Source organism: Microbacterium sp. 69-10 (assembly GCF_001897945.1).
GTDB lineage: Bacteria > Actinomycetota > Actinomycetes > Actinomycetales > Microbacteriaceae > Microbacterium.
The window spans coordinates 186291-237340 of record NZ_MKRT01000028.1 but is presented as its reverse complement, the minus strand read 5'-3'; the positions used below and the strand labels follow the sequence as shown (position 1 = coordinate 237340).

The 51050-nt window shown below is 70.0% G+C and carries 51 protein-coding genes and 1 pseudogene; 34 read left to right on the top strand and 18 right to left on the bottom strand.

All coding sequences use genetic code 11. From position 1 onward, the window contains the following. The 5 genes from BGN97_RS15710 to BGN97_RS15690 all read right to left on the bottom strand — a co-directional run. Positions 1–286, bottom strand: a 286-nt coding sequence (locus BGN97_RS15710) for a response regulator transcription factor (RefSeq protein ID WP_292703486.1), incomplete at its 3' end; no start/stop codon positions are given. Next, positions 283–1086, bottom strand: a complete 804-nt coding sequence (locus BGN97_RS15705) for a histidine kinase (protein WP_292703484.1) — start codon at positions 1084–1086, stop codon at positions 283–285. The genes BGN97_RS15705 and BGN97_RS15710, both read right to left, overlap by 4 nt. An 83-nt stretch (positions 1087–1169) precedes the next feature. Continuing rightward, on the bottom strand, positions 1170–2255 hold the full coding sequence (locus BGN97_RS15700) for a GNAT family N-acetyltransferase (protein ID WP_292703481.1): 1086 nt from the start codon (positions 2253–2255) through the stop codon (positions 1170–1172). Then, on the bottom strand, positions 2252–3379 hold the full coding sequence (locus BGN97_RS15695; protein ID WP_292703478.1) for a GNAT family N-acetyltransferase: 1128 nt from the start codon (positions 3377–3379) through the stop codon (positions 2252–2254). The genes BGN97_RS15700 and BGN97_RS15695 overlap by 4 nt, the downstream gene beginning before the upstream one ends. Next, positions 3376–3654, bottom strand: coding sequence for a hypothetical protein (locus tag BGN97_RS15690; RefSeq protein WP_292703476.1), 279 nt, complete (start codon positions 3652–3654; stop codon positions 3376–3378). Before BGN97_RS15690 ends, BGN97_RS15695 begins: the two co-directional genes overlap by 4 nt. Before the next feature lie 556 nt (positions 3655–4210). Here BGN97_RS15690 and smc point away from each other — a divergent pair. Genes smc through BGN97_RS15675 form a run of 3 tightly spaced genes read left to right on the top strand, consistent with a single transcriptional unit; the run spans position 4211 to position 9182 of the window. Then, entirely contained in the window at positions 4211–7732 is a 3522-nt protein-coding gene (gene smc / locus BGN97_RS15685; RefSeq protein ID WP_292703473.1) for a chromosome segregation protein SMC, read from the top strand. A 35-nt stretch (positions 7733–7767) separates the two neighbouring features. Then, a complete protein-coding gene (ftsY, locus tag BGN97_RS15680) occupies positions 7768–8643 on the top strand; it encodes a signal recognition particle-docking protein FtsY (RefSeq protein ID WP_292703470.1) in 876 nt (291 codons plus the stop codon). Between the two features lie 38 nt (positions 8644–8681). Then, positions 8682–9182, top strand: coding sequence for a DUF2004 domain-containing protein (locus BGN97_RS15675; RefSeq protein WP_292703467.1), 501 nt, complete (start codon positions 8682–8684; stop codon positions 9180–9182). Between the two features lie 22 nt (positions 9183–9204). Here the strand turns inward: BGN97_RS15675 and lipA are convergent, their stop codons facing one another. Together lipA and lipB are read right to left on the bottom strand one after the other, a co-directional pair. Further along, a complete protein-coding gene (gene lipA / locus BGN97_RS15670) occupies positions 9205–10197 on the bottom strand; it encodes a lipoyl synthase (protein ID WP_292703464.1) in 993 nt (330 codons plus the stop codon). Further along, a complete protein-coding gene (gene lipB / locus BGN97_RS15665; RefSeq protein WP_285632647.1) occupies positions 10194–10847 on the bottom strand; it encodes a lipoyl(octanoyl) transferase LipB in 654 nt (217 codons plus the stop codon). The genes lipA and lipB overlap by 4 nt, the downstream gene beginning before the upstream one ends. A gap of 106 nt (positions 10848–10953) precedes the next feature. On the opposite strand from lipB, the gene BGN97_RS15660 reads away from it, so the two are divergent. From BGN97_RS15660 to ffh, 4 genes are read left to right on the top strand one after another with little or no spacing between them, the layout of a single operon-like run. Next, complete coding sequence (locus BGN97_RS15660; RefSeq protein WP_292703461.1) at positions 10954–11538, top strand: TetR/AcrR family transcriptional regulator; 585 nt, start codon at positions 10954–10956, stop codon at positions 11536–11538. Positions 11539–11597: 59 nt separating this feature from the next. Next, the gene (locus tag BGN97_RS15655; RefSeq protein ID WP_292703459.1) at positions 11598–12236 is read left to right on the top strand and encodes a hypothetical protein; all 639 of its coding nucleotides are present in this window, start codon (positions 11598–11600) and stop codon (positions 12234–12236) included. After that, the gene (locus tag BGN97_RS15650; protein WP_292703456.1) at positions 12233–12733 is read left to right on the top strand and encodes an RNA polymerase sigma factor; all 501 of its coding nucleotides are present in this window, start codon (positions 12233–12235) and stop codon (positions 12731–12733) included. Before BGN97_RS15655 ends, BGN97_RS15650 begins: the two co-directional genes overlap by 4 nt. A gap of 13 nt (positions 12734–12746) precedes the next feature. After that, positions 12747–14300, top strand: coding sequence for a signal recognition particle protein (ffh, locus tag BGN97_RS15645; RefSeq protein ID WP_292703453.1), 1554 nt, complete (start codon positions 12747–12749; stop codon positions 14298–14300). Positions 14301–14310: 10 nt separating this feature from the next. Here ffh and BGN97_RS15640 read toward each other — a convergent pair whose 3' ends face one another. The 3 genes from BGN97_RS15640 to BGN97_RS15630 are packed head-to-tail and all read right to left on the bottom strand — an operon-like array spanning position 14311 to position 18315. Continuing rightward, positions 14311–14985, bottom strand: coding sequence for an SGNH/GDSL hydrolase family protein (locus BGN97_RS15640; RefSeq protein WP_292703450.1), 675 nt, complete (start codon positions 14983–14985; stop codon positions 14311–14313). 52 nt (positions 14986–15037) lie between these two features. Then, positions 15038–16552 carry a glycerol kinase GlpK gene (gene glpK / locus BGN97_RS15635; protein ID WP_292703447.1) on the bottom strand — a complete coding sequence of 505 codons (1515 nt, stop codon included), beginning with the start codon at positions 16550–16552 and terminating at the stop codon, positions 15038–15040. Between the two features lie 50 nt (positions 16553–16602). After that, entirely contained in the window at positions 16603–18315 is a 1713-nt protein-coding gene (locus BGN97_RS15630) for a glycerol-3-phosphate dehydrogenase/oxidase (RefSeq protein ID WP_292703444.1), read from the bottom strand. Between the two features lie 97 nt (positions 18316–18412). Here BGN97_RS15630 and BGN97_RS15625 point away from each other — a divergent pair, with 97 nt between their 5' ends. Continuing rightward, on the top strand, positions 18413–19384 hold the full coding sequence (locus BGN97_RS15625) for a sugar-binding domain-containing protein (protein WP_292703441.1): 972 nt from the start codon (positions 18413–18415) through the stop codon (positions 19382–19384). 19 nt (positions 19385–19403) lie between these two features. On the opposite strand, the gene BGN97_RS15620 is transcribed toward BGN97_RS15625, so the two are convergent. Next, entirely contained in the window at positions 19404–20552 is a 1149-nt protein-coding gene (locus tag BGN97_RS15620) for a glutamate--cysteine ligase (protein WP_292703438.1), read from the bottom strand. 207 nt (positions 20553–20759) lie between these two features. Between BGN97_RS15620 and rpsP the strand changes: the two genes are divergently transcribed. The 4 genes from rpsP to trmD are packed head-to-tail and all read left to right on the top strand — an operon-like array spanning position 20760 to position 22702. Then, a complete protein-coding gene (rpsP, locus tag BGN97_RS15615; protein ID WP_285632614.1) occupies positions 20760–21185 on the top strand; it encodes a 30S ribosomal protein S16 in 426 nt (141 codons plus the stop codon). Between the two features lie 6 nt (positions 21186–21191). Next, positions 21192–21422, top strand: coding sequence for an RNA-binding protein (locus tag BGN97_RS15610; protein ID WP_071644715.1), 231 nt, complete (start codon positions 21192–21194; stop codon positions 21420–21422). Position 21423: 1 nt separating this feature from the next. Beyond that, a complete protein-coding gene (gene rimM / locus BGN97_RS15605; protein ID WP_292703430.1) occupies positions 21424–22008 on the top strand; it encodes a ribosome maturation factor RimM in 585 nt (194 codons plus the stop codon). A 7-nt stretch (positions 22009–22015) separates the two neighbouring features. After that, positions 22016–22702, top strand: coding sequence for a tRNA (guanosine(37)-N1)-methyltransferase TrmD (gene trmD, locus BGN97_RS15600; protein WP_292703427.1), 687 nt, complete (start codon positions 22016–22018; stop codon positions 22700–22702). 13 nt (positions 22703–22715) lie between these two features. Here the strand turns inward: trmD and BGN97_RS15595 are convergent, their stop codons facing one another. Both BGN97_RS15595 and map read right to left on the bottom strand, forming a co-directional pair. Beyond that, positions 22716–23273, bottom strand: a complete 558-nt coding sequence (locus BGN97_RS15595; protein WP_292703425.1) for a histidine phosphatase family protein — start codon at positions 23271–23273, stop codon at positions 22716–22718. Between the two features lie 137 nt (positions 23274–23410). Then, a complete protein-coding gene (gene map, locus BGN97_RS15590; protein ID WP_292703422.1) occupies positions 23411–24193 on the bottom strand; it encodes a type I methionyl aminopeptidase in 783 nt (260 codons plus the stop codon). A gap of 104 nt (positions 24194–24297) precedes the next feature. Between map and BGN97_RS15585 the strand changes: the two genes are divergently transcribed. The 9 genes from BGN97_RS15585 (at position 24298) to BGN97_RS15545 (ending at position 31296) form a co-directional block, all read left to right on the top strand. Then, positions 24298–24786 (top strand): MFS transporter permease, encoded by a 489-nt coding sequence (locus BGN97_RS15585; RefSeq protein ID WP_292703419.1) that lies wholly within the window; start codon positions 24298–24300, stop codon positions 24784–24786. Between the two features lie 170 nt (positions 24787–24956). Beyond that, positions 24957–25304: a 50S ribosomal protein L19 gene (gene rplS / locus BGN97_RS15580; RefSeq protein ID WP_285632587.1), complete on the top strand. Its 348-nt coding sequence runs from the start codon at positions 24957–24959 to the stop codon at positions 25302–25304. Between the two features lie 120 nt (positions 25305–25424). Beyond that, the gene (gene lepB, locus BGN97_RS15575; protein WP_292703414.1) at positions 25425–26159 is read left to right on the top strand and encodes a signal peptidase I; all 735 of its coding nucleotides are present in this window, start codon (positions 25425–25427) and stop codon (positions 26157–26159) included. Further along, the gene (locus BGN97_RS15570; RefSeq protein WP_292703412.1) at positions 26156–26821 is read left to right on the top strand and encodes a ribonuclease HII; all 666 of its coding nucleotides are present in this window, start codon (positions 26156–26158) and stop codon (positions 26819–26821) included. The genes lepB and BGN97_RS15570 overlap by 4 nt, the downstream gene beginning before the upstream one ends. Before the next feature lie 29 nt (positions 26822–26850). Beyond that, positions 26851–27177 (top strand): DUF2469 family protein, encoded by a 327-nt coding sequence (locus tag BGN97_RS15565; protein WP_292703409.1) that lies wholly within the window; start codon positions 26851–26853, stop codon positions 27175–27177. 97 nt (positions 27178–27274) lie between these two features. After that, entirely contained in the window at positions 27275–27637 is a 363-nt protein-coding gene (locus BGN97_RS15560; protein WP_292703407.1) for a YraN family protein, read from the top strand. After that, positions 27634–29163: a YifB family Mg chelatase-like AAA ATPase gene (locus tag BGN97_RS15555; protein ID WP_292703404.1), complete on the top strand. Its 1530-nt coding sequence runs from the start codon at positions 27634–27636 to the stop codon at positions 29161–29163. Before BGN97_RS15560 ends, BGN97_RS15555 begins: the two co-directional genes overlap by 4 nt. Continuing rightward, positions 29160–30335: a DNA-processing protein DprA gene (dprA, locus tag BGN97_RS15550; RefSeq protein WP_292703402.1), complete on the top strand. Its 1176-nt coding sequence runs from the start codon at positions 29160–29162 to the stop codon at positions 30333–30335. The genes BGN97_RS15555 and dprA overlap by 4 nt, the downstream gene beginning before the upstream one ends. A 58-nt stretch (positions 30336–30393) precedes the next feature. Beyond that, positions 30394–31296: a tyrosine recombinase XerC gene (locus BGN97_RS15545; protein WP_292703399.1), complete on the top strand. Its 903-nt coding sequence runs from the start codon at positions 30394–30396 to the stop codon at positions 31294–31296. 28 nt (positions 31297–31324) lie between these two features. On the opposite strand, the gene BGN97_RS15540 is transcribed toward BGN97_RS15545, so the two are convergent. Next, positions 31325–31981 carry a M23 family metallopeptidase gene (locus BGN97_RS15540; protein ID WP_292703396.1) on the bottom strand — a complete coding sequence of 219 codons (657 nt, stop codon included), beginning with the start codon at positions 31979–31981 and terminating at the stop codon, positions 31325–31327. Positions 31982–32309: 328 nt separating this feature from the next. Between BGN97_RS15540 and rpsB the strand changes: the two genes are divergently transcribed. From rpsB to BGN97_RS15495, 9 genes are all read left to right on the top strand, one after another. Further along, the gene (gene rpsB / locus BGN97_RS15535; RefSeq protein ID WP_292703393.1) at positions 32310–33158 is read left to right on the top strand and encodes a 30S ribosomal protein S2; all 849 of its coding nucleotides are present in this window, start codon (positions 32310–32312) and stop codon (positions 33156–33158) included. A gap of 46 nt (positions 33159–33204) precedes the next feature. Next, positions 33205–34032: a translation elongation factor Ts gene (gene tsf, locus BGN97_RS15530; RefSeq protein WP_285632471.1), complete on the top strand. Its 828-nt coding sequence runs from the start codon at positions 33205–33207 to the stop codon at positions 34030–34032. 91 nt (positions 34033–34123) lie between these two features. Next, a complete protein-coding gene (gene pyrH, locus BGN97_RS15525; protein WP_285632468.1) occupies positions 34124–34840 on the top strand; it encodes a UMP kinase in 717 nt (238 codons plus the stop codon). A 72-nt stretch (positions 34841–34912) separates the two neighbouring features. Continuing rightward, entirely contained in the window at positions 34913–35467 is a 555-nt protein-coding gene (gene frr / locus BGN97_RS15520) for a ribosome recycling factor (RefSeq protein ID WP_292703391.1), read from the top strand. A 5-nt stretch (positions 35468–35472) separates the two neighbouring features. Beyond that, a complete protein-coding gene (locus BGN97_RS15515) occupies positions 35473–36726 on the top strand; it encodes a phosphatidate cytidylyltransferase (protein ID WP_292703388.1) in 1254 nt (417 codons plus the stop codon). Beyond that, entirely contained in the window at positions 36726–37313 is a 588-nt protein-coding gene (locus BGN97_RS15510; RefSeq protein ID WP_292703385.1) for a DivIVA domain-containing protein, read from the top strand. Before BGN97_RS15515 ends, BGN97_RS15510 begins: the two co-directional genes overlap by 1 nt. Before the next feature lie 64 nt (positions 37314–37377). Continuing rightward, a complete protein-coding gene (locus tag BGN97_RS15505) occupies positions 37378–38043 on the top strand; it encodes a transglycosylase SLT domain-containing protein (protein ID WP_292703382.1) in 666 nt (221 codons plus the stop codon). 9 nt (positions 38044–38052) lie between these two features. Then, complete coding sequence (locus BGN97_RS15500; RefSeq protein WP_292703380.1) at positions 38053–38340, top strand: hypothetical protein; 288 nt, start codon at positions 38053–38055, stop codon at positions 38338–38340. Continuing rightward, entirely contained in the window at positions 38337–39053 is a 717-nt protein-coding gene (locus tag BGN97_RS15495; protein WP_292703378.1) for an alpha/beta fold hydrolase, read from the top strand. Before BGN97_RS15500 ends, BGN97_RS15495 begins: the two co-directional genes overlap by 4 nt. A gap of 3 nt (positions 39054–39056) precedes the next feature. Here BGN97_RS15495 and BGN97_RS15490 read toward each other — a convergent pair whose 3' ends face one another. Further along, complete coding sequence (locus tag BGN97_RS15490) at positions 39057–40136, bottom strand: AI-2E family transporter (RefSeq protein ID WP_285632447.1); 1080 nt, start codon at positions 40134–40136, stop codon at positions 39057–39059. 161 nt (positions 40137–40297) lie between these two features. Here BGN97_RS15490 and BGN97_RS15485 point away from each other — a divergent pair, with 161 nt between their 5' ends. Together BGN97_RS15485 and BGN97_RS15480 are read left to right on the top strand one after the other, a co-directional pair. After that, positions 40298–42100 carry a glycosyl transferase gene (locus BGN97_RS15485; RefSeq protein ID WP_292703376.1) on the top strand — a complete coding sequence of 601 codons (1803 nt, stop codon included), beginning with the start codon at positions 40298–40300 and terminating at the stop codon, positions 42098–42100. Further along, positions 42097–43026 (top strand): tetratricopeptide repeat protein, encoded by a 930-nt coding sequence (locus tag BGN97_RS15480; RefSeq protein ID WP_292703374.1) that lies wholly within the window; start codon positions 42097–42099, stop codon positions 43024–43026. The genes BGN97_RS15485 and BGN97_RS15480 overlap by 4 nt, the downstream gene beginning before the upstream one ends. Positions 43027–43071: 45 nt before the next feature. Here BGN97_RS15480 and glgB read toward each other — a convergent pair whose 3' ends face one another. From glgB to glgX, 3 genes are all read right to left on the bottom strand, one after another. Further along, positions 43072–45279, bottom strand: coding sequence for a 1,4-alpha-glucan branching protein GlgB (gene glgB, locus BGN97_RS15475; RefSeq protein ID WP_292703371.1), 2208 nt, complete (start codon positions 45277–45279; stop codon positions 43072–43074). After that, entirely contained in the window at positions 45276–47348 is a 2073-nt protein-coding gene (locus BGN97_RS15470; protein ID WP_292703368.1) for an alpha-1,4-glucan--maltose-1-phosphate maltosyltransferase, read from the bottom strand. Before BGN97_RS15470 ends, glgB begins: the two co-directional genes overlap by 4 nt. Before the next feature lie 75 nt (positions 47349–47423). Next, the gene (gene glgX, locus BGN97_RS15465) at positions 47424–49493 is read right to left on the bottom strand and encodes a glycogen debranching protein GlgX (protein WP_292703365.1); all 2070 of its coding nucleotides are present in this window, start codon (positions 49491–49493) and stop codon (positions 47424–47426) included. Positions 49494–49603: 110 nt separating this feature from the next. Between glgX and BGN97_RS15460 the strand changes: the two genes are divergently transcribed. Both BGN97_RS15460 and BGN97_RS15455 read left to right on the top strand, forming a co-directional pair. Continuing rightward, positions 49604–50797 (top strand): cysteine desulfurase family protein, encoded by a 1194-nt coding sequence (locus tag BGN97_RS15460; protein ID WP_292703363.1) that lies wholly within the window; start codon positions 49604–49606, stop codon positions 50795–50797. A gap of 114 nt (positions 50798–50911) precedes the next feature. After that, positions 50912–51050, top strand: a pseudogene (locus BGN97_RS15455) (tRNA 2-thiouridine(34) synthase MnmA); the annotation flags it as partial.

Sequence of the window (51050 nt, the reverse complement as noted above, 5' to 3'; positions counted from 1 at the left end):
CCCGGAGCGCGGCGTACACGTGCTCGTCGGCGTCGAACGTGGTGAGGATCAGCACCCGCCGATCAGGATCGTGCTCCCGCACGGCACGGGTGGCTTCGATTCCGTCGATCCCGGGCATCCGGATGTCCATCAGCACGACGTCCGGCGCGAGGCGGTCTGCCGACTCGATCGCCCCGATGCCGTCTGCCGCCTCCCCGACGACCTCCATGTCGGCCTGCGCATCGACCGTCGCGACGATGCCGGCCCGCACGAGCGGCTGGTCGTCGGCCACCAGGATGCGGATCATCGGACCGCCCCCGCGCCTCGGGAGGCCGCCGTCGCGTAGGGCACGGTGGCGACGACGGCGAAGGGATCGTCGGGCTCGATGTCGAGGTGGCCGCCGACGGCCACGATCCGCCTCCGCATCGCGGGGAGCCCCAGTCCTGTGCCCTCACCCGTCCTCGCGCCGCGGGCAGCGTGGTTGCTCAATCGGATCGCGACCAGGTCGTCTCGCCAGTCCTCGACCCAGTCGACGCGGCCGGTGCCGTGCCGAAGCGCGTTCGTGAGCCCCTCCTGCAGGAAGCGGCCGAGCGCGAGCTCGGAGTCCGGGCCGAGTCGACGCGGCTCGCCCTGGACGCGACGGTCCACTGCCAGGCCCAGAGCGCGCATCCGCTCCGCCAGTGCGTCCGCGGTCGCGGGCGCGGGAGACGGGGCATCCGCGTGCCCCTCCTGCAGTGTGCGCAGCGTCTGCCGCAGTTCGCGGAGAGAGGTGCGGGCCGTCTCCTCGATCACCTCCAGCGCCGAAGCGGTGCGGGCGGGAGTGAACTGAGCGACTCGCGCCTGCGCCACGATGACGGTGAGGGAGTGTCCCAGAACGTCGTGCAGTTCACCCGAGATCCGGGAGCGCTCCGCGCCGGCGATCTGGCGCTCGCGGTTCTCCTGATCGCGTCTGACGAAGTCGAGGCGCTCCTCGAGCAGCGCGGTGGTGCGCAGCTCCGCCCGTCGCAGCAGTCCCATCAGGACGGCGACCGCGCACGCGGCCAGCAGACCTATGCCGAGCAGCCAGGGAGCCGGCCCGAAGCCGCTGCCGGTCACCGTCGGGTCCATGGCGTACCCAGCGTTCGCCGCCGCGGGCGGCGGCGGATCGTACCCGGATCGCTGCGTCAGCGACCCGGGTATCGATTCCGCGCTCAGTCCAGGCGCTTCTGCCAGGCGCCGGCGTACGCCCGCGGGACGAATCCCATCGCCTCGTTGATGTCGAGCATCGGCCGGTTCTCCTCGGCGTTGAACGTCGAGATCCTCGGCGACGCGGGGGCGATGCCGCGCCAGCGCAGGATGTTCCCGCACTTCACGAGCTGACCGAGCCGGTGCCCCCGGTGCTCCTTCAGCACCAGCGTGCAGTACTGATGAGTCACACCGGTGGGGTCCTCGCCGATGACCAGCTCGTTGAACGCCGCCAGAGTGCCGGTGGGCACGTGCTCGACCGCGGCGACCGACATCGTCTGGCCGCCACCGATGATTCGCGCATCGCGGCGGGCGATGCGGGCGGCGTCCCAGGTCTCCTCGTCGATCTCGAGGTCTCCGCTGGGAGCATCCGTCGACATCCGCGAGAGCGCCCAGGCGTAGCCGTCGCGCTGCTCGGGCGGCGTCGGCAGGTTCCACTCGACCAGGCGGTAGTCCGGTCCCGCCGCTGCGATCGCCCCCGACAGCATCCGCTCGACCGTCGACAGGTCGGCCTGCAGATCGAAGCCGCTGCTGCGCTCCACCTGCTCGAGCGCGAAGCCGTTCCGCTCCAGCAGGCGCGTGTGCGGGCTCGACGAGATCACGCCCCAACCCGTCTTCGGCGTCAGGGTCTCGCTGCCGGGAACGGCCGGGTGCAGGGTCCACGCCTGCAGGACCCGGCGGCCCTGCAGGCGCACCTCCTCCTCGGCGCGGTCGAGCAGTGCCTGCCCGACGCCCGTGGGCCAGTGCTCGGGGAGCACCATCAGGTCGACCTCCGCGCTGGTGGGCTCGGCGACCCCGCAGTTCAGCGAGATCGCGCCGATGATGCTGTCGCCGGCGCGCGCGATGAAGGTGCGGTGCACGTGGTCGGTGCGGTCCTTCCACAGCGGCAGCATCTCGGCGGCGGTGCGCTCGTAATCGTCCACACCGCTGTCGGCCAGGCACACGGCATTGTTCAGGGCCACGGCTGCGATGAAGTCGGCAGCATCCGCATCGTCCAGCGAAGCGGGGACGGCGACCTCGGTGACCGTCAGGTCGGCGGTGGGGTATGTCATACGAGTTCCTTCTTCCAGGCGCCTTCGTAGGCGATGGGGGAGAATCCGATCTCCTCGTTGATCGAGAGCATCGGCCGGTTCTCCTCGGCGTTGTAGGTGACGACGCGGGGCGACTCGGGGTGGCGCTCGCGCCAGGCGAGCAGCCCGGCGGTCTTCACGAGCATCCCGAGCCGATGTCCACGATGCTCGGCGAGCACGAGCGTGTCCCACTGATGGGTGCTCCTCGTCGGCTCGTCCGCCGCGATGGAGAGCTCGTTGAAGGCGCACAGCTCGCCGGTCCCGATGTGCTGCGCGGCCGTGACCAGCGCCGACCACCCGCGTCGGATGATGCGCTCGTCCTGCTCGATCACCCGGGCGGCATCCCAGACCTCCTCCGGAGTGCCCAGTTCGGCATCCGGGACGTCGGTCGACATCCGCGACTTCAGCCAGGCGTAGCCGTCGCGGTGCTCGGCGGGCGTCGGCAGGCTCCAGGACACGATCCGGTAGTCGGACGCGTGCTGCCGGGCGGCGGCGTGCAGGGTGCGGAGATGGTCCGCCGTGCCGGCCTCCCAGACCAGTGCACTGGCCCGCTCGACCTGCTCGAGCGTGAAACCGCTGCGCTCGAGGAACACCGCGGAGCGATCGGCGGGGATCGAGCCGAAGCCGGTGGGGGCCTCGAGCACGGGCAGCGTGCCCGCGTCGTCGTGGTGCTCGGCCCAGTGCTGGAGCCTGGTCACGCCCAGCGCGCGGGCGGTGGCCTCCACGTGCTCGTACACGGCGCGGCCGATGCCCTGGCCGGCTGATGCCTGCGGCACGGCGACCGTCATGATCGCGGTGTCGCCCGCTCCGTCGAGGAGCACGTCGAGCGCCGCGCATCCGATCACGGCGCCGTCGCGCTCGACGTACCACTGGCGACGGGTGCGCTGAGCCGTGCTGCGCAGGCCGGTGAGGAGCGCCTCCGGCGTGAGGAAGTCGTCCTCGCGGCCGGTCGTCTCCAGGATGGAGCGGTTGCGCACCTCCGCGTACTCGCGGATCAGGGCGGTCGGCCCCGCGTCCGCCCGAGCGGGGAGCTCGAGCGGACGAAGGGTCGCGCCTGCGGGGAGTGCGATGGGCGTGTTCTCGGTGTTCTCGGTCGCGATGCTCATCGCAGGCCCCTCTGCAGATCGAAGGCGAGCAGGGTGATGGCCTCGTGTTCGGTGACGCCATGGCTGCGGCGGGGGCGTGGTGCGTCATCGGCGGTCTCGCCGTTGTGCAGACCCCGCTCGAGCAGCCAGAGTCCGATGCGGAGGCTGAGGCGGTCGGACAGCGGGAGCCGCTGCAGGGCCGCCTGGTCGGGGATGTTGAGGATCTGACGATCCTCGGTATCCGGCGGGTGGATGGACGTGGTGTGCTGACGATCGGTCAGCAAGGAGGTGCTCACGATGTGTGCGCTTTCTGTCGGTTTGTTCTCATGGTGGGGAACGAAGCGGATGCCGGTGAGGCGCGCGGATGCGATGCCGGTGGCATCCGGAGGACACGCGCTCAGAAGCCGAGCGGACGTGCCGGGAATCGCCCTGGAACGGGCGGGGCGCCAGCCGCGCGATGCGTGGGGCGACGATCATCGACCGGACGCGGAGCGTCTGACGAGTCGTGAGAGGTGCGGTGCGGCGTTATGCGGCCGTGCGTGCGAAGGCCACCGAGATACGTGGTGACTTCGCCGACACGTTGCCGGCAGTGCGAGTGACGCCGTTCAGCTTTGTGATCATCATCGGTGACCTCCTCTCTTGTGATCGGTGAGTCACGCTAGCGGGAAGTTCCCAGCGGAGTCAAGCATTCGGGCGTGTCGTCGGCGTGTCGCCCCTTGGGCCGGCCATCGGGCGACCGCTCGGGATCGCACCCGACGCAGCGCGGGATCCCCGCCGTTCCGCGGCTTTCGGGTAGCGGATGGGCGTGCTTCCCCCGACCGATGACGCCCTTCCGACGCTCGGAGTCCCGGCATGCATCTGAAGAGCCTGACGCTCAAGGGGTTCAAGTCCTTCGCGCAGCCCACGTCGTTCGTGTTCGAGCCCGGCGTCACCTGCATCGTCGGTCCCAACGGCTCGGGCAAGTCGAACGTCGTGGACGCGCTCGCATGGGTGATGGGCGAGCAGGGGGCGAAGACGCTTCGCGGCGGCAAGATGGAGGACGTCATCTTCGCCGGCACGTCGACCCGCGGGCCGCTCGGCCGGGCCGAGGTGCAGCTCACGATCGACAACGGCGACGGCGCCCTCCCGATCGACTACGCCGAGGTCACCATCAGCCGCACGCTGTTCCGGAACGGCTCCAGCGAGTACGCCATCAACGGCTCGAGCTGCCGACTGCTGGACGTGCAGGAGCTGCTCAGCGACTCCGGCCTGGGCCGCGAGATGCACGTGATCGTCGGTCAGGGGCGTCTGGACACCGTGCTGCAGGCGTCGCCGGAGGACCGCCGCGGTTTCATCGAGGAGGCCGCCGGCATCCTCAAGCACCGCCGGCGCAAGGAGAAGACCCTCCGCAAGCTCGACGCCATGGAGGCCAACCTGACGCGCCTCAGCGACCTGGCGGGGGAGATCCGGCGTCAGCTGAAGCCGCTCGGACGGCAGGCCGAGATCGCCCGTGAGGCGGCGGGGATCGCGGCCGTCGTGCGCGATGCGAAGGCGCGCCTGTTCGCCGACGACGTGGTCGCGCTGCGCACCGCGCTGGCCGACCACACCCGCACCGAGCAGGAGCGGCACACCGAGCGGATCGTGCTCTCGGACCAGCTCGACACGGTGCGGACCGGCATCCAGCGGCTGGAGGCCCAGCAGAACTCGGCTGCGGTCGACGAGGCGCGGCGCATCGCCTTCGGGCTGGAGCAGGCGCAGGAGCGGATGAGGAGCCTGTTCACGCTCGCGAACCAGCGTCTCGCGCTGCTCGGCGGCGAGGACGACACGATCACAGCCATCACCGTCACGCAGGACACGATCGACGAGGCGAAGGAGGAGATCACCAGGATCTCCGAGGGTCTGGGCGATGCTCAGGACGCCGCCGCTGCCGCCAGTCGCGAGGTCGTCAACGCGAGAGCCGAGCTGGACACGCTCGACGTCGACATCGCCGAGCAGAGCGCACTGGTCTCGCAGTACGACATGCGTTTGACGACCCTGCGCGGCAACGCGGACGCCGCAGCATCCGCTCTCGCAGCCGTGCGAGGAGCGGTGCTGCGCCAGGAGAACGCGCTCGAGGCCGCGCACGCTCGACGCCGCGAAGCGGAGGAGGCGCTGGAGTCGATCGCGGATGCCGAGGCGCCCGACGGATCCGCGGCGGAGTACGCGGCCGCCTACGACGAAGCGCAGAAGCTGGTCTCGGCCGCGGAGACCGATCGCGACTCATTGCGCGAGCGGCTGCACGAGGCCGAGCGCGAGGCGGATGCTCTGACGGCGAAGGCCGCCGCCCTCGGCAGCGCGCTGTCGCTCTCCGGCGGCGCCGCCGAGATCGTCGCGTCAGGGGCATCCGGCGTGCGGGGGCTGGTCGGCGACGCCGTGCAGGTGCGGGTCGGCTTCGAGGCGGCCGTCGCCGCCGTGCTCGGCCCGCTCACCGAGGGCGTGCTCGTGGACGGCGTCGACGACGCCTTCGCGCTGGTGTCCTCCGGAGGTGCCCGCGGAACCGTCGACTTCGTCATCGCCGACACCACGCTCGCTGCGACCCCCGTGGCCCTGGACGTGCCGGGCGTGGTCTCGGCAGCCGAGGTCGTGGACGCACCGGCCGGCATCCGCGGCATCCTCGCCGCCGTGCTCGTCGCCGACGACCTCGATGCCGCTCGCACCGCACGGCTGGCGCTCGACGCGCTCGCGGACACGCGCACGACCGTCGTCACCCGCACCGGCGAGGTCATCACGGCGCACACGATGCGGGCCGGCACGGGGGAGGCCTCACGGCTGGAGCTGGCGGCGGAACGGGACGCGGCGACGGAGCGGCTCGCCGAGGTGCGGGAGACCGTCGCCGAACTGCGCGAGGCCCGCGAGGGCTCGACCGAAGCCGTCGAGGACGCGCGGCGCCGCGCGAAGGATGCGCTCCGCGCGCTCCGCGAGCACGACGCGGCCCTGGCCACGCACGCCGAGCAGGTGAACCGGGTGACGGTGCGTCACGAGGCCGCGGTCGCCGAGTGCGAGCGTCTGGAGGCCGGGCTCGCCCAAGTGCAGGGCACGGTGGCGGATGCCGAGGCGTCCGCCGAGCGCGCGAAGGCCGAGCTGGAGGCATCCGAGTCCGAGCCGCGGCCGGTGCTCGACGTATCCGCCCGTGACGGGCTGCTCGAGGCGCTGGAGTCGGCGCGCGAGGGCGAGGTGCGCGCCCGCCTCGAGATCGAGACGCTGCGCGAGCGCGTCCGCGCTGCGCAGGCCCGGGTCGTGTCGCTGGAGCGGCAGCGCGAACAGGAGCGCGACGCCGCGGCCGAGGCCGCCCGCCGCGCCGTGATCCGCCGGGCGCAGCGCGAAGCGGCTTCCGCCGTCGCCGACGAGGTGCCGCGGGTGCTCGACTCCATCGACCGCTCCGTCGCCGAGGCGCGCGTGGCCCTCGCCGCAGCCGAGGCGGAGCGCTCCGCGCACAACGAGGAGCTCACCGGCCTGCGGGCCCAGGAGGGCTCGCTGCGCGAGCGCCTGGCGGGGCTCACCGAGAGCGTGCACGGGCTCGAGCTGCAGATCCACGAGAAGAAGCTCCACCTCACGAGCCTGCTCGAGCGCGTGGCCTCTGAGCTCGCGCTGGACGAAGATATTCTCATCGCGGAATATGGTCCGGATCAGCCGGTCCCGCGGGATCCGGGCGCGGAGGAGCAGGACGAGGACGCCGCGATCCCGTTCGGCCGGCGCATCCAGGAGCGACGGCTCAAGGACGCCGAGCGCAAGCTCGCTCAGCTCGGCCGGGTCAACCCTCTCGCGCTGGAGGAGTTCGCAGCGCTCGAGCAGCGGCATGCCTTCCTCACCGAGCAGCTCGCCGATCTGACGAAGACCAGGCAGGACCTGCTGGCGATCATCGCCGACCTCGACGAGCGGATGCAGGTGATCTTCGCCAGCGCCTTCGAGGACACCAGGCAGGCCTTCGGCGAGGTGTTCCCGCTGCTGTTCCCCGGAGGATCCGGGAGCATCTCGCTGACCGACCCCGACGACATGCTCACCACGGGCATCGAGGTCGCGGTGCGTCCGGTCGGCAAGAAGATCGAACGGCTCTCGCTGCTCTCGGGTGGAGAGCGGTCCCTGGCCGCAGTCGCGCTGCTGGTCGCGATCTTCAAGGCGCGGCCCAGCCCGTTCTACATCCTCGACGAGGTGGAGGCAGCGCTCGACGACGCCAACCTCGGGCGGCTGCTGACGGTGTTCGAGCAGCTGCGCGAGAACTCGCAGCTGCTCGTGATCACCCATCAGAAGCGCACGATGGAGATCGCCGACGCCCTGTACGGAGTCTCGATGCGCCAGGACGGTGTCTCGGCCGTGGTCGGTCAGCGCGTGGGCGACCGCGCCGCGGCATCCGCCTGAGAACCCGCCGGCCGTCGCCTGGATAGGCTGGAGGCATGGCGGAGAAGTCCTGGTCCCTCGGCCGCGCCCTGCGCGGCATGTTCGTCAAACCCACGATCGATGAGACGACGTGGGACGACCTGGAGACCGCGCTGATCACGGCGGACTTCGGCCCCGACATCACCGAGGCGCTGCTGGAGGAGCTGCGCGAGAAGGTGGATCGCTACCGCACCACCGATCCGAAGGATCTGCAGCGGATGCTGCGCGAGACGCTCGAGGAGCGGTTCGCGCAGTTCGACACCACGCTCAAGCTCACCGAGCGTCCGGCCGTCGTGCTGGTCGTCGGGGTCAACGGCGTCGGCAAGACCACGACCATCGGCAAGTTCACCAAGTTCCTGCGCGGCTTCGAGCGCAGCGTGGTGGTCGGCGGAGCCGACACCTTCCGTGCGGCCGCGGTCGAGCAGTTGGCCACCTGGGCGCAGCGCGGCGGCGCTGCGATGGTCCGGCCCCAGCACGAGGGTCAGGACCCCGCATCCGTCGCCTTCCAGACGGTGGAGTACGCCAAGCAGCACGGCACGGAGATCGCGATCATCGACACCGCCGGCCGTCTGCACACCAAGGGCGGCCTGATGGACGAGCTGTCGAAGGTGCGCCGGGTGGTGGAGAAGCTCGCCCCGATCAGCGAGGTGCTGCTCGTGCTGGACGCCACCACGGGCCAGAACGGCGTCATGCAGGCGGAGGCGTTCCTCCAGCACGCGGGCGTCACGGGGCTGGTGATCACCAAGCTCGACGGCTCCGCGAAGGGCGGCTTCATCCTGGCCGTGCAGGAGCGCACCGGCATCCCGGTGAAGCTCCTCGGGCAGGGCGAGGGCATCGACGATCTCACCGGTTTCACCCCGCACGTCTTCGTGTCGGCGCTTGTCGGCGCGTAGGACTACCGGACGGGCGGAGAGGCTGGTTTCATAGCGATATGGCGATCGAACACGATTACTTCGGAGTCCTCTCCTCGGGGCCCGACGGCGCCATCTTCTGGACCGAGCGGGTCGACTTCGGCGACCAGTCGGTGACGGTCGATCTGACCGCTCCCGACCAGGAGGACGTTTCTCAGGAGGCGCTCGACGTCGCCGCTGCTCTGATCTCCGGCATCGAGGACCTGGATGCCACGGTGCGCCGCGCCATGCTGGCCGAAGTCGACGATCGCACCAGCGAGGTCACCGAGTACATCCTGCAGCAGCAGGAGGCCTACGGTGATCAGCTCGAGGAGGTGCTGGTCGACATCAGCGGCGACGCCGCGGTCGACATCATCCGCTCGCTGTGCCTGATGAGCATGACGATCCTCGCCGACGAGCACGGCGGGACCGATCCGTTCGCCGTCATGGAGTACGCGCTGGACGCGGATGCCACCGACGATGTGCTGCTCGTGAACCTCGCCGACAACGGCTCGGTGATCTCGGTGATGAGCGCCGACTAGCACTCATCACCGGGACAGCACATCACACCGCCTGAGCGAAGCCCAGGTCGGCGCTCTCCGCGATGTGCGCGAGGTGCGGCGGGATCTCGCGGCCCTTCGAGATCATCGACTGCGCCCACAGGCGCCCGGCCCGGTAGGACGACCGGACCAGGGGACCGGCGAGCACGCCGAGGAAGCCGATCCGCTCGGCCTCGGCCTTGAACTCGACGAACTCGTCGGGCTTGACCCAGCGCGCCACGGGAAGGTGCCGCGGTGAGGGCCGCAGGTACTGCGTGATGGTGATGATGTCGCAGCCGGCGTCGTGCAGGTCCTGGAGCGCCTGCACGACCTCCTCCGGCTCCTCACCCATGCCGAGGATGAGGTTGGACTTGGTGATCAGGCCCGCATCGTGACCCTGGGTGATGACGTTCAGCGAGCGCTCGTAGGTGAACGCCGGGCGGATGCGCCGGAAGATGCGCGGCACGGTCTCGACGTTGTGCGCGAAGACTTCGGGGCGGGCCTCGAAGATCTGGTTCAGGTTCTCGGGCCTCCCGCCGTGGTCGTTGGCGAGGAGCTCGACCCCGGTGTTCGGGTTCTGGGCGTGGATCTGCCGGACCGTCTCGGCGTTCAGCCACGCGCCCGTGTCGGGCAGGTCGTCACGGGCGACGCTGGTGACCGTGGCGTAGCGCAGGCCCATCCGGGTGACGCTCTCCGCCACGCGACGCGGCTCGTCGGTGTCGTAGTCGGCGGGCTTGCCGGTGTCGATCTGGCAGAAGTCGCAGCGCCGGGTGCACTGCGATCCGCCGATCAGGAAGGTCGCCTCCTTGTCCTCCCAGCACTCGAAGATGTTGGGGCAGCCGGCCTCCTGGCAGACCGTGTGCAGCCCCTCGTCCTTCACCAGCGAGTGGAGCGCCTTGTACTCGGGGCCCATCTTCGCCTTGGTGCGGATCCACTCGGGCTTGCGCTCGATCGGGGTCTCGGAGTTGCGGATCTCCAGACGCAGCAGCCTGCGTCCGTCGGGGTGGGCGGCGCTCATGCGGCCACCTCCTTGCGGGTCTCGGTGGCGTACTCGGCGGCGAAGGCGTCGGAGACGGCCTGCACGATGTCGGCGGGGGAGACGTCGGCGCCGACGATCTCGCTGACGGTCGTCACTCCGGCATCCGTGATGCCGCACGGGATGATGCCGCGGAATCCGGCCAGCGAGTTGTCGCAGTTGATCGCGAAGCCGTGCATGGTCACACCCTGCTGCACGCGCACCCCGATCGCGGCGACCTTGTCCTCGGACAGCGGCCGGCGCACCCACACGCCGCTGCGGCCCTCGACCTGGTACCCGTCGACGCCGAGGGGCTTCAGGATGCTGATCAGCAGGCGCTCCATGCGGCGCACATGCGCGACGACGTCCATCGGCTCGGGCAGGCGGACGATCGGGTAGCCGACGAGCTGACCGGGGCCGTGCCAGGTGATCTTGCCACCGCGGTCGACATCGACCACCGGTGTGCCGTCCTGGGGGCGCTCCTGCGGCTCCGTGCGCTTGCCGGCCGTGTAGACGGCCTCGTGCTCGAGCAGCAGGAGCGTGTCGGGCCGGTCGCCCGCGACGACCTCGCGGTGGATGCTGCGCTGCAGCTCCCACCCGTCCAGGTAGGGGACGAACTCCGGTGCGAGACCGGCGATCCGGATGTCGAGCATGATCGCTCCCGATGGTTGTTGGATGCAGTGCAAGAAAGCGGCTCGGTACAGCCTACGCCTCTCCGCGGGGCTTGTCGCGCATCGGCATGACGCTACGCTGACGGACATGGCAACCGAGTCGCGAGCAGGCAGGCCGAGGGCGTCGTCGCGCGAGACGCTGGCCGAGGCGGCGTGCGAGCTCTTCCTGGAGCAGGGGTACGAGGCGACCTCCGTCGTCGACATCGCGCAGCGTGCCGGCGTGAGCCGATCGAGCTTCTTCAACTACTTCTCCTCGAAGAGCGATGTGCTCTGGTCGGGGCTGGATGCCCGTATCGCCGCGGCCTCCGTCGCGCTGGCCGCACTCGGCCGGGGCGCCGACGGCCCGTCGGTGCGCGCGGCCGTGCTGCCGATCGTGCACGGTTTCGCGCCCGACCCGCTCGCGCTCGCGCTGCGCAACGCGGCGGCCATGGGGCTCGAGCAGGAGCTGCTGCGCGACACGGGGCTGCGCCACGCGCGCATCGCTTCGGCGGTCGCGGCAGCGGCGAGGAGCGCGGGGATCGACGAGATCCGCGCGGACATCCTCGGGTCGGCCCTGGCCACCGCCGTGCTGTCGTCGCTGCGGGTGTGGGCGGAGCAGGGCGCCGGGCAGGCGTCGCTCGAGGCACAGTTCGACGAGGCGCTGCGCAGCATCCATGATCTTCCCTGGGGCTGAGCGGACGTTTCGCGGTCCGCCGGACAGGTCATGAGTGCAAGCCGCTGAAGGAGGCGCTCATGTCCGATCCGATGGATGTCCTGCTCGACCGCTCCGCTCCGCATCTCGCCGACCGGGGGAGCGGGCGCGACGCCGCGCTGGCGCAGATGGTGCACGACGCCCGCGACACCGCTCGCCCGCAGAAGCGACCCCGGCGGCGGATCGCGCTGCTGAGCGGCGCGCTCGCGGTGGTGCTGATGGGCGGCGCGGGGATAGCGACGGCCAACTCGGATTGGCCCTGGGGGCAGGGACTGGAGAATCCGGACCGGAGCTACACGTACACGTCGCCGACGTGGGGACAGTGCGAGATCCGGTACAGCGGGTTCGAGACGCACAACCCGCTGATCCAGGCGGACGTCAACCGGGTCATCGACGAGTGGTTCGCGAACACGGATGTCGAGGCCGCCGCGGATCCGTATGCGGCGAAGCACCTGGCGCAGATCGAGGCGGATCAGAAGGCCGCCGCAGACCCCGACCCCGACCCGCGGCTCGCCGACCTCAACGCCTGGCAGGCCCACGATCAGGCGCTCTCCACGGCGCTGCACGAGGAGCTCAAGGCGCACGGCTACGACAGCGGAGCCGGGGACCTCGCCGGAACGGAGAGTCGCAGCCAGCTCCATTGCGAGGGCGAGGACTGGGGCGGCGAGGGCGGCGAGTGACGCCCAGCGTCGAGCCGCTCACGCGCGCGCTCGAGTCCTCGGCATCCGATCTTCTCGCCTACCTCGAGCGACGCGTCGGCGCGGATGACGCGCCGGACCTGCTCGGCGAGACCATGGTCGTCGCCTGGCGCAGGGTGAAGGAGCTCCCGTCCGACGACGAACGCGCGCGCATGTGGCTGTTCGGCATCGCCCGTGGCACTCTGCTGAATCACTCCCGAGGGCAGCGCCGGCGCTGGGCGCTGGCCGATCGCATCCGACTGCAGGTGCGGGAGTCCGCCACGGCGCCGCCCGCGGATGAAGGCGCCGAGGTGCGCGACGCCATCGACCGGCTCGAGCCGGAACTCGCGGAGCTCGTCCGGCTGGTGCACTGGGAGCGTCTGAGCGTCGCGGATGCCGCAGGCCTGCTCGGCATCCCGGCCTCCACCGCGCGCGGCCGTTACCAGCGCGCCAAGGACCAGCTGAGGGCGGCGCTCAGACAGGCGGCTGCGCTCCCGTAGAATCAGAGGCACCATGGCTACCTTTGGCACGCTCTCCGATCGGCTCACCGAGACCTTCCGCAACCTCCGCACGAAGGGAAAGCTGAGCCCCGCCGACGTCGACGGCACCGTCCGCGAGATCCGTCGCGCCCTGCTCGACGCGGATGTCGCGCTCGTCGTCGTCAAGGACTTCACCGCGAAGGTGCGCGAGCGCGCCCTGAGCGATGAGGTCAACAAGGCGCTGAACCCGGCGCAGCAGGTCGTCCAGATCGTCAACGAGGAGCTCGTCGCGATCCTCGGCGGCGAGCAGCGCCGTCTGGAGTTCGCGAAGACCCCGCCGACCGTGATCATGCTCGCAGGGCTCCAGGGCTCGGGCAAGACGACTTTCGCCGGAAAGCTCGCGAAGCAGCTCGAGGCCGACGGGCACACCCCGCTGCTGGTCGCCGCCGACCTGCAGCGCCCGAACGCCGTCACGCAGCTGCAGGTCGTCGCCGAGCGCGCCGGAGCGGCGATCTTCGCCCCCGAGCCGGGCAACGGCGTCGGCGACCCTGTGCAGGTGTCCAAGGCCGGTGTCGAGCACGCCCGCCGCCAGCAGCATGACGTCGTCATCATCGACACCGCGGGACGCCTCGGCATCGACGCCGAGCTGATGAAGCAGGCGGCCGACATCCGCAGGGCGACGGACCCCGACGAGGTGCTCTTCGTCATCGACGCGATGATCGGTCAGGATGCCGTCAACACGGCCAAGGCCTTCCAGGAGGGCGTCGACTTCACCGGTGTCGTGCTGTCCAAGCTCGACGGCGACGCGCGCGGCGGCGCCGCCCTGTCCGTGGCATCCGTGACCGGACGCCCGATCATCTTCGCCTCCACGGGAGAGAACCTCGAGGACCTCGAGCCGTTCCACCCCGACCGTATGGCGAGCCGCATCCTCGACCTCGGCGACATCCTGACCCTCATCGAGCAGGCCCAGCAGGCCTTCGATGAGGAAGAGGCCATGAAGATGGCCGAGAAGCTCGCCAACGAGGCCTTCACTCTCGAGGACTTCCTCGAGCAGATGCAGCAGATGCGCAAGATGGGCTCGATGAAGAAGATGCTCGGCATGCTGCCGGGCATGGGCCAGATGAAGCAGCAGCTCGAGGACTTCGATGAGCGCGAGGTCGACCGCACCGAGGCCATCATCCGCTCGATGACCCCCGCCGAGCGCCGCAACACCAAGATCCTGAACGGCTCGCGCCGACTCCGCATCGCACGTGGTTCCGGTATGACCGTGACCGACGTGAACCAGCTCGTGCAGCGCTTCGAGCAGGCCGCCAAGATGATGAAGACGGTCGCCCGCGGCGGCACCCCGCAGATCCCCGGCATGGGCCCGATGGGCAAGCCGGGGGCTTCGGCCAAGCGCGGCAAGAAGGGCGCCAAGAACAAGGGCGGATCCCGTTCGGGCAACCCGGCGAAGCGCGCGGCCGAGAACGCCGGAATCGCGATGTCGAACTCGACGCCCACCGGGTCGGGCTTCGGGCTCGGCGGCGGGCAGAAGGCGCCGACCGAGGCCGACCTGGCCGAGATCCAGAAGCTCTTCGGCAAGAACTGAGCACTTCACGTCAGAGCCGGTAGCCGGCGTGCTCCAGCTCGACGCGGATCACGTGCACGAGCCGCTGCTGTCCCGCGACGGTCGGATGCTCGTCGTCGTCCTGCAGCAGTGAGGGATCTCCGCGCAGCGGCTGGCCGATGTCGATGTACCTCCCGCCGAGCGCGGTCACGGCGGTGCGCACCGCGGCGGAGCTGACGTCGATCTCGGACGGCTTCGGCTCCGACGGATCCCAGAGCGTGCTCAGCCCGACCAGCTCTGCGCGGGGCATGGTGCGATGGATCGCGTCGACCGTGCGCTCGGTCGCGGCGGCGATGTCGGCATCCGACCGGCCGACGTCGTTGTCCGATCCCTGCACGATGACGAGGGTCGGATCATCCCTCGCCGCAGCATCCACCAGGTCCCGGAAGTCCTTGCCGCAGGTGCCGACCGCGAGGAATCCCGCCCCGCTGCAGGCGAGGTTGTCGATGGTGACGCCGGTGCGCCGGGAGAGCATGCTCGGCCAGTCCTCGCCGTCGTCGAGACCATGGCCGGACATGATCGAGTCGCCGATCGTGACGATCACTGGATCGCTGGTGGGCGTCGTACGTGCAGGCGCCGCCGCCGCGGCTGCGCATCCGCTCAGCAGGACGCCGCACAGCACCGTCACCACAAGTGCAGCATCCGTCATTCGAGACAACCGGAACACGGCGCCGACGCTACGCCCCGACTGTGGGCGCGCGCCCTGAGCCGCCTATGGATCACCGGACATCGTCGTCGACCCAGTCCATGGACTTCGTCACGGCCTTGCGCCACAGCCGCAGCTGACGGTTCCGCTCGGCAGCATCCATCGCCGGCTCCCAGCGCCGGTCCTGCTGCCAGTTCGCGGCGAGCTCGTCGAGGTCCTTCCAGAACCCGACGGCGAGGCCCGCCGCGTACGCGGCGCCGAGCGCCGTGGTCTCGGCCACGACGGGGCGGACCACCGGCACGCCCAGCACGTCGGCCTGGAACTGCATCAGGGCGTCGTTGGCCACCATGCCGCCGTCCACCTTCAGCTCGCTCAGCGCGACACCGGCATCGGCGTTGACGGCGTCGAGCACGTCACGCGTCTGGAATGCGACGGCCTCGAGCGCCGCCCGCGCGATGTGACTCCGGTTCGCGAAGCGGGTGAGACCCACGATGGCGCCGCGGGCATCCGGGCGCCAGTACGGCGTGAAGAGGCCGGAGAACGCCGGCACGATGTACACGCCCCCGTTGTCCTTCACCTGCGCGGCGAGCTTCTCGACCTCGGGCGCGGACGAGATCAGTCCCAGCTGATCCCGCAGCCATTGGATCAGGGAGCCGGCGACCGCGATCGACCCTTCCAGCGCGTAATGCGCCGGCGCGTCGCCGAGCTTGTAGCCGACGGTGGTCAGCAGGCCGTTCTTCGAGTGCACGATCTTCTCGCCCGTATTGAAGATCAGGAAGCAGCCGGTCCCGTAGGTGTTCTTGCTCTCGCCGGCCTGGAACGCTGCCTGGCCGAATGTGGCGGCCTGCTGGTCGCCGAGGATGCCGGCGATGGGCGCCTCGCGCAGCAGCGATCGGCTCTCCGCGCGTCCGTACACCTCGGACGAGGACCGGATCTCCGGCATCATCGATCGGGGGACGCCGAACGCCTCCAGGATGTCGTCGCGCCACTCCAGCGTGGTCAGATCCATGAAGAGCGTCCGTGAGGCGTTCGTGACGTCCGTTGCGTGGACGCCGCCGTCCGTCCCTCCGGTGAGGTTCCACAGCACCCAGCAGTCGGTGGTGCCGAACAGCAGGTCGCCGGCTTCCGCCCGCTCGCGGGCGCCGTCGACGTTCTCCAGGATCCAGGCGATCTTGGTGCCGGAGAAGTAGGTCGCCAGGGGCAGCCCCACGACGGGTTTGAACCTGTCGATGCCCTCATCGGCCGCGAGCCGGTCGACGATCTCCTGCGTGCGGGTGTCCTGCCACACGATCGCGTTGTACACGGGCTCACCCGTGTGCCGGTCCCACACGACGGCGGTCTCGCGCTGATTCGTGATGCCGACCGCGGCGATGTCGTGCCTGGTGAGGTGCGCCCGGGTGAGGGCGAGGCCGATGACCTCCTGCACGTTCCGCCAGATCTCGGCAGGATCGTGCTCGACCCAGCCCGCGCGAGGCAGGATCTGCTCGTGCTCCTTCTGGCCGGATGCCACGACCCGGCCGGCGCGGTCGAAGACGATCGCCCTGCTCGAGGTGGTGCCCTGATCGATCGACAGAACGTACTCGGCCATCCGGCCCTCCTTCAGCGGATCTCCGGCGATCCGCGTCCTCACCAGTGTGGTCAGCTGCGCGCCGGGACGGCGATCGACAGGCCGTGCGCGTCGTTGAGCAGCTGCACGGTCGCCTCGACCTCGGCATCCCTGCGGCCCTCGTCCCAGCCCATCAGCGGCGCCAGCGCGTCGGCCAGTTCGACGAGCAGGTCACCCGTGACGTCGCCGACGAAGGCGACGTTCGAGCGGCGCAGCACGACGTCGGCGAGCCGGACGACCAGCTCGTGCTCGACCATCCACTCCAGCTCGCGCAGGGACAGCGCGCCACCGGCCAGGGGGCGGTCGTCCTCCTGCTCGATGTGCGACCAGACCTCGGCCGCGCGGGTGCCGTAGCGGGTCAGCAGCGCATCGCCGCGCGCGGCGTCGGCTCCGGGCAGATTCGCCTGCTTCCACGCCGCACGAGCCCTCGTGGTGCGGGGGAAGCCGTGACCACCGCCGATCGGCAGGCCGGCGGTCGACACCGAGCGGGGCCGTCCCAGCAGTTCGAGCACGCGGTTCGAGAGGTGCTCGCCGAGCGCGCGGAACGTCGTCCACTTGCCGCCGACCAGGCTGAGCATCGGCGTCGGGCCGCTCTCGTCGAGCTCGATCCGGTAGTCGCGTGAGACGAAGCCGGGAGCGGTGTCCTCGTGACGGGGGAGCGGGCGGATGCCGGCGAACCGGTAGACGATCTGCTCGCGGTCCACCTCGATTGCGGGGAAGACATGGTGGATGAGATCGAAGAAGTAGTCGACCTCCTCCTCCGTGCAGCGCGCAGGCTCCCTCGGATCGGCGTCGATGTCGGTGGTGCCGACCATCACGCGATCCTTGAGCGGGTAGATCAGGACGATGCGGCCGTCGGAGTGCTCGAAGAAGATCTCACGACCCTGCGTCGCGGCGAGCAGCTCGGGGTGATCCAGCACGATGTGCGAGCCCTTGGTGCCGCCCATGAACCGGGTCGCGTCGCCGAGGGCGTCGTTGGTCAGGTCGGTCCACGGGCCGGATGCGTTCACGATCACGTCCGCCCGGACGGTGAACTCCTCGGCGCTCTCACGATCCCGCAGCACCACGCCGTCGCCGTCACGGCCGACGGCCTCGACGTAGTTCAGGGCGTGCGAGCGCGGGTTCGCCGACCGGCCGTCCTGGAGCACGTCGAGCGCCAGGCGCTCGGGATCGTGCATGGAGGCGTCGTAATAGGTGGCGGTGTACTTGATCCGCGGATCCAGGTGGGGGAGCTCGGCCAGCGACGCCTTGCGGCCCAGGAACCGGTGCCGCGGAACGGATCCGCCGTCTCGGGAGAAGGTGTCGTAGATGGTCAGGCCGAGCTTGATCAGCACGGCGCCGCGCTCCTGGGGCTTGCCGCTGCGGTGAGTGAGGAAGCGGAGCGGCGCGGCCAGGATGCCGGAGAAGGTGGAGTAGATCGGGATCGTGGTCTCCAGCGGCTTCACGTAGTGCGGTGCGATGCGCAGCAGGCCGTTGCGCTCCTGCACGGATTCGCGGACCAGCCGGAACTCGCCGTTCTCCAGATAGCGGATGCCGCCATGGATCATGTGGCTGGATGCCGACGATGCGCCGCCGGCGAAGTCGCCCCGATCCACGATGACTGCGTCGACGCCCTGCAGCGCGAGATCGCGGAACAGCGAGATGCCGTTGATGCCGGCGCCGATGATCAGGACGGTGGTCCGTCCGGCCTCGCGCACGGATGCCAGCTCCGCCGCCCGTCGTGTGCTTCGCGTCTTGTCGACCATGGTGTCCCCTTCGTCCCTGCCTCCAGCATCCGACCTCTGGCAGGATCATGCAAACGTTCTGCACGAATGTGCAAAGCTGACTGCGGAGGTGGTTCGGATGGCTGCGGATCAGGGGCGACAGGATGCCAAGGTGACCGCCGCGCTCACCGCGGCGAAGCTCTACTACCTGCAGGACATGACGATGGAAGCGATCGCGTCGGAGCTGGGCACCTCCCGCTCCTCCGTGTCGAGGCTCCTGGCGCATGCGCGGGACACCGGACTCGTCGACATCCGCGTCAACTCGCCCTTCGAGCGCGTCGGACAGCTCGAGGAGCAGCTGCGCCGGCGGTTCCGGATCGCGGCGCACATCGTGCCGATGTCGGGGATCGTGAACGAGGTGGAGCGGCTGGAACGCGTGGCACTGACGGCCGGGCGTCTGCTCTCGCAGTTCATCGACTCGAACATGGTGGTGGGCATCGCCTGGGGGTCGACGATCTCCATGGTCAGCCGCGCGCTCGTGCAGAAGGAGACTCACGGCACGACCATCGTGCAGCTGAACGGCGCGGGCAACATCCAGACCAGCGGGCTGGAGTACTCCAGCGACATCCTGCAGCGATTCGGCCACGCCTTCGGCGCGCAGGTCGAGCAGTTCCCCGTGCCGGCGTTCTTCGATGACCCCGACACCCGGGCCGCGATGTGGCGGGAGCGCAGCACGCGCCGCGTGCTGGCGTTCCAGGCCAAGACCGACATCGCCGTGTTCGGGCTCGGCTCGCCGCAGTCCGAGGTGCCCAGCAGGGTGTACGTCGGGGGCTACCTCAACCGCGACGACTACCGCAGCCTGCGGGAGGATGAGGCGATCGGCGACGTGGCGACGGTGTTCTTCCGGGCGGACGGCAGCTGGAAAGACATCCGCCTGAACGCGCGGTCCACAGGACTGGGGCTGGACCGGCTGCGACGCGTGCCCCGCCGGGTGTGCGTCGTCTCGGGAGCGGCGAAGGTCGGCACGCTCCGGGCGGCGATCGCCGCAGGGATCGTCACCGACGTGGTGCTGGACGAGACCCTGGCGCGGCTGCTGGTCGAGGACGACTGACGTCGGGCCCGGCGGCTGCTCAGTCTGCCGCGGAGTGCTCGGGACCCGCACGGAACTCCCGGATGAGGTGGTGCACGACCTCGTGCAGATCGCCTCCCGCGGCATCCGCCGCCTCGAGCTGGCGAGCGTAGCTGGCGCCGTTCTGCAGGATCGTCCGCACGCCCTCGAGCTCGCGGGCGCAGGACAGATCGTCCGCGATCGGTCGAAGATCGTCGAGCACCGCCGAGAGGTGCTCGCGGACGGGCACCTGGGAGCCCGCGGAGTCCACGATGACCCGCGCGTCCAGGCCGTAGCGCGCGGTGCGCCACTTGTTCTCGCGGTGGAACCACGGCTGCAGGGTCGGCAGCTCCCTGCCCTCGTCGAGCTCCCGCGAGAAGAACTCGACCAGGGTCTGGGTGAGCGCGGCGACCGAGGCGAGCTCGGTGAGGGTCGACATCCCGTCGCAGGCGCGCACCTCGATCGTCCCCCAGCGGGGCGCCGGGCGGATGTCCCAGCGCACCTCGGATACATCGCGCATCACTCCGGTGCGGATCATGTCGTCGAGATAGCCCTCGAAATCCTGCCAGGTCCGGACCGGCCACGGCAGGCCCGCCGTCGGGAGCTGCTGGAACACCAGCGAGCGGTTCGAGGCGTAGCCGGTGCGCTCGCCCGCCCAGAAGGGGCTCGACGCCGACAGCGCCTGCAGATGGGGGAGGAACGCGGACAGCGCGCCGACGATGGGCAGCACCTTGCTGCGGTCCTCCACGCCGACGTGCACGTGGATGCCCCAGATCATCATGTTCCGGCCCCACCACTGCGTGCGCTCGATGAGCTGGTGGTAGCGGGTCTTCTCGGTGACGCGCTGATTGAACCACTGCGCGAACGGGTGACTGCCCGCGGAGAGCAGCTCGATGCCCGCCGGATCGGTCGCGCCCCGCACCGCACTGATCGCGGCGGCGATGTCGGCCACGGCATCCCTGACGGTCGCCCCGACGCCGCTGGTGACCTCGATGGTGTTGGTGAGGAGCTCGCCGGTGACGGTATGCCGCTCCGCCGCGCTCTGCGCCTCCAGCTGAGCCAGCAGCTCCGGCGCGCGCCCGACCAGGTCCCCGGTGGCGGGATCGGCGAGCATGATCTCCCATTCCAGACCGACCGTGGAGCGGGCTGAGGGCGCGAATTCGATCGGCACGCGCACAGTCTGACACGCGGCCCGGTCCCACCGCACACGCCGTGTCGCCCGGTTTCGCGGTCCGCGGGAGGATCTGGCAGAATAGAGGGTCGGACGGCTGCTCGACCCTCTATCCAGCATCCGTTCCCCCATCAGAGCCTCCGCCGGGTTGTGCACCCCACTCTCCAGGCGTCGTTCATCTTCCTTTCCACACCATTCAGGAGAATCGTGGCTGTCAAGATCCGTCTCAAGCGCTTCGGTAAGATCCGCGCCCCCTACTACCGCATCGTCGTCGCCGACTCGCGCACCAAGCGCGACGGTCGCGTGATCGAGGAGATCGGCAAGTACCACCCCACCGAGCAGCCCTCGTTCATCGAGGTCGACTCCGAGCGTGCGCAGTACTGGCTGTCCGTCGGCGCGCAGCCGACCGAGCAGGTCACCGCGCTGCTGAAGCTCACCGGCGACTGGGGCAAGTTCAAGGGCGACAAGAACGCCAAGTCCACCGTCCAGGTCGCCGAGGCCAAGGGCGCCTTCGAGGCCGACTCGTCGAAGAAGTCGGTCATCAAGCCCAAGGCCGAGAAGAAGGCCGAGCCCGTCGAGGCTCCCGCCGCTGACGCGGAGGCCGCTGAGGCTCCCGCCGCCGACGCAGAGTAATCCGCTGTGCTCGCCGCCGCGCTCGAACACGTCGTCAAGGGGATCGTCGATCACCCGGACGATGTCCGCATCACCGCATCCGCGTCGCCCCGGGGCGACCTCCTCGAGGTGCACGTGCACCCGGATGACCGTGGTCGCGTGATCGGGCGCGGCGGCCGCACCGCCAAGGCGCTGCGCACGCTCATCTCCGCCCTCGCCGACGGACGTCGCGTCCGCGTCGACGTCGCGGACGACTGACGTGGCGGGCGACAAGAACCAGCTCCGCGTCGGCCGCCTGCTCAAGGCACACGGCCTCAAGGGCGCGTTGAAGCTCGAGCTGTACACCGACAACCCGGAGCGCCGCTTCGTCCCGGGCGCCGAGTTCACGCTGCAGGTGCCGGAGGCATCCGCGTGGCACGGCAAGACGGTCACGATCCGCGACTACCGCGTCATGAACGGCAGTTCCGTGGTCTTCCTCGAGGGCGTCGAGGACCGCACTGCCGCGGAATCCCTCGTCAAGGCCATCCTCTGGATGGATGAGGACGACGAGGTCGAGGACGACGCCTGGTACGCGCATCAGCTCGCCGGTCTCGACGTGGTCCGCGACGATCAGGTCATCGGCCGCGTGCTGCGGGTCGAGCACCTGCCCGCGCAGGACCTGCTGATCGTGAAGACCGACTCCGCCGAGGTCATGGTCCCGTTCGTCTCTGCGATCGTGCCCACCGTCGACATCGCGGCCGGTCGAGTGATCGTCACCCCGCCTGCCGGGCTCTTCGAGGAGCTGCCGTCGGCCGCGGACGCCGCCGACGAAGCGGATGCTGCGGACCAGACCGCATCGGAGTGACGGCGCCATGCGCATCGACGTCGTCTCGATCTTCCCGTCGTACTTCGACGGACTGACGCTGTCCCTGCTCGGGAAGGCGCAGGACTCGGGCATCCTCGACCTGAACGTGCACGATCTGCGCGAGTGGACGCACGACCGGCACCGCACGGTCGACGACACCCCTTACGGCGGCGGCGCCGGCATGGTCATGAAGCCCGAGCCGTGGGGCGAGGCGCTGGATGCCCTGGCACCCGACACGGGCAGGCCGACCATCATCTTCCCCTCGCCCGCCGGCGAGGTCTTCACGCAGGCGACGGCGCGGGAGCTCGCGACCCGGGAGCACCTGATCTTCGGCTGCGGCCGCTACGAGGGCATCGACGAGCGCGTCTTCGAGTACGCCGCCGAGCTGGGCGAGGTGCGCCTGATCAGCCTGGGCGACTACGTGCTCAACGGGGGAGAGGTCGCCGTGATGGCGATGGTCGAGGCCATCGGCCGGCTCATCCCCGGCGTGGTCGGCAATCCGGAGAGCCTCGTCGAGGAGTCGCACGAGGACGGTCTGCTCGAGTACGCCTCGTACACGAAGCCGTCGGTGTGGCGCGACAGGGAGGTGCCGCCGATCCTGCTCAGCGGCAACCACGGCGCCATCGCGGCCTGGCGCCGTGAGCAGCAGGTCGAGCGCACCAGGGCTCGCCGCCCCGACCTGCTGGACGACTAGTCCTGCTGGACGCCTACAGGATCCGTTCCACGCCGCGCTGGATCTCGAACACTACGCCGTGCGGATGCCGCAGCGCGAGTGCCTGAGCGGCATCCAGACCGCACAGCTCTGCGCGCAGCATCCGTCCGATCATCTCGTGCGCGACCAGTAGAGGTGCGGAGTCGGTGGCCCAGCCGCAGGCGGAGAGCGCCTCGCGCGCGCGGCTGCGCGCCTGCGCGTAGCTCTCCCCGCCGGGGAAGGACCAGCCGTGCCGGTTCTCCGCGCGCTCCTCGCGTGCGCCGGGGTGGAGCTCGTCGATCTCTTCCCACGTGAGGCCGGCCATGTCGCCGTGGTGCACTTCAGCAAGCTCCGGCACTTCCACCAGATTGGCGCCGATGCGATCGGCGATGATCACCGCGGTGCGCAGCGCGCGCCCGAGCGGGCTCGAGCACACCACGGAGATGCCACGGCCCTGCAGACGCCCGGCGGTCTCGCGCGCTTGACGAATGCCGTCGGCCGTCAGCGGGGAGTCCAGCTGGCCCTGCAGGCGATGCTCCGCGTTCCACACGGTTTGACCGTGTCTGGCCAGCATGACCCTCTCCGGGACGTGTCTGTCGCGAGGGATCATGCAGTCAGGATGCCACACAGCCATTCCGGATAGGGGTGCACCGCATTCGAGCTGCCCCCAGCTCAGAGCGCCTGCGACAGGGAGAAGCGGCCCGCGCCGTGTCAGTCGACGCCGAGGAAGCTCCGGTCGGTGAGGACGATCGGGCCGTCCTTGGTCACCGCGACGGTGTGCTCGGAGTGCGAGCCGCGCGAGCCGTCCGCGCTGCGCAGGGTCCAGCCGTCGGCGTCCGTCCGCAGTTCGTCGGTGGTGGCGAGAAGCCACGGCTCCAGCGCGAAGACCAGGCCCTCGCGGAGCGGGAAGCCACGGCCCGCGCGCCCGTCGTTCGGAACGTGCGGATCGCCGTGCATGATGCGGCCGACGCCGTGGCCGCCGAACTCCGTGTTGATCGAATAGCCCGCGCCGTGCGAGACCTCGGCGATCGCGGCCGAGATGTCGCCGATCCGGTTGCCGACCACGGCCGCGGCGATCGCCGCATCCAGTGCGCGCTCGGTGGTGTCGATCAGGCGGAGATCCTCGTCGCGAGGCGTCCCCACCACGAACGACACGGCTGAGTCCGCCACCCAGCCGTCGACGGACACGGCGAAGTCCAGGGACACGAGGTCCCCGTCGCGCAGCGTGTAGTCGTGGGGGAGACCGTGCAGCACGGCGTCGTTGATCGACGTGCAGATGACCTTGCCGAACGGGCCGTTGCCGAACGAGGGGGCGTAGTCGATGTAGCAGGACTCGGCCCCGGCCTTGCGGATCAGATCGTGGGCGTGACGGTCGATGGCCAGCAGGTTGGTGCCCACCTTCGTCTCCGCGCGCAGCGTCGCCAGGGTCTCCGCGACGAAGCGGCCGGCGGCGCGCATCTCGTCGATCTCGGCAGGTGTGCGCAGTTCGATCATGGGAAGGATCCTCTCGTCAGCTTCCATTCTCCCCGATCCGCGGACGCAGCAAGCTCACAGCGAACACCCGCCGCGGGATGCGGGCGGGTGCGTACCATCGGAGCATGTGGTTGCGTGAGGCGTTCTTCCGCTGGCTCGTGCCGGCGGCCTTCCTCCTGCCGCTGTGGCTGTTCGTGGGCTGGGCGATCTTCGGCCAGAACGCGTGGAGCCTGCTGTGGGTGCTGCTGATGGCGATGCCGACGGTCTTCGTCGGGCAGCTGATCCTCACCCTGCTCACCCGTTCGCGTCCCTCGGTGCGAGCCGAGCGGGCGGTGTCCTGGTGGGACGTCGCCGGCTTCACGGTCTGGCACGGACTCACCATCGCCGTCGGGCTCTTCGTGGACGGCGGCTTCGGGTGGCTCCTGACCGGGGCGATCCTCGCCGCGATCGCGCTCTTCTGGCTGCAGCTCTGGCAGCTGTGGAACGAGGCGAGGGGCACGGGCATCCGCATCCGCGAGACCGTGAGCTGGAGCACGGCGCCGCGCGTCGACGACTCGGCATCCCAGCCCGCCCACGACGTGATCGTGATCGAGGAGAGCCGCACGAAGGACTGAGCCGGCCGGTTTTGAGCGGGCTCCGGTTCATGGCAGAATAGATGTTTGTGCCGTGAACCGGTTCTGCCTCAGGGGAACCCGCGGACGCCTCGCGCGCCGCTCGGCACACACCCGTTCTTATTCCTTTGAATCATGCATCCGACCTGTGGCGAGTGCAGAGAGAGACGATCATGCAGATCCTCGACGCCGTCGACGCGGCTTCGCTCCGTTCCGACATCCCTGTCTTCCACCCCGGTGACACCGTCAAGGTGCACGTGAACATCACCGAGGGTTCGCGTTCGCGTATCCAGGTCTTCCAGGGCGTCGTCATCGGCCGCCAGGGCGATGGTGTGCGCGAGACGTTCACCGTTCGCAAGATCAGCTTCCAGGTGGGCGTGGAGCGCACCTTCCCGGTGCACTCGCCGGTGATCGACCACATCGAGGTCGTCACCCGCGGTGACGTGCGCCGCGCCAAGCTGTACTACCTGCGCAACCTGCGCGGCAAGAAGGCGAAGATCAAGGAGAAGCGCGACAACTGACGCGCAGCTCTTCCGCAGAACCCCGAGACACTCCCGTCTCGGGGTTCTGTCGTCTGCACGTCCGTGTGCGAACCTTGTAGATGCCGCCGTCGCGCGGCGAATCAGACGAAGAGAGTCCATATGACATCCGACGCCGCCGAATCCGCGGAGAAGCCGACGCGGCGGCGAGGACCCTGGGTCTTCCTTCGCGACGTGCTCGTGATCATCGTCATCGCGGCGCTGGTGTCGTTCGTCGTCAAGACCTTCGTGGTGCGCTCGTTCTACATCCCCTCCGGGTCGATGGAGCGCACCCTGCTGATCAACGACCGGATCCTCGTCGACGAGCTGACCCCGCGCTGGAGCGGATACGACCACGGCGACGTGGTGGTGTTCAAGGACCCGGGCGGATGGCTCCCGCCGGCCCCGCAGACACCGGCGCGCCCCTTCCTCGTCGAGGCGGCGGACTGGGTGCTCACCTTCGTGGGCCTGTCGACCACCGATGCCCAGGACCACCTCGTCAAGCGCGTCATCGGCCTCCCCGGCGATCACGTGGTGTGCTGCAACGCCCTGGGCCAGATCACCATCAACGGCTCGCCGATCGATGAGCTCTCCTACCTGAACCTCCCCGGCGGTGACACCGCGGCATCCGACGTCGACTTCGACGTGACCGTGCCGGCGAACTCGCTGTGGGTGATGGGCGACAACCGCGACCGCTCGCAGGACTCGCGCGCGCACCAGGACCTTCCCGGTGGCGGGTTCGTGCCGCTCGGCGACGTCGTGGGCCGTGCGTTCCTGACGACGTGGCCGCTGGACCGCTTCGGCCTCATCGACACCCACGATGAGGTGTTCCGCTCGATCCCGGGACCGAAGAAGTGACCGTCGTCGCGCCCACGCTCCGTCTGGAGCGCCGGCTGCTGCGCGACGAGGAGTTCGACCTGATCATCGCGCTCGACGAGGTCGGGCGCGGAGCGCTGGCGGGTCCCGTCGCGGTCGGAGCGGCGGTGATCGATGCCGCCGGATCCCGCCGGCGCGTTCCCGAGGGCCTGCGCGACTCCAAGCTGATCACCGAGAGGCGGCGACCCGGTATGGCATCGCGCGCCGCCGAGTGGGTGCAGGCCTCCGCCGTCGGCTGGGCGAGCGCCTCCGAGATCGACGAGGTCGGGATCATGCGCGCCCTGGGGCTGGCCGCATCTCGCGCGGTGCAGGGCGTCGTCGATCAGGGCGCTGCGCTGGAGCGGGCCCTGGTGATCCTGGACGGGAACCACGACTACGTCTCCCGGGTGCACCCGGCGCGGCTGACCGTGCGCACCATCGTGAAGGGCGATCGCGACTGCGCATCGGTCTCAGCGGCATCCGTGATCGCGAAGGTCGCCCGGGACGCGCTGATGACGGATCTGCACCCCGAGCATCCCGCCTACCAGTGGGACCGCAACAAGGGCTACGCGAGCCCCGAGCATCGCGCGGCGATCCGGGAGCAGGGCCTGTCACCGCTGCACAGGTCGTCGTGGGCGATCGCCGACGCCCCGACGCTCTTCTAGCGCGCACTCTCTCCTAGGATGGAAGCATCATGGATGAGGATTCCTTCGACGACTACGACCGCGAGCTCGAGCTCGCGCTGTTCCGCGAGTACCGTGACGTCGTCGCGCAGTTCCAGTACGTCGTGGAGACCGAGCGGCGCTTCTACCTCGCCAACGAGGTGAACGTCGTCCGTCGCGACACCGAGAACGACTTCTACTTCGAGATCTCGATGACCGACGTGTGGGTGTGGGACATCTACCGCGCCGACCGCTTCGTGAAGGCCGTGCGGGTGCTGACGTTCAAGGACGTCAACGTCGAGGAGCTGCAGCGCCGCGAGTTCGAGCTGCCCGACGAGCTCTCGCTCGACGGCAAGTGATCCCACTGGTTTCCACATTCGGCTGACTTCTGCGGGTTGTGCACAGCCGCCGTGATTCCGGAGCTCCGGCGTCGGCACGCCCCGTCAGGCTGTCGTCATGGCAGCGAAAGACGAACTCGGGCGCGCGGGCGAAGAGCGCGCGACGCAGCACCTCCGTTCGCGGGGATACGCCATCCTCGACCGCAACTGGCGGTGCGAGCAGGGTGAGATCGACATCGTCGCGTTCCGTGACGATCGGCTGTGCATCGTCGAGGTGAAGACCCGCCGATCCGAGCTCTACGGGCATCCGTTCGACGCGATCGACGAGCGCAAGCGGCGACGGCTGTGGCGGCTGGCGTTCGCCTGGGCCGCAGCGCACCCGGATGCCGCACGACGTCGTGAGATCCGCCTGGAGGCCATCGGCCTGGTCGGAGCGGATGCCTCGACCGCCCGGCTCGAGCACCTCGTGGACATCCTGTGAGCACGGCGCGAACCTGGGCGGTCGCCCTGACGGGCGTGGACGGGCACATGGTCGAGGTCGAGGCCGACTTCACCGCGCAGACGCCCGAGTTCCGGATCATCGGGCTGCCGGACAAGGCGCTCGGTGAGGCGGTGCAGCGGGTTCGCAATGCCTCGAGCAATGCCGGACTCGACGTGCCGCGACGCCGGCTCACCGTGAACCTGTCACCCGCCAGCCTGCCGAAGCACGGTTCGGGCTTCGACCTCAGCATCGCGGTCGCCACCGCCGCCGCCGGCGGTGCGCTTCCCGCCGAGGCGATCCGCTCCACCGTGCACATCGGCGAGCTGGGCCTGGACGGCAGGCTGCGCCCGGTGCCCGGAGTGCTGCCCTCCGTGTACGCCGCGGCGCGCGCGGGCTTCGGCCGCGTCGTCGTGCCGCATGCGAACGCCGCCGAGGCGGCACTCGTCCCCGACATCGAGGTGCGGGCGGCGGCATCCCTGGCCGAGGTGGCGGCGATGCACGGAGCCGAGGTCGAGGTGCCGGAGGTCGACGCGGTCGAGATGCCGGTGTCCGCACCGGCCGATGCGGATCGTCTGGATCTCGCCGACGTGATCGGGCAGGACGAGGCGGTCGACGCGCTCGTCACCGCCGCCGCCGGCGGGCATCACCTCATGCTCAGCGGGCCCCCGGGCGCGGGAAAGACCATGCTCGCCCGGCGGCTGCCCGGCATCCTGCCTCTGCTGCGGGAGGAGGAGGCGCTGGAGGTCGCGGCGATCCGTTCGCTGGCGGGGGAGCCGATCACGCACCTCGATCCCGTCGTCCCGTTCGTGGCGCCGCACCACAGCGCGTCCCCAGCGGCGCTCGTGGGCGGGGGCACGCGCGTCGCACGGCCCGGCGCCATCGTCCGCGCTCACCGCGGCGTGCTGTTCCTGGACGAGACGCCCGAGTTCCAGCGGGTCGCCCTGGACGCGCTGCGACAGCCGCTGGAGTCCGGCCGCATCGAGGTGCACCGCGCCGGCTTCACCGCGAGCTATCCCGCGCGGTTCCAGCTGGTGCTGGCGATGAACCCCTGCCCGTGCGGCAACTACGGCGTCCGCGGTGCGGAGTGCACCTGCCCGCCCATGGCGATCCGGCGCTATGCGGGGAGGCTCTCCGGGCCGCTCCGCGATCGCATCGACATCGATCTTCAGGTGGCGCGCGTCGCCGCCTCGCGAGCGACCTCCGGAGAGGCGTCGGAGCTCACTTCGGCTCTGGCGCGCGTCAGGGTGGTGGCCGCGAGGGACGCTGCAGCCGAACGGCTTCGCGGCACTCCCTGGCGCGTGAACGGCGAGGTGCCGGGGGAGCGGCTGCGGGTCGGGGCGCTGCGCCTGCCGGTGAAGGTGCGGGCACCACTGGATCGTGCACTGGAGCGCGGGACGGTCACGCTCCGCGCGTACGACCGGGTGCTCCGCGTCGCGTGGACCATCGCGGACCTCGCCGGTGCGACGACGCCGGGCATCGACGAACTGGGACGGGCTCTGTTCCTGAAGAAGGGGTTGCTGGCATGAGGACGAAGACGAATCGGATGCTGGACGATGCGAGGCTGCTGCCCGCCGCCGAGCGGCTGCGGCCGGATGCGGATCCTCACGAGGTCCTCGCGCGCGCGGCGTGGTCGGTTCTCGTCGAGCCGGGCGACGGAGCGGCCGGTGCACTGGTGGCGGCGCATGGGGCATCGGATGCGCTCGATCGCGCGTTGAGTCAGGACCGGATGCTGACACCGGGCGTGCTGGAGTCGCGGGAGTTCGCGGAGGCGCAGGCGCGGTGGCGCCCGCGAGCCCGTTCTCAGGCGGTCCTGGACGCGCTCACCTCCTGCGCCGAGGTCGGCGGTCGCGTACTCCTTCCCGGTGATCCCGAATGGCCCAGCGGACTCGACGATCTGGGACCGCACGCGCCGCTGCTGCTGTGGGTGCGCGGAGACATCGGCGCGCTGACGGCGCAGCCCGCCGTGGCGATGGTGGGGGCCCGGGCGGCGACGCCCTACGGAGAGGCGGTGGCCGGTGAGCTGGCGGGGGATCTGGCGGGCTCCGGCGTCGTGGTCGTCTCGGGCGGGGCGTACGGCATCGACGGCGCGTCGCATCGCGCAGCACTGGGCGTCGGCGGCACCACGATCGCGTTCCTCGCCGGAGGAGTCGACCGGGCCTATCCGATCGGCCATCAGCAGCTCTTCGATCGCATCCGGCGCGGCGGAGCGGTCGTCAGCGAGGTTCCCTGCGGCGGCGCACCCACCAAGTGGAGGTTTCTGCAGCGGAATCGCCTGATCGCCGCCACAGGACTCGCGACCGTCGTCGTGGAGGCCGGCTGGCGCAGCGGCACGCTGAATACCGCCGGGCACGCTGCAGCGCTCGGACGCCCCATCGGCGCGGTGCCCGGCCCGATCTCCTCCGCCGCCTCGGCGGGCTGTCATCGTCTGCTCCGCGAGTTCGACGCGATCTGCGTGACGAACGCGCAGGAGGTGCGTGAGCTCTGGGACGACCGCGTGCCCATCGCACCGCAGGCGGCACGAGCCGATCCGGACCGGATCCGCCTGACCGATGCGATGAGCAGCCGGACCGCCCGCGACGCCGATGACCTCGCGCGGCGCAGCGGACTGTCAGCGGAGCGCGTGAGGAGCCTGTTGGGACTCCTCGCTCTCGAGGGGAGCGCGGAGCAGACGCCGGATGGGTGGAAGCGGACCGCCTGAGGCTCGCGCATCGGCGGGGGAGCACGCCGGTGAGGCTGCGGCGCGGCATGCTGGATCCATGAGGTACACGCAGGCGGTGGAGGCGTTCATCGCGCACCTCGCGCAGGTGCGGAGGCTCTCGCCGGCGACCGTGCGCGCGTACCGTTCGGATCTCGCCGACCTGGGTAGAGCGGTCGGAGACGCCGACGTCACCGAGATGGACCTGGAGGCTCTCCGGGACTGGCTGTGGCAGGCGACCCAGCGGGGCGACGCCCGTTCCACGCTCGCGCGTCGCGCGGCCGCCGTGCGGTCGTTCTTCGGATGGGCCCACGACGCCCAGCTCGTGACCGTGGACCCGAGCCTGCGCCTGGTCACGCCCCGGCGGGCCAAGACCCTCCCCGTCGTCGCATCCGCCGACGGCATGCGCGAGCTGCTGGATGCGCAGCGCATCGCCGCATCCACGGGGGATCCGATCGCACTGCGGGATCACGCCATCCTCGAGCTGCTCTACGCCGCCGGCATTCGCGTCTCCGAGCTCTGCGGCGTCGACGTCGACGACCTGGACCTGCAGAGGCGGGTGGTGCGGGTGCTCGGCAAGGGGTCCAAGGAGCGGGTCGTGCCGTTCGGCGCACCTGCTGCGACCGCGCTCGGCGCGTTCCTCACCCGCGGACGGCCCGCGCTGCTCGCCCGCACCGAGTCACCCGGCCCCGCTCTCTTCCTCGGCGCACGCGGTGCGCGCATCGGGCCGCGCACGGTGTACGCGCTCGTCGCCCGCGTGCTCGGGCCCATCGTCGGCGCAGAGCATGTCGGTCCGCACGCCCTCCGGCACTCGGCGGCGACGCACCTGCTCGACGGCGGGGCCGACCTGCGCGCCGTGCAGGAGATCCTCGGACATGCGAGCCTCGGCACGACCCAGATCTACACGCACGTCTCGGCCGAGCGGCTCACCGCCACCTACCGCCTCGCGCATCCTCGGGCCTGACGCCGGAATCGCGCGGCGCGCGAAGGGTTCAGCCCTCGCAGCAGGGGAGCAGCACGGCACGAGGCGGCAGGCCGAAAAGCCCTCGCGGATTCACGTACCGCTTGTCGATGCGGACGCCGACATGCAGCGTCCTCGGGGCGACGTGCCCTCCTGAGGCCAGGATCCCCACCACGTCGCCCGCCAGCACGGCGTCACCCACTGCGAGATCCGACGACACGGGCTCCAGCGTGCTGATGTACCCGTCGCCGTGATCGATCGTGATCAGCGGCCGGTCGGCCACCGTCCCACGGAATGCCACGACGCCCGCTGCCGGGGCAAGCACCTCAATGCCCAGCGCCGCCATGACATCCATGCCTCGATGGCCGGGGCCGTACTCGTGCGCGGGTGCGCGGAACGGAGCGATCACCGTGCGCGGGCCCGTGACCGGCCAGCGCCAGGGGTAGCCGGGAGCCTCCTCCGCCGGCCCGCTGACCGCGCCGCGGGCCACATCGACGGGCGCCGTGGAACCGCTCGGTCGCGCCGCGTCGGCTGAGCCGGCCGCCGACGCCGGCGTCGGCGCGCCGAGAGCAGCCGTCGCGGATGCCGACGGACTGCCGCACAGCCCCATGACGACCGCGAGCACGACCGCGCGGCTCATCGCGACGCGACGACGGCGCCGCTCCGCGTCCGGATTCCCGCTGACCATCCGCCCACCCTGGCATGTGAGCCCGACGACGTCGTGCCCGATCCCCGGCAACCGTGCACAAGCCGCGGAATCGGTGCTGCTGTGCAGGGAGAGCGCACCGGTTCGCGCCGATGGTCCCGCGCGGCATCCTGTATGCTGGAGGGGCATCCCGCAATCGGGATGACTACGCGTGCCCAGAGCGACGTCGTCGAAAGACGGAGGTCGCGGCATCCACTCCCACAGGTCCCTCCTCAGCGAGGGCGGGTGTGCGCCGGGCGCCAGGACAGTCGATCATCTGATCGGCGCAACAACCTCAACGACGCGAGAGCGTCAGAACAAGGAGACGACCATGGCTGTGGTCACCATCCGCCAGCTGCTCGACAGCGGCGTGCACTTCGGACACCACACCCGTCGGTGGAACCCGAAGGTGAAGCGCTTCATCCTCACCGAGCGCTCCGGCATCCACATCATCGACCTGCAGCAGTCGCTGTCGTACATCGACAAGGCCTACGACTTCGTCAAGGAGACCGTCGCCCGTGGCGGCACCATCCTCTTCGTCGGCACCAAGAAGCAGGCGCAGGAGGTCCTCGCGGAGCAGGCTGCCCGCGTCGGCCAGCCCTTCGTCAACCAGCGCTGGCTGGGTGGTCTGCTGACCAACTTCTCGACCATCGCGAAGCGCCTCGCCCGCATGAAGGAGCTCGAGGAGCTCGACTACGAGAACCCGGCCGCATCGGGCTTCACCAAGAAGGAGCTGCTGCTCAAGAAGCGCGAGCTCGACAAGCTGCACAAGTCGCTGGGCGGCATCCGCAACCTGTCGAAGACCCCGTCGGCCCTGTGGGTCGTCGACGCCAAGCGCGAGCACCTCGCCATCGACGAGGCCAAGAAGCTCGGCATCCCGGTGATCGGCATCCTCGACACCAACGCCGACCCGGACGACTTCCAGTACCCGATCCCCGGCAACGACGACGCCATCCGCTCGGTCTCGCTGCTGACGCGCATCATCGCCGACGCCGCCGCCGAGGGCCTGCAGCAGAAGCACAACCCCGAGGGCGACGCCGAGCCGCTCGCCGAGTGGGAGCAGGAGCTCCTGCAGGGTGACGCCGAGGCTCCCGCCGCCGAGGCCGCTGAGGTCGTCGAGGCTCCGGCCGCTGACGAGGCTCCGGCCGCCGAGGCCGCTGCCGACGCAGACGCCAAGTAAGCAACCAGCACACCACGCACAGACACGAAGCAAGGAGCCACCACACATGGCCAACTTCACCATCGCCGACATCAAGGCGCTGCGCGAGCAGCTCGGAACGGGAATGGTCGACACCAAGAAGGCGCTCGAGGAGGCTGACGGCGACGTCGAGAAGGCCACCGAGATCCTGCGTCTGAAGGGTGCCAAGGGCAACGCCAAGCGCGCCGACCGCTCGACCAGCGAGGGCCTGATCGCCGCTCGTGAGTCCGCCGGTGCCGTGACGCTGATCGAGCTCGCCTGCGAGACCGACTTCGTCGCCAAGAACGAGCGCTTCATCGCTCTGGCCGACAAGGTCGCCGACGCCGTCGCGGCTGTCGGTGCCGACTCGGTCGAGGCCGCTCTGGCCGCCCCCGCGGGCGCTCAGACCGTCGAGCAGCTCATCTCGGACGAGGCCGCGATCATCGGCGAGAAGGTCGAGCTGCGCAAGGTCCGCACCGTCAAGGGCGAGAACCTGTCGGTGTACATGCACCGCACCAGCAAGGACCTGCCCCCGCAGATCGGCGTCGCCGTCGCGTACTCCGGTACCGACGCGGAGACCGCTCGCTCGATCGCGCAGCACATCTCGTTCGCGAACCCCTCCTACCTGACGCGCGAGGATGTCCCCGCCGCCGACGTGGAGAAGGAGCGCGAGATCGTCACCGAGATCTCCCGCAACGAGGGCAAGCCTGAGGCCGCCCTGCCGAAGATCGTCGAGGGTCGCGTGACCGCGTACTTCAAGCAGGTCGCCCTGCTCGAGCAGGACTACGCGAAGGACAACAAGCTGTCCGTGAGCCAGGTCGCGAAGGATGCCGGTATCACCGTCACCGACTTCGCCCGGTTCAAGGTCGGCGCGTAACACCTCGGAAGGGGTTCGGATCCACACGATCCGAACCCCTTCTTCATGCCCTGAAGGCACTATCTTGAATCCGGACGAGAGGACCCACCCCATGACTGAACGCACCGGACGCCGTCGCGTCCTTCTCAAGCTCTCCGGCGAGGCCTTCGGCGGCGGATCGCTGGGTGTGAACCCCGACGTCGTCAGCGCCATCGCGCGCGACATCGCCGCGGCGGTCGACCGGGTCGAGATCGCCGTCGTCGTCGGCGGCGGCAACTTCTTCCGCGGTGCGGAGCTGAGCCAGCGCGGCATGGACCGCGGGCGCGCCGACTACATGGGCATGCTGGGCACGGTGATGAACGCCCTCGCCCTGCAGGACTTCCTCGAGCAGGCCGGCGCGCCGACGCGCGTGCAGTCCGCGATCCAGATGACCCAGGTCGCGGAGCCGTACATCCCGCTGCGCGCGGAGCGCCACATGGAGAAGGGCCGCGTCGTGATCTTCGGCGCCGGCGCGGGTCTCCCGTACTTCTCCACCGACACGGTCGCCGCGCAGCGTGCCCTCGAGATCGGCGCGCAGGAGGTCCTGGTCGCGAAGAACGGTGTGGATGCCATCTACACCGCCGACCCGAACAAGGACCCCGACGCGGAACGGATCGACCGCGTGACCTACCGCGACGCCCTGCAGCGCGGCCTGAAGGTCGTCGACTCCACCGCGTTCAGCCTCTGCATGGACAACGCCATGGACATGCGCGTGTTCGGCATGGAGCCGGCCGGCAACGTCACCCGCGCCCTGCTGGGCGAGCCGATCGGCACGCTCGTCACGGCCTGAGGCCTTTCCTCCACGGACCGCCGAGGCGTGCCGGATAGAATCTTCTGAAACCCCCGAACCTAAGGAGCCCCCGTGATCGCGGATGTCCTCGCTGAAACCACCGGACGCATGACCCGCGCGGTCGATGCCGCCAAGGAGGACTTCGCCACGGTCCGCACCGGGCGTGCCAACCCGCAGATGTTCCAGAAGGTGCTGGTCGACTACTACGGCACGCCGACGCCGCTGGCGCAGCTCGCGTCGCTCGCGAACCCCGAGGCTCGCTCGCTGATCGTCACCCCGTACGACAAGTCCGCGCTCAAGGCCATCGAGCAGGCCATCCGCGACATGCCGAACCTGGGTGCGAACCCCAGCAACGACGGCAACATCGTCCGCGTCACCATGCCCGAGCTCACCCAGGAGCGCCGCAAGGAGTACGTGAAGCTCGTGCGTACCAAGGGTGAGGACGCCAAGGTCCGCATCCGAGGCATCCGTCGCAAGGCGAAGGACGAGATGGACGCGCTCAAGGCCGAGGTCGGCGAGGACGAGATCGCACGCGGCGAGAAGGAGCTGGACGCTCTGACGCGCCAGTACGTCGACGCCATCGACGAGGCCCTCAAGCGCAAAGAGGCCGAGCTCCTCGAGGTCTGATCGGCATGTCCGGCGAGAATCACTCCGAGGAACCGCGGCCCGGGACTGCCGGGTCGCAGGAACCGGATGCGGCGTCGTCCGCGGGGCTGCCGGCGGCATCCGGGAACGAGGATGCCGCCACCCCCGCGCGCGGCACGCGCCGGGTGGACGGCGATGTTCCGGTGACGGCCGTGCCGCTGTCGGATGCGGCGTTCCCGGAGTTCGACGCCGCCCGCGTTCCGCCGCGCCCCCCGCTGCCTGCGGCGGAACCCGATCCGCACGCGGGTCCGCTGTCGACCGCCGATCACAGCGCGATCCGCGAGCAGTGGCGGGCCAGGCGCGACGAGATCGAGTCGCACGTGTCGCAGGCGCGCGACCAGCTGGAGACGCACGTCTCGCAGGCGCGTGACCACTTCGACCAGGCCAACGAGCGCATCAAGCAGCGCACCGGGCGCGACCTGATCCTCGCGATCGTGATCGGCGTGGCCTTCGGCGCCGCACTGGTGGCATCGCTGCTGTTCATCAAGTGGCTCTTCGTGCCGATCGCGCTGGCCGCAGGCCTGCTGGGCACCTACGAGCTCTCCCGCGCGCTGCGCGCCGGTGGCCGGCGGGTCGACGTCGTTCCGCAGCTGATCGCGGCGACGGGCGTGCTGCTGGCCGGAGCGTCCGGGGAGTTCTGGATCAGCTGGGTGGTGCTCATCGTCGCCGTGTCGTTCATCGCCGTGTGGCGGATGATCGCGCAGATGGTCGTCAAGGACGGCCGCACCTACGGAGACGTCCTGTCCGATGTCGTGGTCGGCGCGTTCGTGCAGGTCTATGTGCCCTTCCTCACCTCGATCGCGATCATGCTGCTCTTCCGGGAGAACGGGCAGTGGTGGGTGCTCTCCTTCGTGGCGATCGCCGTCTCAGCCGACACCTGCGCCTACGCGGCCGGTCTCGCCTTCGGGAAGCATCCGATGGCGCCGAGGATCAGCCCCAAGAAGACCTGGGAGGGCTTCGGCGGGGCGGTGCTCGGATCCCTGATCGCCGGTGTGCTGCTGGCGACCTATCTTCTGCACCTGCAGTGGTGGTGCGGTCTCGTCCTGGGCGCCGTGATCCTGCTCTCCGCCACGCTCGGCGACCTCGGGGAGTCTATGCTCAAGCGCGATCTCGGCATCAAGGACATGAGCTCCTGGCTGCCTGGCCACGGCGGTCTGCTCGACCGGCTGGACAGCATCCTGCCGTCGACGATCCCCGCACTCGCCCTCTCATTCCTGCTCGCTCCGTGGATGGTCTCGTGATGTCTGATTCTGATCTGGATGTGTTCGACGGCGATGACGAGGCCGCCCCTCCGGCGTTCCCGCTCACGTCGGGGCGCACACGCGGTTATCACCGGGCGGCCGTGGACGCGTTCCTCGACGCCGCCCGCGGCGCGTTCGAGGACGACCGGAAGGACTTCGGAGCCGAGGACGTGCGCGCCGCCTCCTTCCCGCTGGTCCGGCACGGCTACGAGATCGCAGCGGTGGATGCCGCGCTGGGACGCGTCGAGGATGCGTTCGCCGCGCGCACCCGGGAGCGCGCCGTGCGCTCGCTGGGGGTCACCGAGTGGGTCGCGAGGGCCCGTGAGGACGCGCAGCGCATCCTCGATCACCTCGCGCGCCCTGCGCACCACCGGTTCGCGCGTACGGGGCGGCTCACCTTCGGGTACCGCGTCGACGAGGTGGATCATGTCGCCGACCGCATCAGCGGATTCCTGCGCGACGGCGACCCCCTCACGGTGGAGCAGGTTCGCGGCGCGGCGTTCCGGATGCAGCGCGGGGGATACCGCGAGGAGCAGGTGGACGCACTGCTCGATGCCACCGTGGAAGTGATGCTTGCGGTCCGCTGATCTGCCGCCACGCGGCGAACTCTCATGGACGTCTCAGGGAGTTCTGCGTAGACTGACCACCATCGTGACTCCCGATAACGAATCGATATCGAACCCGACGCGCCCGAACGCGTCCGGTTCGACGCAGAAGACTCCCTGGCGACGACGGCTCAGTGCCGTCGGCGCGGGCCTCGCGGTCGTCGGCGTCTCCGCCGCACTGCTGGCACCCACAGGGACGGCCATCGCCGATCCGAGCACTGCGGCCGACGCGGCGGTGACGACGTTCTCCCTCGCCTCCGAGGACACGCAGAACATCACCGTCACGGTCGAGGGCGCGACCATCCAGCCCGTCGATCGCGGCGCGTTCGAGGTGTACGTCAAGCCGAAGCCGACCCCCAAGCCCACGGTCGCCTCGGCGCCCGCGAAGAGCGGCGGCGGCGGCGGTGGTGCAGCACGCCCGAAGTACACCGGCGGCGGCACCAAGGAGGAGTGGATGGCTGCGGCGGGGATCTCCCCGAGCGACTATCCCTACGTGGACTACATCGTCTCGCGGGAGAGCGGCTGGAACCCGAACGCGACCAACAGGTCCTCCGGGGCCTGTGGTCTCGTGCAGGCGCTGCCCTGCAGCAAGGTCCCCGGAAACGGCTACAACCCGGTGGACAACCTGCGCTGGGGCACCGGCTACGCGACGGGCCGTTACGGCAGCTGGGCGGGCGCCTACGCGTTCTGGACCCGCAACCACTGGTGGTAGACCGGAGGAATGGCACGATCCCACCGGCGGCGCACTGACCGCTCCCGCGCAGACGAGTCCTTCGACCGCCTCCTGGCGGGCTGGAAGCGCACCGAGAGCCGTCGCGGTCAGGAATGGACCGTGCAGCCCGTGTCGGGCGCATCGGCCGTCAAGGAATACGTCTGCCCGGGCTGCGGACGCAGCATCCCGCCGGGCACCGCGCATCTGGTCGCCTGGCGTGCGGACGGCGTGATGGGCGACTCGGCCGATCTCGCCGCACGTCGCCACTGGCACACGCACTGCTGGAGGATCGGATGACCTTCGAGATCCGCGGGCCCGTCCTGCTGCCTGCTGAGCGCACCGACGTCGAGCTGTCCACGGCGGACGACCTGACACTGGTCGGTGAGCTCTCGATGCCGTTGGACCGTCCACCTGTGGCGACGCTGGTGACGCTGCATCCGCTCCCCACGGCCGGCGGATGCATGGACACCCACATCCTGCGCAAGGCGGCGGCCCGTCTGCCCGCCCAGGCGGGGATGGCCGTGCTGCGCTTCAACACCCGCGGAACGTCGTCGCCCCGAGGCAGAAGCGAGGGCGCATTCGACGGGGGAGAGGCCGAGCAGTTCGATGTGGCCGCGGCGATGGACTTCGTCCGCGAGCGCGGGCTGCCCCGGCCCTGGCTGGTCGGCTGGTCCTTCGGCACCGAGCTCGCGCTCAAGTACGGCCGAGACCACGATGTCGAGGGCGCCATCCTGCTCTCCCCGCCGCTGCACCGCGCGACTGATGCCGACCTGTCGGCGTGGCGGGGCGACCGGCGCGAGCTGGTCGTGCTGGTTCCCGAGCTGGACGACTACCTGCGTCCCGACGAGGCCCGCGTGCGCTTCGGGCTGGTACCGCACGCCCGGCTCATCGCGGTCGACGGCGGGCGGCACCTGTGGGTCGGCGAGAGCCAGACCAGGCGGGTGCTGACCGAGATCGTCGCAGCCGTGAACCCCGACGCGCTGCCGCTGGCGACGGTCTGGGACGCCTGAGGGTCAGCGCTCGTTCATGCGCGGGATCAGCACCTGCCGGTAGATGATCAGGATGCTGGCCGCGACGGGGATCGCGATGAGCGCCCCGAGCAGGCCCAGCAGCGCACCACCGGACAGCGCCGCGATGACGACCACGGCGCCGGGCACGGCCACCGCGCGGCTCATGATGCGCGGGGCGATGAAGTACGCCTCGATCTGCATGTAGATCAGGTAGTAGATCGCCGCCGCGAGTGCGGTGGCGGGGGAGCCGACCCCCGGGATCAGGCAGGCGAGCACGATCAGGGTCGAGCCCGTGAGCGTGCCCACCAGCGGGATCAGCGAGAAGAAGAACGCCACCACGGCGAGCACCGCCGTGAAGGGCGCGTTGATGATGGAGAGGTAGATCGAGCTCAGGATGCCGTTGATCACACCGAGCGTGACCTGACCCATCACGTAGTGCCCGACGGAGTCGGTGATCTGGTCGGCGATGTCGATGAACCGCTCCCGGCGCGACGCCGGGACGAGCTGGTACACCGCGCGCTTGAGCGATGGGGTGGACGCGGTCAGGTAGATCGTGAGCACGAGCACGATGAACGCGCCGAACAGGCCGGTCAGCACGGCGCCGCCGACGATCAGCACGCCCTGTCCGATCGAGCCGCCCCACTCGGTGACGTTCTTGGCCCAGTCCTCCTTGGACAGCCAGTCCTCGACGTAGGCGAAGACGTCGTTCACACGCAGGTTCGGGAATGTGTCCGTCATCCAGTCCTTGAGGTTCTGGATCGTCTGGTCGCCGTTCACGATGAGGTCGGTGATCTTCGTGACCAGCTGGGAGATCTGCTCGATGACGACGGGCAGGATGATCAGCACGATCGCGGTGAACACGCCGAGCACGGCGACGATCGTGGTGAGCACGGATGCCCAGCGGGGCATGCCCCTGCGCTCCAGGAACGACACCAGCGGGTCCAGGCCCAGGCTGAGGAACAGCGCCGTGCCGATGTAGAGCAGCACCGTCGACAGCATCTGCACGCTGGTGAGCAGCATGATTCCCAGGCCCACGCCGAGCGTGGCCACCAGAGCGGTGCGGAAAGGGCTGTGGATCTTCATCGTTCTCCCGGTCGGATGCGAGCAAGCCTAATCGCCTGCGATCCGCAAGCCGTCCACGACGGGCCGATGTGCTCGTGGGCAATGCTCAGGTGCTTTCGATAGTCTGGAACGTCGAGCGGGGACCCCTGGAACGCGTCCGGGGTCACGTAAGGAGTTGATTCGTGCGATTCGTATGGGCCGTCGTGGCCTTCGTGCTGGCCACGGTTCTCATCGGAGCGGGAATCGCTCAGCGGACCATCTTCATGGGACCGACCGAGCAGCGGATGGAGCTGACGGTCGATCAGCCCACTCCGTACGTGCTCGTCGATGCCGACGTGCTGCGTGCCCACACCGGTCTGCAGACGCTGCTGGTGCGCGGCAGGGGCGACGTCTTCGTGGCCTACGCCCGCACCGACGACATGAAGTCGTGGCTGTCCGACACCGCCTACGACCACGTGTCCCTGACCAAGTCGGGGAAGCCGAAGACGGCGCACGTCGAGGCGGAGCAGCCGCCCGCAGACGGCGGTGAGACGTCCGGCCGCTCGCCGGTCGGCTCGGACCTCTGGCTCGACTCGTTCGCAGACAAGGACTCGCTGGTCGCGAACCTGCAGCTGACCAAGGGCAACAGCGTGCTGATCGCCCGCGACGGCGTCAAGCCGGCACCGACCGACATCCTCGTCTCCTGGGCGCTGGACACGCGCACACCGTGGGCGGGTCCGCTGATGGCCGCCGGCGGCCTGCTGCTGGCGGTCGGCATCGTGCTGTACATCCTCGGCATCCGTCACCAGCGGCGCGGACGCGGTCCGCGCCGCAAGGGCCCGGGGCCGCTGCCCGAGACGCAGCCGATCACGATGCCCGAGCGCGCCGAGATCGATCAGCCCGGAGACGCGGGCACCGCTCAGCGGACCATGACGCCGGCGCGTCGCCGCCTGGCGATCGCGCTGCCGGCTCTCGCGCTGACCGGGCTGCTCGCCACCGGATGCACGGCCGACTCCTGGCCGCAGTTCGGCGGTGACGCGCCCTCGCCGACGCCGTCGCCCAGCGTCGTCGCGCCGGAGAATCAGAAGCAGCCCGTGGTCACCGACAAGCAGGGCCAGCGGATCGTCGCCGACGTCGCCTCGACGCTGACCAAGGCCGACACCGACCTGGACGAGAAGCTCGCGGAGACGCGCCTCACCGGAGCCGCGCTCGACGCCCGTCGGCTGGAGTACCAGCTGCGCGGGAAGATCGAGGGCCGCGAAGGCGCCCTCGTGACGCCGCTGGTCAAGGTGAAGATCCTGCTCCCCGAGGCGACGGAGGGGTGGCCGCGCACCGTGCTCGCGCTGACCGTGGACGAGAAGGACGCCAAGAAGCCCCCGGTGCTCCTGACCATGGTGCAGAGCGACCCGTGGGCCAACTACCGGGTCACCTCGATGGCCGACATGCTCGCCAAGAGCACCTTCCCGAACGTGGCGCCTGCATGGCTCGGCACCACCCGCGTCCCGGCCGAGTCGGCATTCCTGTCGCTGCCCCCGTCGGAGCTCGCCGGTGCGTTCTCCGACTTCGTGGACGCCGATGACAAGAGCCAGTACGCCGGCGACTTCGACGAGGCCTCCAAGGAGTTCGCGAAGTCGGTCCGGGACAGCCGTGCCGCGCTGGTGAAGAAGGCCGCGGATGCCGGTGCCGGTGCGACCTCGAGCGCCGCCTTCAAGATGGCGGCATCCGACAACGAGCCGTTGTCGCTGGCGACTCTGGACAGCGGTGCGGTGGTCAGCGTGAGCGTCACCGACACGCAGACGATCACCCCGACGAACCCCGACGCGGTGATCCGCTTCGGCTCCGACGCGACGGCGGTGGCTCTGACCGGCGTGTCCGAGTCCGCGAAGGGCTACACGACGACGTACGGCATCCAGCTGTTCTTCGCCGTGCCAGCGCAGGGCTCCAACGAGCAGATCCGTCTGCTCGCCTACAAGCAGGACCTTCTCAGTGTGCAGGTGATCAAGTGACCGAAATCTCCGCTGCCGCCCTCCGCGGCGCCGTCGACCTCTCCTCGCTGCGCGGCCGTGTAGCCCAGCCCGCCACCGCACCGGAAGGGGCCGCGCCGGCGGCGTCCGGCGGCGTCGTCGTCGATGTGACTGACGCGAGCTTCGGCGAGATCCTCGAGCTCTCGCGGTCTGTGCCCGTGGTCGTCGATCTGTGGGCGGAGTGGTGCGGGCCGTGCAAGCAGCTCAGCCCCATCATCGAGAAGGTGACCAGGGAGCAGGGCGGCCGGGTCGTGCTGGCCAAGGTCGACGTCGACGCCAACCCGCAGATCGCGCAGGCGTTCCGCGCGCAGTCCATCCCGCTGGTCGTGGCACTCATCGGCGGCCAGCCGGTGCCGATGTTCACGGGTGCGGTGCCTGAGGAGCAGGTGCGCGAGGTGTTCGCGAAGCTGCTCGAGGTCGCCGCGCAGAACGGCGTGACCGGAAGCGTCCCGACGGACGGCGAGGAGCCGGCCGCCGAGCCCGAGGAGGCGCCGCTTCCCCCGCTGCACGCCGAGGCGTTCGCCGCGATCGAGGCCGGCGACTACGCGCGCGCCATCCAGGCGTATCAGCATGCGCTGGCTGAGAACCCCCGCGACGAGGACGCCAAGGCCGGGCTCGGCCAGGTGCGTCTGCTGGATCGTGTGCAGGGTCTCGACCTGCAGCAGGTGCGCGAGGCCGCCGCGGCCGCTCCGCTCGACGTCGAGGCGCAGTTCCGCGTCGCCGACCTGGACCTCGCCGGAGGGCACGTCGAGGATGCGTTCTCCCGCCTGCTGGACCTGTTCAGCGCGGTGGACTCCGACCAGCGCACGCTGGTGCGCGAGCGCCTCGTGGAGCTGTTCGATCTGATCGGCGCTGCGGATCCGCGCGTCGCCGCCGCGCGGACCCGCCTGGCGTCGCTGCTGTTCTGAGGCTCTGAGGCTCTGAGGCTCTGAGGTCAGGCGGGCCGCGAGCGGTCAGTCGTGGCTGACCGTCGGGATGTGCGGGTCGGCCTGGTAGCGGAACCAGATCGTCGACAGCGCCGGCAGCGTGACCGTCGCGATCGCCGGTGCGTCGTCGGTCTCGCAGTGCGCATGGATCATCCCGAGGTTGCCCGCATCCGAGCCGCCGTACTCGGCGGCATCCGTGTTGAGCACCTCGACCCAGGTTCCCTCGCAGGAGAGCTGCAGCCGGTACCCCGTGCGGGTCACCCCCGCGAAGTTCGTCACCACCACCAGTCGTCCACCGTGCGCGTCGTGCCGCTCGAAGGCGACCACGCTGGGGTCCCAGCTCGGTGCGCCGAGACGGTGGAACGCCCTGCTGTCGTTGTCGCGCTCCCACAGCGGGGCCTGACGACGGTACACCGCGTTCATGGCGCTGACGAAGTGCTGCAGCTGGGCGTGCGCGGGCTGGTCGAGCAGCCACCAGTCGAGCTCGCGGTCGACCGACCATTCGCCGATCTGACCGAACTCCTGGCCCATGAACAGCAGCTTCTTGCCGGGATGTCCCCACATGTAGGCGAGGTACGCGCGCACGTTCGCCAGCTTGTGGTGGTGGTCACCGGGCATCCGCGACACCAGCGTGCCCTTGCCGTGCACCACCTCGTCATGGCTGATGGGCAGCACGTAGTTCTCGCCGAAGCTGTACACGAACGAGAACGTGATCTCGCCCTCGTGGTGGGAGCGGTACATCGGGTCGCGCTTCATGTACTGCAGCGAGTCGTTCATCCAGCCCATGTTCCACTTGAAGCCGAAACCGAGGCCGGCGGCGGAGGTGGGCGCGGTCACGCCGGGGAAGGCGGTGGACTCCTCGGCGATCATGACGATGCCCGGGTGCAGCCGGTATGCGGTGGCGTTGACCTCCTGCAGGAACCGGATGGCCTCGAGGTTCTCCCGGCCGCCGTGCACGTTGGGCTCCCACTCGCCGTCCTTGCGCGAGTAGTCGAGGTACAGCATCGAGGCGACCGCGTCCACGCGCAGGCCGTCGACGTGGAACTCGCTGAGCCAGTACAGCGCGTTCGCGACCAGGAAGTTGCGCACCTCGTTGCGGCCGTAGTCGAAGATCAGCGTTCCCCAGTCCTGGTGCTCGCCGCGCCGCGGGTCCGGGTGCTCGTACAGCGGCCGGCCATCGAACCGCGCGAGCGCGAAGTCGTCCTTGGGGAAGTGGCCGGGCACCCAGTCCAGGATCACGCCGATGCCGGCCTGGTGCAGCCGGTCGATCAGGTACCGAAGGTCGTCGGGGGAGCCGTACCGGCTGGTCGGGGCGTAGTAGCCGCTGACCTGATAGCCCCACGAGCCGCCGAACGGGTGCTCCGCGACGGGCATCAGCTCCACATGCGTGAAGCCGGTCGCGATGACGTGCTCGATGAGTTCATCGGCGATCTCGCGGTACCCGAGGCCCTCGCGCCAGGAGCCCAGATGCAGCTCGTACACCGACATCGGCTGCGCCACCGCGTGCGTCGCCGCCCGGCGCGTCATCCATGCGCCGTCCGCCCAGGTGTACGCGCTCTGCGTCACGACGGATGCCGTGGCGGGCGGTACCTCGGCGGCCTGCGCCATCGGATCGGCCTTGAGGATCCAGCGGTCGTCCGGGGTGAGGATCTCATACTTGTAGCGGCTGCCCACGGAGACATCCGGGATGAACAGCTCCCAGACGCCGCTGGCGCCCATCGACCGCATCGCGTGGCCCGTGCCGTTCCAGGAGTTCCAGTCTCCGCAGACCCGCACAGCCTTGGCATCCGGGGCCCATACGGCGAAGTCCACGCCGGTCTCGCCGTCGAGCACGCGCGGATGCGCGCCCAGCACCTGCCAGAGCCGCTCGTGCCTCCCCTCGGCGATCAGGTGCAGGTCCATCTCACCCAGCGCGGACAGATGCCGGTACGGGTCCCCGGCGATGATCTCGTTCTGCCCCGCGTACACGGTGGCGATGCGGTACGCCGACGGAGGACCGGCATGACGGCCCTCCCAGATGCCGCGTGCGACATGCTCGAGCGGGAGCCGGTCGCCGTCGAGGAAGACGGCGGTGACGGACTCCGCGAGCGGTCTGCGCGTGCGGATGATCGTGACGGTGCGCCCGGCCGCATCCGTGCTCGGATGCGCGCCGAGGAGCATGTGGGGGTTGTGGTGCGCGCCGTCGGCGGCCTTCTCCCACTGCTCGGATACGGAGACGTCCTCGATGTAGCTCATGATCGCTCCTTCACCCTCAGGATGTGCACCGGCTCGGCGAAGGCGTCGAGCCGCACGTAGTTGTGGTCGTTCCAGCTCCACACAGCTCCTGTGAGGAGATCCTCCACCTCGAACCCGTCACCCGGCTGAACGCCCCAGATGCGCGTGTCGAGGTGCACGGTCGTCTCACGGACGGAGTGCGGGTCCAGGTTGGCGACGACGATCAGCGTGTCGTCGTGGCCGGTGCCCGTGAACGCGGCGTCCAGATGCTTGGAGTACACCAGCACCGCGTCGTCATCGCTCCAGTGGAAGGAGATGTTGCGAAGCTGCCCGAGAGCGGGATGCTCGGCGCGGATCGCATTCAGCCGGCGCAGCAGCGGCGCCAGCGACTCGCCGCGCTGCTCGGCGCCGTCCCAGTCGCGGAACTTGAACTCGTACTTCTCGTTGTCGATGTTCTCCTCGGAGCCCGGCCGGGCGACGTTCTCGATGAGCTCGTAGCCGGCGTAGACGCCCCAGGTGGGAGCCGCGGTCGCGGCGATGCAGGCGCGGATGCGATACGCCGCGCGCCCGCCGTACTGCAGGTACTCGGTGAGGATGTCGTGGGTGTTCACGAACAGGTTGGGCCGCATGTAGTCGCTGGTCTCCTGCGACACGCTGGTGAGGAACTCCTCGAGTTCGGCCTTGGTGTTGCGCCAGGTGAAGTAGGAGTAGCTCTGCTGGAAGCCGACCGCGGCGAGCGCGCGCATGACCGCCGGGCGGGTGAACGCCTCGGCGAGGAACACGACGCCGGGATCCTTCGCGTTGACCTGTGCGATCAGCCACTCCCAGAACTGCAGCGGCTTGGTGTGCGGGTTGTCCACGCGGAAGATCCGCACGCCCAGGCCGACCCAGTGCATGACGACCCGCAGCATCTCGGCGTAGATGCCCTCGGGGTCGTTGTCGAAGTTCAGCGGATAGATGTCCTGGTACTTCTTGGGCGGGTTCTCGGCGTACGCGATGGTGCCGTCAGGGAGCGTGGTGAACCACTCCGGATGCTCGGCGACCCAGGGATGGTCTGGGGATGCCTGCAGCGCGAGATCCAGGGCGACCTCGAGGCCCTGCTTCTGGGCCGCGCGCAGCAGCGCTGTGAAATCCTTCTCGGTGCCGAGCTCGGGATGCAGTGCGTCGTGCCCGCCGTCGGGGGATCCGATCGCGTAGGGCGAGCCGGGGTCGCCGGGCTCGGTGGTCAGGGTGTTGTTGCGTCCCTTGCGGTTGGTCTCGCCGATCGGATGCACGGGCACCAGGTACAGCACGTCGAAGCCCATCCCCGCGACGCCGGGCAGGCGCTTGATCGCGGAACGGAAGGTGCCGCTCTTGACCGTGCCGTCCTTGCGGCGGACGGCGCCCTCGGAGCGCGGGAAGAACTCGTACCAGGAGCCCACGCCCGCGCGGGCGCGCTCGACCGTCAGCTCGAGCCAGTCGGTCACGGAGCCGAGCGACGCCATCGGACGGTCCGCGAAGGCCGCAGCGAGCGCGGGGTCCGTCGACACCGCGGTCAGCTCACCGGCATCCGCTCCCTTCAGCCGCTTCACGGCGGCACGCAGCCGGGTGCGCTCGGCCGCGGGGCGATCCTTCTCGGCCGCGGCGGAGGTCAGCAGCGTCGCGCCGAGAGCGCTCATGACCGCGATGTCGACTCCGGCCTCCGCCTTGACGGATGCCGCGTGCGCCCAGGTGGCGAAGTCGTCCGCGAAGCCTTCGAAGCGGTACCGCCACGAGCCCTCGACGTCGAGGGCGATGTCCGCGATCCAGCGGTCGGTGCCGTCCTGACGTGCGGTGAGCCGGTGCAGGGACTCGCCGCCGGAGGGATCGGTCAGGCGCACGTGCACGCCGATGCGGTCGTGGCCCTCGCGGAAGGAGACGACGCCGAAGGGCACGACCTCGCCCGCGAACGCCTTCGGCGGGTACCCCTGGGGAACATGCGGGGTGGGGGAGAAGAGCGGGATCCTGCCCGCCTTCACGCCTTCCGGGGAGCCGGTCTCGGCGGCAGGCCGCAGAGGAATCCGGGCGGGGCTTCTCAGCGCCGCGGGTTCTTGAGCGGTTCGTGCTGCCACACCATGAATGTACCGCTCAGCGGGCCCCGCGCCAGCCCATCGGAGGGCGGGTTACGAGGCGCGTGGGGAATCCGGTCATTCCACCCGGAAAAGGCGCATCGAGGTGCCCGGAACGGGCAGCACCTCGCCCGGTGCATGCCGGCGCTGCTCGCTCTGCGGCGTGTCGTCCGCGCTGGACCACAGCTCGACGAACGCCGTCGCGCCCTCGATCGAGTCCGGCAGTCGCACGTCGATCGGCGACTCGGTGCCGTGCACGATCAGCAGGATGCGATTGGACGCGCCGTTCTCAGGGACGCTGGCCGCCACGTACTGCAGGGTGCGGTTGCGGGGGTCGTTCCACTGCTCGACCTCCATGGTCTCGCCGTTCTGGTCGAACCAGTCCATCACCGAGGAGTCGGGGATGTGCTCACCCAGCCGCGCGTACCTGCTCGGACGCAGGGCCGGATTCTCGGCGCGCAGGCGGGTGAGCAGGGCGACGTGCGCCGTGAGATCGCGCTGCCACTGCTCGTGCTCCCAGTTCAGCCAGCTCAGCGGCGAGTCCTGGCAGTAGGCGTTGTTGTTGCCGCGCTGCGTGCGCCCGAACTCGTCACCGGCGGTGATCATCGGGACGCCGGCCGACAGCAGCAGGGTGCCCAGCAGGTTGCGCATCGCCTTGCGGCGCTGCGCGAGGATCGTGGGATCGTCGGTAGGACCCTCGACGCCGTGGTTGAACGAGCGGTTCATGTCGGCGCCGTCGCGGTTGCCCTCGCCGTTGGCCTCGTTGTGCTTCACGTCGTACGCGACCAGGTCGTGCAGCGTGAAGCCGTCGTGCGCGGTGACGAAGTTGATGCTCGCCAGCGGGCCGCGCTCCTCGCTGTACGTGTTGGCGGAGCCCGCGAGCCGGTTCGCGAAGCCGCCGATGCCCACGGGCGCCGAGGCCCGGCGGGCGTAGTCGATGTCGCTCAGCCAGAAGTTGCGGGTGCGATCACGGTAGCGGTCGTTCCACTCGCTCCAGCCGTCGGGGAAGTTGCCGGTCTGCCAGCCGCCCAGGCCCACGTCCCAGGGCTCGGCGATGATCTTGACATCCTGCAGGACCGGGTCGGTGCGGATCGCCGTCAGGAGTGGATGCTCGCGGTCGTACTCGTGGTTGGCGTCGCGGCCGAGCGCCGTGGCGAGGTCGAACCGGAAGCCGTCGATCTGCATCTCGGTCGCCCAGTACCGCAGCGAATCGAGCACCAGGCGCGCGGCGGCGTCCGTCGCGGTGTTGACGGTGTTCCCGACGCCGGTGGTGTCGATGTAGCTGCCGTCCGGCTGCTGGCGGTAGTAGAGCGCGTTGTCGATGCCGCGCAGGCTCGACCGCGGGCCGCCCAGGCCCTCCTCGCAGGTGTGGTTGTACACCACGTCGAGGATGAGCTCCAGGCCCGCCTCGTGCAGGAGCTTGACCATGCCCTTGAACTCGGCGAGCACGGCCTCCGGGCCCTCCTTGCGGGCGGACTCGCTGGCGTAGGCGTTGTGCGGCGTGAAGAAGCTCAGCGTGTTGTAGCCCCAGTAGTTCGTCAGACCCTTCTCGAGCAGCCGCGGCTCGGGCACGAACGCCTGCACCGGGAGCAGTTCGATCGCGGTCACGCCGATGCTCTTGAAGTACTCGATCATGGCCGGGTGGGCGAGCCCCGCGTAGGTGCCGTGCAGCGCCGCCGTGACGTCGGGGTGGCGCTTGGTGAGGCCCTTGATGTGCCCCTCGTAGATCACGGTGCGGTCCATCGGCGTGTTCGGCTTGCGCACGCCGCCCCAGTCGAAGCCGTCGGCGATGACGACGGAGCGCCACTCCTCGTAGCCGTTGCCCTGCGCGAGCCCGCGTCCGTACGGGTCGAGCAGCAGGGTCTCGGCGTTGAACGTGTTGCCTGGTCCGTGCGGACCGTCCACACGCAGCGAGTAGCGCGCACCGGGCTGCAGCAGATCGGTCGTGACCTCCCACACGCCCCCGGGCTTGCGGTCCAGCGGCACCTGGGCGATCTCCCAGTCCAGGTCGTCGGCGTCGAAGACGACGACTTCGACCGAGGAGGCGTTCTGCGACCAGACGCGGAGCGTGGCGACGCCGTCGTGCAGGCGCACGCCGAGATCGTCGAGAGCGGAGCCGCCGAGGGACGGGGTGGACTGCACGGGCATGAGGAACAGCCTAAACGTGCGCGGCGGACGGCCGTGAATCCGGGTGCCGGGTCTGCTGAGCCTCGGTTCCGACAGCCCGCCCAGGGTTGTGGGGAGGCGACAATGGAGGGATGCGGTTCTACCTGGATCATGCGGCCACGTCACCTCTGCGCCCCGAGGCGCGGGAGGCGTGGCTGGCGGCGACCGACGTCATCGGGAACGCCTCGTCCACGCATGGAGCCGGTCAGGATGCGCGGCGTGTGCTGGAGGAGTCCAGGGAGCGCGCGGCCGCCGCGCTGGGCTGCGAGCCGATCGAGGTGGTCTTCACCTCGGGCGGGACCGAGTCGATCAACACCGCCCTGCACGGGCTGTGGCGCTCGCGAGGAGCAGGGACGGATGCCGTGGTGCTGCCGGACGGCGAGCATCACGCGACCATGGACACCGTCGCGGCCCTCGCGGAGGACGGCGCTGACGTGCGTGCGGTCCCGCTGGACCCGACGGGGCGGATCCCCGTGGAGCGGTTCGCCGTCGCGCTGAGCGAGGGTGGTGCCCCGGCCGCCCTCGCAACCGCGCTGGCGGCGAACAACGAGGTCGGGACCGTCAACGACAGCGCGGGCCTGGCTGCGGCGGCGTCGGAGGCCGGAGTCCCGTTCCATCTGGACGCGGTGGCGGCGTGGGGGCACGTCCCGCTGTCGTTCCGCTCGCTGCGCGGTGATGCGTCCCCCGGCGCCGGCCTGGTCGCGATGACGGTGGCCGGTCACAAGCTCGGCGCTCCGGTGGGCATCGGCGCACTGGTCGTCGCGCGGACCGCGCGTCTGGCGCCGCTGCTGCACGGCGGAGCACAGCAGCGCGGGCTCCGCGCGGGCACTCAGGACGTCGCCGGTGCTGCGGCCTTCGCCGTGGCCCTGGAGCTGGCCGAGGCCGAACGGGTCGCCGAGGCCGCACGCCTGACCGGTCTGCGGGACCGCCTGATCTCCGGCATCCGCACGGCGGTGCCCCGGGCCGAGCTTCTCGGCGATCCGGCCGACAGACTGCCGGGCAACGCGCACGTGCTCTTCCCCGGCGCCGTCGGGGAGAGCCTGCTGTTCCTGCTCGACATGGGCGGCATCGCGGCCTCCACCGGTTCGGCGTGCCAGGCCGGCGTGGCGGAGCCGTCGCATGTGGTACTCGCACTCGGGCGCAGCGAGCAGGAAGCGCGCAGCGTGCTGCGGTTCTCGCTCGGGCGCACCTCCACGCTCGCGGACGTCGACGCCGTGCTCGCGGTGATCGCGGACGCGTACGCGCGCGCATCCGGAAGCCGCAGCGCGCTGCGCGCGGCCGACTGAACCACTCCGCGACGAGCTCACCGCTTGTCGACGTCGGTAGGTGGTGCTTTCGTCGGCACGTGGTGCTCTGCGCATCCGGCCCTCGGTCAGGCGCGCGTTCGTAGACTGGAAGCCATGCGTGTTCTGGCGGCGATGAGCGGTGGAGTCGATTCGGCGGTGGCGGCGGCCCGCGCGGTCGAAGCCGGCCACGACGTCGTCGGCGTGCACCTGGCGCTGTCCCGCGCCGGCGGCACGCTGCGCACCGGCAGCCGCG

Bases quoted from the DNA above. Each gene is read 5' to 3' on its own strand.
- BGN97_RS15705 (WP_292703484.1), bottom strand. From the start codon at position 1,086: ATGGACCCGACGGTGACCGGCAGCGGCTTCGGGCCGGCTCCCTGGCTG.
- BGN97_RS15700 (WP_292703481.1), bottom strand. From the start codon at position 2,255: ATGACATACCCCACCGCCGACCTGACGGTCACCGAGGTCGCCGTCCCC.
- BGN97_RS15695 (WP_292703478.1), bottom strand. From the start codon at position 3,379: ATGAGCATCGCGACCGAGAACACCGAGAACACGCCCATCGCACTCCCC.
- smc (WP_292703473.1), top strand. From the start codon at position 4,211: ATGCATCTGAAGAGCCTGACGCTCAAGGGGTTCAAGTCCTTCGCGCAG.
- ftsY (WP_292703470.1), top strand. From the start codon at position 7,768: ATGGCGGAGAAGTCCTGGTCCCTCGGCCGCGCCCTGCGCGGCATGTTC.
- BGN97_RS15675 (WP_292703467.1), top strand. From the start codon at position 8,682: ATGGCGATCGAACACGATTACTTCGGAGTCCTCTCCTCGGGGCCCGAC.
- lipA (WP_292703464.1), bottom strand. From the start codon at position 10,197: ATGAGCGCCGCCCACCCCGACGGACGCAGGCTGCTGCGTCTGGAGATC.
- lipB (WP_285632647.1), bottom strand. From the start codon at position 10,847: ATGCTCGACATCCGGATCGCCGGTCTCGCACCGGAGTTCGTCCCCTAC.
- BGN97_RS15660 (WP_292703461.1), top strand. From the start codon at position 10,954: ATGGCAACCGAGTCGCGAGCAGGCAGGCCGAGGGCGTCGTCGCGCGAG.
- BGN97_RS15655 (WP_292703459.1), top strand. From the start codon at position 11,598: ATGTCCGATCCGATGGATGTCCTGCTCGACCGCTCCGCTCCGCATCTC.
- ffh (WP_292703453.1), top strand. From the start codon at position 12,747: ATGGCTACCTTTGGCACGCTCTCCGATCGGCTCACCGAGACCTTCCGC.
- glpK (WP_292703447.1), bottom strand. From the start codon at position 16,552: ATGGCCGAGTACGTTCTGTCGATCGATCAGGGCACCACCTCGAGCAGG.
- BGN97_RS15630 (WP_292703444.1), bottom strand. From the start codon at position 18,315: ATGGTCGACAAGACGCGAAGCACACGACGGGCGGCGGAGCTGGCATCC.
- BGN97_RS15625 (WP_292703441.1), top strand. From the start codon at position 18,413: ATGGCTGCGGATCAGGGGCGACAGGATGCCAAGGTGACCGCCGCGCTC.
- trmD (WP_292703427.1), top strand. From the start codon at position 22,016: ATGCGCATCGACGTCGTCTCGATCTTCCCGTCGTACTTCGACGGACTG.
- BGN97_RS15595 (WP_292703425.1), bottom strand. From the start codon at position 23,273: ATGCTGGCCAGACACGGTCAAACCGTGTGGAACGCGGAGCATCGCCTG.
- map (WP_292703422.1), bottom strand. From the start codon at position 24,193: ATGATCGAACTGCGCACACCTGCCGAGATCGACGAGATGCGCGCCGCC.
- BGN97_RS15585 (WP_292703419.1), top strand. From the start codon at position 24,298: ATGTGGTTGCGTGAGGCGTTCTTCCGCTGGCTCGTGCCGGCGGCCTTC.
- rplS (WP_285632587.1), top strand. From the start codon at position 24,957: ATGCAGATCCTCGACGCCGTCGACGCGGCTTCGCTCCGTTCCGACATC.
- lepB (WP_292703414.1), top strand. From the start codon at position 25,425: ATGACATCCGACGCCGCCGAATCCGCGGAGAAGCCGACGCGGCGGCGA.
- BGN97_RS15565 (WP_292703409.1), top strand. From the start codon at position 26,851: ATGGATGAGGATTCCTTCGACGACTACGACCGCGAGCTCGAGCTCGCG.
- BGN97_RS15560 (WP_292703407.1), top strand. From the start codon at position 27,275: ATGGCAGCGAAAGACGAACTCGGGCGCGCGGGCGAAGAGCGCGCGACG.
- dprA (WP_292703402.1), top strand. From the start codon at position 29,160: ATGAGGACGAAGACGAATCGGATGCTGGACGATGCGAGGCTGCTGCCC.
- BGN97_RS15545 (WP_292703399.1), top strand. From the start codon at position 30,394: ATGAGGTACACGCAGGCGGTGGAGGCGTTCATCGCGCACCTCGCGCAG.
- BGN97_RS15540 (WP_292703396.1), bottom strand. From the start codon at position 31,981: ATGGTCAGCGGGAATCCGGACGCGGAGCGGCGCCGTCGTCGCGTCGCG.
- rpsB (WP_292703393.1), top strand. From the start codon at position 32,310: ATGGCTGTGGTCACCATCCGCCAGCTGCTCGACAGCGGCGTGCACTTC.
- tsf (WP_285632471.1), top strand. From the start codon at position 33,205: ATGGCCAACTTCACCATCGCCGACATCAAGGCGCTGCGCGAGCAGCTC.
- pyrH (WP_285632468.1), top strand. From the start codon at position 34,124: ATGACTGAACGCACCGGACGCCGTCGCGTCCTTCTCAAGCTCTCCGGC.
- BGN97_RS15515 (WP_292703388.1), top strand. From the start codon at position 35,473: ATGTCCGGCGAGAATCACTCCGAGGAACCGCGGCCCGGGACTGCCGGG.
- BGN97_RS15510 (WP_292703385.1), top strand. From the start codon at position 36,726: ATGTCTGATTCTGATCTGGATGTGTTCGACGGCGATGACGAGGCCGCC.
- BGN97_RS15500 (WP_292703380.1), top strand. From the start codon at position 38,053: ATGGCACGATCCCACCGGCGGCGCACTGACCGCTCCCGCGCAGACGAG.
- BGN97_RS15495 (WP_292703378.1), top strand. From the start codon at position 38,337: ATGACCTTCGAGATCCGCGGGCCCGTCCTGCTGCCTGCTGAGCGCACC.
- BGN97_RS15490 (WP_285632447.1), bottom strand. From the start codon at position 40,136: ATGAAGATCCACAGCCCTTTCCGCACCGCTCTGGTGGCCACGCTCGGC.
- glgB (WP_292703371.1), bottom strand. From the start codon at position 45,279: ATGAGCTACATCGAGGACGTCTCCGTATCCGAGCAGTGGGAGAAGGCC.
- glgX (WP_292703365.1), bottom strand. From the start codon at position 49,493: ATGCCCGTGCAGTCCACCCCGTCCCTCGGCGGCTCCGCTCTCGACGAT.
- BGN97_RS15460 (WP_292703363.1), top strand. From the start codon at position 49,604: ATGCGGTTCTACCTGGATCATGCGGCCACGTCACCTCTGCGCCCCGAG.